The sequence below is a fragment of the Thioclava sp. ES.031 genome, from assembly GCF_002563775.1.
Taxonomy (GTDB): Bacteria; Pseudomonadota; Alphaproteobacteria; order Rhodobacterales; family Rhodobacteraceae; genus Thioclava.
In genome coordinates this window covers 1058828-1112788 of sequence record NZ_PDJO01000001.1, presented here as the reverse complement: position 1 = coordinate 1112788, position 53961 = coordinate 1058828, and the positions used below count along the sequence as shown (strand labels likewise).

General features: G+C 65.8%; 56 protein-coding genes, 1 tRNA gene and 1 riboswitch (2 of these 58 only partly in view). Of the genes, 34 read left to right on the top strand and 23 right to left on the bottom strand.

Annotation, left to right across the window (positions count from 1 at the left end; genetic code table 11):
• On the top strand, positions 1–519 hold the 3' portion of the coding sequence (locus AXZ77_RS05445) for an adenine nucleotide alpha hydrolase (protein WP_176535968.1). 147 nt of this gene lie to the left of the window's left edge; only the last 519 of its 666 coding nucleotides appear in the window; its start codon lies beyond the left edge, outside the window; its stop codon occupies positions 517–519.
• Positions 520–571: 52 nt separating this feature from the next.
• On the opposite strand, the gene AXZ77_RS05440 is transcribed toward AXZ77_RS05445, so the two are convergent.
• On the bottom strand, positions 572–958 hold the full coding sequence (locus tag AXZ77_RS05440; RefSeq protein ID WP_098410354.1) for a DUF2147 domain-containing protein: 387 nt from the start codon (positions 956–958) through the stop codon (positions 572–574).
• A 145-nt stretch (positions 959–1103) separates the two neighbouring features.
• Between AXZ77_RS05440 and hisA the strand changes: the two genes are divergently transcribed.
• On the top strand, positions 1104–1823 hold the full coding sequence (hisA, locus tag AXZ77_RS05435) for a 1-(5-phosphoribosyl)-5-[(5-phosphoribosylamino)methylideneamino]imidazole-4-carboxamide isomerase (protein ID WP_075776131.1): 720 nt from the start codon (positions 1104–1106) through the stop codon (positions 1821–1823).
• A 102-nt stretch (positions 1824–1925) separates the two neighbouring features.
• Entirely contained in the window at positions 1926–2396 is a 471-nt protein-coding gene (locus AXZ77_RS05430; RefSeq protein WP_098410353.1) for a hypothetical protein, read from the top strand.
• A gap of 60 nt (positions 2397–2456) precedes the next feature.
• Here the strand turns inward: AXZ77_RS05430 and AXZ77_RS05425 are convergent, their stop codons facing one another.
• Positions 2457–3044: a TetR/AcrR family transcriptional regulator gene (locus AXZ77_RS05425; protein ID WP_098410352.1), complete on the bottom strand. Its 588-nt coding sequence runs from the start codon at positions 3042–3044 to the stop codon at positions 2457–2459.
• A gap of 114 nt (positions 3045–3158) precedes the next feature.
• Here AXZ77_RS05425 and AXZ77_RS05420 point away from each other — a divergent pair, with 114 nt between their 5' ends.
• The 3 genes from AXZ77_RS05420 to glpX all read left to right on the top strand — a co-directional run bounded on the left by AXZ77_RS05420 (position 3159) and on the right by glpX (position 6005).
• The gene (locus AXZ77_RS05420; protein WP_098410351.1) at positions 3159–3362 is read left to right on the top strand and encodes a hypothetical protein; all 204 of its coding nucleotides are present in this window, start codon (positions 3159–3161) and stop codon (positions 3360–3362) included.
• Positions 3363–3462: 100 nt separating this feature from the next.
• Entirely contained in the window at positions 3463–4764 is a 1302-nt protein-coding gene (locus AXZ77_RS05415) for a homoserine dehydrogenase (RefSeq protein ID WP_098410350.1), read from the top strand.
• Between the two features lie 275 nt (positions 4765–5039).
• Complete coding sequence (gene glpX, locus AXZ77_RS05410; protein ID WP_098410349.1) at positions 5040–6005, top strand: class II fructose-bisphosphatase; 966 nt, start codon at positions 5040–5042, stop codon at positions 6003–6005.
• A gap of 82 nt (positions 6006–6087) precedes the next feature.
• Here the strand turns inward: glpX and gcvP are convergent, their stop codons facing one another.
• The 4 genes from gcvP to gltX all read right to left on the bottom strand — a co-directional run bounded on the left by gcvP (position 6088) and on the right by gltX (position 12161).
• Positions 6088–8928 (bottom strand): aminomethyl-transferring glycine dehydrogenase, encoded by a 2841-nt coding sequence (gene gcvP / locus AXZ77_RS05405; protein WP_098410348.1) that lies wholly within the window; start codon positions 8926–8928, stop codon positions 6088–6090.
• Between the two features lie 5 nt (positions 8929–8933).
• On the bottom strand, positions 8934–9293 hold the full coding sequence (gene gcvH, locus AXZ77_RS05400) for a glycine cleavage system protein GcvH (RefSeq protein WP_098410347.1): 360 nt from the start codon (positions 9291–9293) through the stop codon (positions 8934–8936).
• 22 nt (positions 9294–9315) lie between these two features.
• Positions 9316–10419 (bottom strand): glycine cleavage system aminomethyltransferase GcvT, encoded by a 1104-nt coding sequence (gcvT, locus tag AXZ77_RS05395; RefSeq protein WP_098412445.1) that lies wholly within the window; start codon positions 10417–10419, stop codon positions 9316–9318.
• A 156-nt stretch (positions 10420–10575) separates the two neighbouring features.
• A riboswitch (glycine riboswitch) is annotated at positions 10576–10666 on the bottom strand.
• Between the two features lie 166 nt (positions 10667–10832).
• A complete protein-coding gene (gltX, locus tag AXZ77_RS05390) occupies positions 10833–12161 on the bottom strand; it encodes a glutamate--tRNA ligase (protein ID WP_098410346.1) in 1329 nt (442 codons plus the stop codon).
• 97 nt (positions 12162–12258) lie between these two features.
• On the opposite strand from gltX, the gene AXZ77_RS05385 reads away from it, so the two are divergent.
• Both AXZ77_RS05385 and AXZ77_RS05380 read left to right on the top strand, forming a co-directional pair.
• Positions 12259–12675: a metallopeptidase family protein gene (locus AXZ77_RS05385; protein ID WP_078520024.1), complete on the top strand. Its 417-nt coding sequence runs from the start codon at positions 12259–12261 to the stop codon at positions 12673–12675.
• 97 nt (positions 12676–12772) lie between these two features.
• Positions 12773–13705 (top strand): MBL fold metallo-hydrolase, encoded by a 933-nt coding sequence (locus AXZ77_RS05380; protein ID WP_098410345.1) that lies wholly within the window; start codon positions 12773–12775, stop codon positions 13703–13705.
• Positions 13706–13836: 131 nt separating this feature from the next.
• Here AXZ77_RS05380 and AXZ77_RS05375 read toward each other — a convergent pair whose 3' ends face one another.
• Together AXZ77_RS05375 and AXZ77_RS05370 are read right to left on the bottom strand one after the other, a co-directional pair.
• The gene (locus tag AXZ77_RS05375) at positions 13837–14835 is read right to left on the bottom strand and encodes a hypothetical protein (RefSeq protein ID WP_098410344.1); all 999 of its coding nucleotides are present in this window, start codon (positions 14833–14835) and stop codon (positions 13837–13839) included.
• A 19-nt stretch (positions 14836–14854) separates the two neighbouring features.
• Positions 14855–15064, bottom strand: a complete 210-nt coding sequence (locus AXZ77_RS05370; RefSeq protein WP_078599473.1) for a hypothetical protein — start codon at positions 15062–15064, stop codon at positions 14855–14857.
• A gap of 116 nt (positions 15065–15180) precedes the next feature.
• On the opposite strand from AXZ77_RS05370, the gene AXZ77_RS05365 reads away from it, so the two are divergent.
• From AXZ77_RS05365 to AXZ77_RS05320, 10 genes are all read left to right on the top strand, one after another.
• Positions 15181–16128, top strand: coding sequence for a 1-phosphofructokinase family hexose kinase (locus tag AXZ77_RS05365; RefSeq protein ID WP_098410343.1), 948 nt, complete (start codon positions 15181–15183; stop codon positions 16126–16128).
• A gap of 62 nt (positions 16129–16190) precedes the next feature.
• On the top strand, positions 16191–16952 hold the full coding sequence (gene hisF / locus AXZ77_RS05360; protein ID WP_098410342.1) for an imidazole glycerol phosphate synthase subunit HisF: 762 nt from the start codon (positions 16191–16193) through the stop codon (positions 16950–16952).
• Positions 16949–17260, top strand: a complete 312-nt coding sequence (locus tag AXZ77_RS05355) for a phosphoribosyl-ATP diphosphatase (protein WP_098410341.1) — start codon at positions 16949–16951, stop codon at positions 17258–17260. Before hisF ends, AXZ77_RS05355 begins: the two co-directional genes overlap by 4 nt.
• A 182-nt stretch (positions 17261–17442) precedes the next feature.
• Complete coding sequence (locus tag AXZ77_RS05350; protein WP_098410340.1) at positions 17443–18474, top strand: NADP-dependent oxidoreductase; 1032 nt, start codon at positions 17443–17445, stop codon at positions 18472–18474.
• Between the two features lie 93 nt (positions 18475–18567).
• On the top strand, positions 18568–18990 hold the full coding sequence (locus tag AXZ77_RS05345) for a TerB family tellurite resistance protein (protein WP_232621724.1): 423 nt from the start codon (positions 18568–18570) through the stop codon (positions 18988–18990).
• Between the two features lie 163 nt (positions 18991–19153).
• Positions 19154–19948 (top strand): ABC transporter ATP-binding protein, encoded by a 795-nt coding sequence (locus AXZ77_RS05340; RefSeq protein WP_078519679.1) that lies wholly within the window; start codon positions 19154–19156, stop codon positions 19946–19948.
• A 32-nt stretch (positions 19949–19980) separates the two neighbouring features.
• A complete protein-coding gene (locus AXZ77_RS05335; protein ID WP_098410339.1) occupies positions 19981–20703 on the top strand; it encodes a transporter substrate-binding domain-containing protein in 723 nt (240 codons plus the stop codon).
• A 55-nt stretch (positions 20704–20758) separates the two neighbouring features.
• Positions 20759–21637, top strand: coding sequence for an ABC transporter permease (locus AXZ77_RS05330; protein ID WP_098410338.1), 879 nt, complete (start codon positions 20759–20761; stop codon positions 21635–21637).
• The gene (locus AXZ77_RS05325; RefSeq protein ID WP_098410337.1) at positions 21634–22461 is read left to right on the top strand and encodes an ABC transporter permease; all 828 of its coding nucleotides are present in this window, start codon (positions 21634–21636) and stop codon (positions 22459–22461) included. The genes AXZ77_RS05330 and AXZ77_RS05325 overlap by 4 nt, the downstream gene beginning before the upstream one ends.
• Positions 22462–22464: 3 nt before the next feature.
• On the top strand, positions 22465–23796 hold the full coding sequence (locus AXZ77_RS05320) for a glutamine synthetase family protein (RefSeq protein WP_098410336.1): 1332 nt from the start codon (positions 22465–22467) through the stop codon (positions 23794–23796).
• Positions 23797–23889: 93 nt separating this feature from the next.
• Here AXZ77_RS05320 and AXZ77_RS05315 read toward each other — a convergent pair whose 3' ends face one another.
• From AXZ77_RS05315 to AXZ77_RS05295, 5 genes are all read right to left on the bottom strand, one after another.
• Positions 23890–25197: an MATE family efflux transporter gene (locus AXZ77_RS05315; RefSeq protein WP_098410335.1), complete on the bottom strand. Its 1308-nt coding sequence runs from the start codon at positions 25195–25197 to the stop codon at positions 23890–23892.
• On the bottom strand, positions 25190–25714 hold the full coding sequence (locus tag AXZ77_RS05310) for a PaaI family thioesterase (protein WP_098410334.1): 525 nt from the start codon (positions 25712–25714) through the stop codon (positions 25190–25192). The genes AXZ77_RS05315 and AXZ77_RS05310 overlap by 8 nt, the downstream gene beginning before the upstream one ends.
• A complete protein-coding gene (locus AXZ77_RS05305; RefSeq protein ID WP_078599480.1) occupies positions 25711–26169 on the bottom strand; it encodes a PaaI family thioesterase in 459 nt (152 codons plus the stop codon). The genes AXZ77_RS05310 and AXZ77_RS05305 overlap by 4 nt, the downstream gene beginning before the upstream one ends.
• Positions 26170–26234: 65 nt before the next feature.
• Positions 26235–26510, bottom strand: a complete 276-nt coding sequence (locus tag AXZ77_RS05300; RefSeq protein ID WP_098410333.1) for a peptidase — start codon at positions 26508–26510, stop codon at positions 26235–26237.
• 106 nt (positions 26511–26616) lie between these two features.
• A complete protein-coding gene (locus AXZ77_RS05295) occupies positions 26617–27066 on the bottom strand; it encodes a nucleoside deaminase (protein WP_078599482.1) in 450 nt (149 codons plus the stop codon).
• 123 nt (positions 27067–27189) lie between these two features.
• Between AXZ77_RS05295 and AXZ77_RS05290 the strand changes: the two genes are divergently transcribed.
• The 6 genes from AXZ77_RS05290 (at position 27190) to AXZ77_RS05265 (ending at position 34494) form a co-directional block, all read left to right on the top strand.
• Positions 27190–28836 carry a pseudouridine synthase gene (locus AXZ77_RS05290; protein ID WP_098410332.1) on the top strand — a complete coding sequence of 549 codons (1647 nt, stop codon included), beginning with the start codon at positions 27190–27192 and terminating at the stop codon, positions 28834–28836.
• A gap of 253 nt (positions 28837–29089) precedes the next feature.
• Positions 29090–30001: a 5-bromo-4-chloroindolyl phosphate hydrolysis family protein gene (locus tag AXZ77_RS05285; RefSeq protein WP_098410331.1), complete on the top strand. Its 912-nt coding sequence runs from the start codon at positions 29090–29092 to the stop codon at positions 29999–30001.
• A gap of 61 nt (positions 30002–30062) precedes the next feature.
• The gene (locus AXZ77_RS05280; protein ID WP_098410330.1) at positions 30063–31241 is read left to right on the top strand and encodes a toxic anion resistance protein; all 1179 of its coding nucleotides are present in this window, start codon (positions 30063–30065) and stop codon (positions 31239–31241) included.
• A 5-nt stretch (positions 31242–31246) separates the two neighbouring features.
• The gene (locus tag AXZ77_RS05275) at positions 31247–32206 is read left to right on the top strand and encodes a DUF2927 domain-containing protein (protein WP_255266420.1); all 960 of its coding nucleotides are present in this window, start codon (positions 31247–31249) and stop codon (positions 32204–32206) included.
• A 22-nt stretch (positions 32207–32228) separates the two neighbouring features.
• The gene (locus tag AXZ77_RS05270; RefSeq protein WP_098410328.1) at positions 32229–33356 is read left to right on the top strand and encodes an SPFH domain-containing protein; all 1128 of its coding nucleotides are present in this window, start codon (positions 32229–32231) and stop codon (positions 33354–33356) included.
• Between the two features lie 4 nt (positions 33357–33360).
• Positions 33361–34494, top strand: coding sequence for a zinc ribbon domain-containing protein (locus AXZ77_RS05265; RefSeq protein WP_244176542.1), 1134 nt, complete (start codon positions 33361–33363; stop codon positions 34492–34494).
• 5 nt (positions 34495–34499) lie between these two features.
• Here the strand turns inward: AXZ77_RS05265 and AXZ77_RS19515 are convergent, their stop codons facing one another.
• On the bottom strand, positions 34500–34676 hold the full coding sequence (locus tag AXZ77_RS19515) for a hypothetical protein (protein ID WP_158522074.1): 177 nt from the start codon (positions 34674–34676) through the stop codon (positions 34500–34502).
• 68 nt (positions 34677–34744) lie between these two features.
• Between AXZ77_RS19515 and AXZ77_RS05260 the strand changes: the two genes are divergently transcribed.
• The 7 genes from AXZ77_RS05260 to AXZ77_RS05230 all read left to right on the top strand — a co-directional run bounded on the left by AXZ77_RS05260 (position 34745) and on the right by AXZ77_RS05230 (position 39428).
• Entirely contained in the window at positions 34745–35197 is a 453-nt protein-coding gene (locus AXZ77_RS05260) for a thioredoxin domain-containing protein (protein WP_078569482.1), read from the top strand.
• An 86-nt stretch (positions 35198–35283) separates the two neighbouring features.
• Positions 35284–35359: transfer RNA gene (locus tag AXZ77_RS05255), tRNA-Ala, on the top strand.
• A 284-nt stretch (positions 35360–35643) separates the two neighbouring features.
• Positions 35644–36147: a YbjN domain-containing protein gene (locus AXZ77_RS05250; protein ID WP_078519694.1), complete on the top strand. Its 504-nt coding sequence runs from the start codon at positions 35644–35646 to the stop codon at positions 36145–36147.
• 28 nt (positions 36148–36175) lie between these two features.
• Complete coding sequence (gene proC / locus AXZ77_RS05245) at positions 36176–36988, top strand: pyrroline-5-carboxylate reductase (protein ID WP_098410327.1); 813 nt, start codon at positions 36176–36178, stop codon at positions 36986–36988.
• A complete protein-coding gene (locus AXZ77_RS05240) occupies positions 36985–37320 on the top strand; it encodes a tRNA-binding protein (protein WP_098410326.1) in 336 nt (111 codons plus the stop codon). Before proC ends, AXZ77_RS05240 begins: the two co-directional genes overlap by 4 nt.
• Positions 37320–38267 (top strand): D-glycerate dehydrogenase, encoded by a 948-nt coding sequence (locus AXZ77_RS05235; protein WP_098410325.1) that lies wholly within the window; start codon positions 37320–37322, stop codon positions 38265–38267. The genes AXZ77_RS05240 and AXZ77_RS05235 overlap by 1 nt, the downstream gene beginning before the upstream one ends.
• 42 nt (positions 38268–38309) lie before the next feature.
• Positions 38310–39428 carry a beta-ketoacyl-ACP synthase III gene (locus tag AXZ77_RS05230; protein WP_098410324.1) on the top strand — a complete coding sequence of 373 codons (1119 nt, stop codon included), beginning with the start codon at positions 38310–38312 and terminating at the stop codon, positions 39426–39428.
• Positions 39429–39431: 3 nt separating this feature from the next.
• Here the strand turns inward: AXZ77_RS05230 and AXZ77_RS05225 are convergent, their stop codons facing one another.
• The 7 genes from AXZ77_RS05225 to AXZ77_RS05195 all read right to left on the bottom strand — a co-directional run bounded on the left by AXZ77_RS05225 (position 39432) and on the right by AXZ77_RS05195 (position 48320).
• Positions 39432–40013 (bottom strand): thymidine kinase, encoded by a 582-nt coding sequence (locus AXZ77_RS05225; RefSeq protein WP_098410323.1) that lies wholly within the window; start codon positions 40011–40013, stop codon positions 39432–39434.
• Between the two features lie 51 nt (positions 40014–40064).
• On the bottom strand, positions 40065–40514 hold the full coding sequence (dtd, locus tag AXZ77_RS05220) for a D-aminoacyl-tRNA deacylase (protein ID WP_098410322.1): 450 nt from the start codon (positions 40512–40514) through the stop codon (positions 40065–40067).
• The gene (locus AXZ77_RS05215) at positions 40511–41434 is read right to left on the bottom strand and encodes a carbohydrate kinase (RefSeq protein ID WP_098410321.1); all 924 of its coding nucleotides are present in this window, start codon (positions 41432–41434) and stop codon (positions 40511–40513) included. Before AXZ77_RS05215 ends, dtd begins: the two co-directional genes overlap by 4 nt.
• Before the next feature lie 73 nt (positions 41435–41507).
• Positions 41508–43649 (bottom strand): hypothetical protein, encoded by a 2142-nt coding sequence (locus tag AXZ77_RS05210; RefSeq protein ID WP_098410320.1) that lies wholly within the window; start codon positions 43647–43649, stop codon positions 41508–41510.
• Positions 43646–46387 carry a DUF4159 domain-containing protein gene (locus AXZ77_RS05205; RefSeq protein WP_098410319.1) on the bottom strand — a complete coding sequence of 914 codons (2742 nt, stop codon included), beginning with the start codon at positions 46385–46387 and terminating at the stop codon, positions 43646–43648. Before AXZ77_RS05205 ends, AXZ77_RS05210 begins: the two co-directional genes overlap by 4 nt.
• Entirely contained in the window at positions 46387–47307 is a 921-nt protein-coding gene (locus tag AXZ77_RS05200; protein ID WP_255266419.1) for a DUF58 domain-containing protein, read from the bottom strand. The genes AXZ77_RS05205 and AXZ77_RS05200 overlap by 1 nt, the downstream gene beginning before the upstream one ends.
• Positions 47304–48320, bottom strand: a complete 1017-nt coding sequence (locus AXZ77_RS05195; RefSeq protein ID WP_098410318.1) for a MoxR family ATPase — start codon at positions 48318–48320, stop codon at positions 47304–47306. Before AXZ77_RS05195 ends, AXZ77_RS05200 begins: the two co-directional genes overlap by 4 nt.
• Positions 48321–48392: 72 nt before the next feature.
• On the opposite strand from AXZ77_RS05195, the gene AXZ77_RS05190 reads away from it, so the two are divergent.
• Entirely contained in the window at positions 48393–48986 is a 594-nt protein-coding gene (locus AXZ77_RS05190; protein WP_098410317.1) for a DUF1285 domain-containing protein, read from the top strand.
• Position 48987: 1 nt separating this feature from the next.
• Entirely contained in the window at positions 48988–49740 is a 753-nt protein-coding gene (locus AXZ77_RS05185; protein ID WP_098410316.1) for a hydroxypyruvate isomerase family protein, read from the top strand.
• Position 49741: 1 nt separating this feature from the next.
• Here AXZ77_RS05185 and AXZ77_RS05180 read toward each other — a convergent pair whose 3' ends face one another.
• Complete coding sequence (locus AXZ77_RS05180; protein ID WP_098410315.1) at positions 49742–50701, bottom strand: cation diffusion facilitator family transporter; 960 nt, start codon at positions 50699–50701, stop codon at positions 49742–49744.
• Positions 50702–50968: 267 nt separating this feature from the next.
• Between AXZ77_RS05180 and AXZ77_RS05175 the strand changes: the two genes are divergently transcribed.
• On the top strand, positions 50969–51205 hold the full coding sequence (locus tag AXZ77_RS05175) for a DUF2798 domain-containing protein (protein WP_098410314.1): 237 nt from the start codon (positions 50969–50971) through the stop codon (positions 51203–51205).
• On the opposite strand, the gene polA is transcribed toward AXZ77_RS05175, so the two are convergent.
• Positions 51199–53961, bottom strand: partial view of a DNA polymerase I gene (gene polA / locus AXZ77_RS05170; protein ID WP_098410313.1) — the 3' portion only. 63 nt of this gene lie beyond the right edge of the window; 2763 of the gene's 2826 nt are visible here — the last part of the coding sequence; its start codon lies off the right edge, out of view; the stop codon is at positions 51199–51201. The two genes, AXZ77_RS05175 and polA, sit on opposite strands and share 7 nt — an antisense overlap.

Sequence of the window (53961 nt, the reverse complement as noted above, 5' to 3'; positions counted from 1 at the left end):
CGCAATGAGTTGCTGCGCCGTCAGGCCGAAGCCGCGGGCCTGCCGCTGATCGAGGTGCCGCTGCCCTGGCCCTGCTCGAACGCGGATTACGAGGCGCGGATGGCCTCTGCCATGGATCAGGTGAAGGCGCTTGGCGTCGAGACGATGGTCTTTGGCGATCTCTTCCTCGAGGACGTGCGCGATTACCGGATCGAGAAGCTGAAACCGCTGGGCGTCGAGGCGAGCTTCCCGCTCTGGCAGCGCCCGACGGATCAGCTGGCGCGCGAGATGATCGCGGCGGGGTTCGTGACCCATCTGGTAACCGTGGATCCGAGCAAGCTCGACCCCAGCTTCGCGGGGCGGCGGTTCGATGAAAGCCTGCTGGCCGATCTGCCCGAAGGCGTCGATCCCTGCGGCGAGAATGGCGAGTTTCACACCGCCGTCAGCGCGGGCCCGATCTTCGACGCGCCGATCCCGGTGCGGACGGGCGAGACGGTGATGCGCGACGGGTTCGCCTACGCAGACCTGATCCCGGAGTAACTCTGGCGAGGTCGCCCGGCCCGCCGCGTCCTCGCAGGGGCCGGGGAATACATCACTTCACGCGCTGCCAGTCCTGCGACTTGCAGAACAGGCCGCCCGCCACGCAACCGGCCAGCGCCATCGCATTGCCGTTCACGGTGACCTTGCCGAGGTAGATCTTGTTGTTGGACGGGCGCCAGACCTTGCCCTGGTATTTGTTGTTGCCCTTCGGCTCCATCCCGATCACGAGCTGCTTGCCGAGGTTCTCCGACTTGTATTCGCCGCCATCCTTGAAGGTCTTCACGATGGTGCCGCAGAACTTCGCCCCGCAGGGTGCGATGTCCACATAAGCATAGGAGCCGTCATCGGGCTGCGTCTTCCAAGTGCCCTCGATCGGGTCGGCCAGTGCCGCGCCTGCGCCCAGTGCCAGAGTCGCTGCGGCGATCATCAAAGTCTTCATGGCAAATCTCCTCCCTTTTGCCTGCTGGCCACATCAGGCCATGCAAGAGCGATTCCCGGCAAGACTGACGTGACGTCCGCGTCAGGCTTGGAAAATCCGCGAACCCGTGGCAAGAGGCATCGCGACAGTTCAGGAGTGCCCACAGATGATCCTCTACCCCGCAATCGACCTCAAGGATGGCCAATGTGTGCGTCTGCTGCATGGCGAGATGGACAAGGCCACGGTCTTCGGCGACGACCCGGCAGCGCAGGCGGCCAAGTTCGAGGCGGCGGGCTGCGAATGGGTGCATCTGGTGGACCTCAACGGTGCCTTCGCGGGCGAGCCGGTGAATGCGGCCGCCGTCGAGGCGATCCTGTCGCGCATCAAGGTCCCCGCGCAGTTGGGTGGCGGCATCCGCGACATGGCGACGATCGAGCGTTGGCTGGACAAAGGGCTGGCGCGGGTGATCCTCGGCACCGTCGCGGTCGAGAACCCCGATCTGGTGCGCGAGGCGGCGAAAGCCTTCCCCGGACAGGTGGCCGTCGGGATCGACGCGCGTAACGGCAAAGTCGCGACCAAGGGCTGGGCGGAAGAGACCGATGTGATGGTCACCGATCTGGCGAAATCCTTCGAGGACGCGGGCGTCGCCGCGATCATCTACACCGACATCATGCGCGACGGCGCGATGGGCGGGCCGAATATCGCCGCAACCGAGGCACTGGCCCGCGCGGTCGAAATCCCGGTGATCGCGAGCGGTGGCGTGTCGTCCCTGCCCGACCTGATCGCCCTGCGCGACACGGGCGTGATCGCGGGCGCGATCTCGGGGCGGGCGATCTATGACGGGGCGCTCGATCTGACCGAGGCGCTGGCCGCGCTGCGCGCCTGACACAGCGCTGAGGAAATCCACCGCAAGTGACACAAATCATTGCGTCATGTGAATTTCCGCGTGAGGGTTAACTCAGCGTTAACACCAAGTGTGGAGGGTGCCATGAAACGCATGATGACGATTGCCGCGGTGACCGCTTGCCTCGCAAGCGCAGCCGTAGCGAATGATACCAAGGGCTTTGTGGGTCTGAACTGGACGTTCGGCCCGGGCGCGAGCGGCCTCGAAGGGGTATTCGGCGCGATGAATTACGACCTCGATCCGAATGGCGACATTAACGGGGCGAAGCTGTCGCTCCATCTCGGCATGGGTCCGGGACCGGTGCAGGGCAAGATCAAGCTGACGGGGGTCGCCGGTCAGGACAATGCCATGGCGGAGCTGGGCATGGGCTATGGTAGCCGCGGCTGGTTCGGCACGGGCGGGCTGATGGGCGAGCATTGGACCGTCGGCGGCGATCTGTTCTTCCAAGGCGGCTGGGAAGGCTTCGGCGGCATTCACAGCCTGCAATTCGATCGGCCGAATCCGCCGGCAGCACCGGTGCTGGAGCCGCCGCCGCAGGAGGCTCAGCCCGGCTAAGTCGCGTTAAGCAATTCATCACAGAGATACAGGGCGGCTTCGGTCGCCCTTTTCCTTAGCTCAGGCGCCCACCGATTTGCGCACCATATCCCAGTAGATATCGGCGACGGTGGCGCGGCTCAGACGTCCGCCTTCGCGGAACCATGTATTCACGCCGGTCAGCATCGCGATGATCGCCATCGTCGCGAGCTTGGTGTCAGGGATCAGGAAGACGCCTTCTTCCTGCCCGGCTTTCAGGATCGCTTCCAGCTCGGTCTCGTAGGTCTTGCGCAGCCCCTCGATCACCGCGAAATTCTCCGGGCTCAGGTTGCGCAGCTCCATGTAACTGAGAAACACCGCCTCCGCCCGCTCGAGGTTGAAGCGAATGTGGAACCGCACGAAACGCTCCAGCCGTGCATGGGCGTCGCCGCCGCCGGGCTCGGCGTGCCACGCGGCGATCAGCTCATCCATATGGGTCTTCAGCAGGTCGAACAGCAGCGCCTCTTTGTCGGGCGTATAGAGGTAGAGAGCCCCCGCCTGCACCCCCACCGCGCCTGCGATCTGGCGCATCGAGACAGCGGCAAACCCGTGCCGCGCAAAGAGCCTTTGCGCCTCGGCGCGGATCTTCGGGCCGGTAATCTCGGAATGGGAGCCAGTCTTGCGTGCCATGATACCGACGCTAACTGAACGGGCGTTCATTATCAAACCCGATTTGCGGCGCAATCGGCACTGGCAATGGGGCCGTGGGCGCAATAGTTTGACCCCGTCCCGAGAGGAGAGACCATGCGCGCCCCTGCCCTGATCGCCCTGTTTGCCCTGCTGGCCTCGCTCGCCGCCTGCTCGAAGCAGTCGATGGAGGGCTATCCGACGCTGCTGCCGATGGACGAGATCCTAACCGATCAGCCGCTCACCCCCGATCCGGCCCCCGAGCTGGAGGCGCGCGCCGATGCGTTGCGCACCCGCGCAGACGCGATGCGCAGCCAATAAAATCTCGCCATAGAGCGGTTGAAGCCGCACGCCGCGTTGCCCTGCCTGCGCTTTCCCGCTAACAGGGCGCAAACCACCAAGTTTCGCTCATGAGGTCCCTATGTCCGCCGTCTCAGATACCGCACCCTTGCGTCTTGGCATCGCGGGTCTCGGCACCGTGGGCATCGGTGTGGTGAAGATCGTGCAACGTCATGCCGATCTGCTGGCGGCCCGCGCGGGCCGTCCGGTCGAAATCACCGCCGTCTCGGCCCGCGACCGCACCAAGAACCGCGATGCGGACCTGTCGAGCTATGCATGGGAAGACGATGCGGTCACGCTCGCGCAGCGCGACGATATCGACGTCTTCGTCGAGCTGATGGGCGGCCATGAAGGCCCCGCGAAGGACGCCACCGAAGCCGCGCTGAAAGCGGGCAAGGACGTGGTGACCGCGAACAAGGCGCTGCTCGCGCATCACGGTCAGGCGCTCGCGGAACTCGCCGAGAGCCTCGGCCGCACGATCCGCTATGAGGCCGCCGTCGCGGGCGGCATCCCGGTCATCAAGACGCTGACCGAAGGGCTTGCGGGCAACGGCATCCGCCGCGTGATGGGCGTGATGAACGGCACCTGCAACTACATCCTGACACGGATGGAAGATGCGGGCCTGCCCTATGACACGGTCTTCGAAGAGGCGCGCGCGCTTGGCTATCTCGAGGCCGATCCGAACCTCGACGTGGGCGGGATCGACGCGGGCCACAAGCTCGCCATCCTCGCTTCCATCGCCTTCGGCACGCAGGTCGCTTTCGACGACGTGACGCTGGAAGGGATCGGGCGCATCTCGATCGACGATATCCGCCGCGCGGGCGATATGGGCTACAAGATCAAGCTCCTGGGCGTTGCGCAGATGACCGGCCGCGGGCTGGAGCAGCGGATGACGCCCTGTCTCGTGCCCGCCACCTCGCCGCTGGGTCAGCTGACCGGCGGCACCAACATGACCGTTCTGGAAGGCGACTCGGTCGGCCAGATCGTGCTGCGTGGCGCGGGCGCGGGCGAAGGCCCGACCGCGAGCGCCGTGATGGGCGATGTGATGGACCTCGCACGCGGGTTGCGGCTGCCGGTCTTCGGCCAGCCCGCCGACAAGCTCGAGGCCCCCACCCCCGCCGTCACCGCAATCCCCGCGCCCTATTACCTGCGCCTGCAGCTGTCGGACAAACCCGGCGCGCTGGCGAAGGTCGCGACCGTTCTGGGCGAGGCGGGCGTCTCGATCAGCCGGATGCGCCAATACGGCCATGCCGACACCTCGGCCCCGGTGCTGATCGTCACCCACAAGACGACGCGCGACGCAGTCGACGCCGCGATCAACGCCCTGCCCGCGACCCGCGTGGTCGAGGGCGAGCCGATCGCGATCCGCATCGAAGAGGTCTGAAAGGCCCGCAGCGCTCGTCCCTTTCCCGCCGGGCACCGCCATTCCGACCGCGACTATTCGCCGGGCGGCGCGACGAAGCGTCCCCGGCCCCTTGCCGCGGTTAATCCGCCGCCTATTTTCGCGACCTTGAGCGGCCCCAACCCCCGCATTGCGTGCCATTTTTCACCGCAATAGCAGCTGGCCCCTCCTGTTAGCGTTCACGGGGTTGCCCTTCGTGCCCCCACAGGCTTTACCTATGCCCGGCCCACAACGCCTAGGCAGACAGGAAGACCCAAATGACCCCTCCGAGTGATTTCAACGACCGCATGCTTTCGCTGGGCCTCGCCCGCGTGTCGGAAGCGGCTGCTCATGCCTCCGCCGACCTGATCGGTCGCGGCGACGAGAAGGCTGCCGACCAGGCGGCGGTGAACGCGATGCGCGATCAGCTCAACAAGCTGGAAATCCGCGGCACCGTGGTCATCGGGGAAGGCGAGCGCGACGAGGCGCCGATGCTCTTTATCGGCGAGGAAGTCGGCCAGGGCGTAGGCCCCGAGGTGGATATCGCGCTCGACCCGCTGGAAGGCACCACGCTGACCGCGAAGGACATGCCCAACGCGCTGACCGTGATCGCGATGGCGCCGCGCGGCACGATGCTGCACGCGCCCGACGTCTACATGGACAAGCTGGCCATCGGCCCGGGCTACGAGAAAGACGTGGTCTCGCTCGACATGACCCCGACCGAGCGCGTTCAGGCGCTGGCCAAGGCCCAGGGCGTCGAGACCAAGGACATCGCGGTCTGCATCCTCGACCGTCCGCGCCATGAGGACATGATCGCCGAGGTCCGCGAGACCGGTGCGAAGATCCGCCTGATCACCGATGGCGACGTGGCGGGCGTCATCCATTGTGCCGAGCCCGATTTCACCGGCATCGACATGTATATGGGCTCGGGCGGCGCGCCGGAGGGCGTGCTGGCGGCCTCGGCGCTGAAATGCATGGGCGGCCAGATGTGGGGCAAGCTGTTGTTCCGCAACGACGACGAGCGTGGCCGTGCGAAGAAGGCCGGGATCACCGATCTCGACAAGGTCTATGCGCGCGACGACATGGTGCGCTCGGACGTGATCTTCGCCGCGACGGGCGTGACCGACGGCTCGATCGTGAAGGGCGTGAAGCGCGAGCCGACCTATATCGAATCCGAGACGATGCTGATGCGGTCGAAAACCGGCTCGCTGCGCCGCGTGATCTACCGCAACCCGGTAAAGTAAACGGCGCGTCTGGATATTTTTATCGAGAAGAAGAGAAAGGCCGGAGCGCGATGCTCCGGCCTTTCTTCATTCTGGCTGGCGGTTACTCCGCCGCGTCGGCGTAGCTCTCGACCGGTGGGCAGGTGCAAATCAGGTTGCGGTCGCCGAAGACGTTGTCGACCCGCCCCACGGGCGGCCAGTATTTGTCGACGCGGAAAGCGCCTGCCGGGAAACAGCCCTGCTCGCGGGTATATTTCCGGTCCCAATCGGCCACGAGGTCTTCCACCGTATGCGGCGCATGGCGCAGCGGGCTGTCCTCGGGCGTGATCTCGCCCGCCTCGATCTCGCGGATCTCGTCGCGGATCGAAAGCATCGCGGTGATGAAGCGGTCGATCTCGGCCTTGGTCTCGGATTCGGTGGGCTCCACCATCAGCGTGCCGGCGACCGGCCAGCTCATCGTGGGCGCATGGAAACCGTTATCCATCAGGCGCTTGGCGATATCGTCCACCGTCACGCCCACCTCCGCGAAGGGCCGCGTGTCGATGATACATTCATGCGCGACACGTCCGCGGTTGCCCATGAAGAGGATCGGGTAGCCCTCTTTCAACTTCGCGGCGATGTAGTTCGCGGCGAGGATCGCGACGCGGGTCGCCTGCGTCAGGCCCGGCCCGCCCATCATCAGGATATAGGCCCAGGAGATCAGCAGGATCGAGGCCGAGCCATAGGGCGCGGCACTCACCGGCCCCTCTTCGCCGCCGGTCTCGGGGTGGCCCGGAAGGAAGGGCGCGAGGTGCGACTTCACCCCGATCGGCCCCATGCCGGGACCGCCGCCGCCATGCGGGATCGCGAAAGTCTTGTGCAGGTTGAGGTGGCTCACATCCGAGCCGATCTCGCCCGGCTTCACCAGCCCCACCAGCGCGTTGAGGTTGGCGCCATCGAGATAGACCTGACCGCCATATTCGTGGGTGATGTCGCAGATGCGCTTCACCGTCTCCTCGAACACGCCATGGGTCGAGGGATACGTGATCATGCAGGCCGCGAGCTTGTCGCCCGCCTCCGCCGCCTTGGCCTCGAAATCCTCCAGATCCACGTCGCCATTGGGTGCGGAATTCACCACGACGACCTTCATCCCCGCCATATGCGCCGAGGCCGGGTTCGTGCCATGCGCCGACATCGGGATCAGACAGACATCGCGCTGATCGTCGCCATTCGCGCGGTGATAGGCGGCGATGGTCAACAGCCCCGCATATTCCCCCTGCGCGCCCGAATTGGGCTGCATGGAGAAGGCGTCATAGCCGGTGATCTCGCAAAGCTTCGCGGTCAGATCGTCGATCATCTCCGCATAGCCCTGCGCCTGATCGAGCGGCACGAACGGGTGCAGCGAGCCGAATTCCGGCCAGGTCAGCGGCATCATCTCGGCGGCTGCGTTGAGCTTCATCGTGCACGAGCCGAGCGGGATCATCGCGCGGTCGAGCGCGAGGTCACGATCCGACAGACGGCGCATGTAGCGCATCATCTCGGATTCGGCGCGGTTCATGTGGAAGACCGGATGGGTGAGGTAGTCGCTCTCGCGCAGCAGCGCATCCGGCACTGCCGGTTGCTTGGCTTCCGGGGCGGGTTCGGTGATCCCGAACGCGTCGAGCACCTTGGCCACCACGCCCGGATCGCTGGTCTCGTCGAGCGAAATCCCGACCCGGTCGCGGCCCACCTTGCGCAGGTTGATCCCGCGATGACGGGCGGCGGCGAGGATGCCCTGCTGGCCCACGCCCACCTCGACGGTGATCGTGTCGTAGAAATTCGCGGGCTCGACCAAGGCGCCGGCGGCTTTCAACGCCTCGGCCAGCTGCACGGTCAGCAGGTGCACGCGTTCCGAGATCGCGCGCAGGCCGACGGGGCCGTGGAAGACCGCGTAGAAGCTCGCCATGACGGCCAGAAGCGCCTGCGCGGTGCAGACATTCGAGGTCGCCTTCTCGCGGCGGATATGCTGCTCGCGGGTCTGCAGGCTCAGGCGATAGGCACGGTTGCCGTGACTGTCGATCGACACACCGACGATCCGGCCCGGCATCGCGCGCTTCATCTTGTCGGTGGAGGACATGAACGCCGCATGCGGGCCGCCATAGCCCATCGGCACGCCAAATCGCTGCGCGGAGCCCACCGCGATATCCGCGCCCATCGCGCCCGGCTCCTTGAGCAGGCACAGCGCCAGAAGATCGGTCGCGACCACGGCCACGGCCTTCGCGGCATGGAGCGCCTCGCATTCGGCGGTGAAGTCGCGGACATGGCCATAGGTGCCCGGATATTGGAAGATCGCGCCGAAGACCTTCTCGGCCTCAAGCGTCTCGGGCGCGCCCACGATCACCTCGATTCCGAGCGGCTCGGCCCGGGTCTGGATCACGCCGATGGTCTGCGGGTGGCAGTTCTCGTCGACGAAGAAGGCGGTGGCCTTCGACTTCGACACGCGCTGCGCCATCGCCATGGCTTCCGCCGCCGCCGTCGCCTCGTCCAGAAGCGAGGCATTGGCGACCGGCAGGCCGGTCAGGTCCGACACCATCGTCTGGAAGTTCAGAAGCGCCTCAAGGCGGCCCTGCGCGATCTCGGGCTGATAGGGCGTGTAGGCCGTGTACCAGGCCGGGTTTTCCAGAATGTTGCGCTGGATCGCGGGCGGCGTGACGGTGCCGTAATAGCCCTGCCCGATCAGGCTGGTCATCACGCGGTTCTTCTTCGCGACGCCTTCCATCTTCTGCAGGAGGCCGTATTCGGTCAGCGGCGCCCAGCCCAGCGGCTCGGCCTGACGGATGCTTTTCGGCACCGTCTCGGCGATCAGCGCGTCGAGGTCCGGCGCCCCCACGGCCTTGAGCATCTCCTCCATCTCGGCCGGTGAGGGCCCGATATGGCGGCGATTGGCGAAATCGTAACTGTCGTAAGTCGTGGGGGTGAAGGTCATGGATATTACCCGATGAAGTCTTTGTAAGCGGCCTCGTCCATGAAGCCGTCGAGCGCGGAAGCGTCGGTGAGTTTCATCTTGAAGAACCACGCCTTGCCCAGCGGGTCTTCGTTCACGAGGCCCGGATTGTCGGCCAGATCCTCGTTGATCGCGACGATCTCGCCGTCGAGCGGCGCGAGGATGTCGGAGGCGGCCTTGACCGACTCGATCACGCAGATTTCGTCGCCCTTCTCGACCGTGTCGCCGACATCCGGCAGTTCGACGAAGACGACATCGCCAAGTTGCTCGGAGGCGTGTCCGGTGATGCCGACGATCACAACGTCGCCTTCAGTTTTGAGCCATTCGTGGTCTTCGGTGAATTTCATGTAACGTCTCCCGATTGGTTGTTCAGCGTTTGTAGGTTGCAGGGCGGAAGGGCATCGGCACGACCTTGGCGGGCAGACGCTTGCCGCGCACCTCGCCATAGACAGTGGTGCCTTCCTCGGTGCCCGCGGGCAGGTAGGCCATCGCCATCGGCGCTTCGATCGAGGGGCCGAAACCGCCCGAGGTCACGCGCCCGATCGGATCGCCACCCTCGGCCTCGGCGAAAATCTCGACGCCTTCGCGCATCGGCGCGCGACCCTCGGGGCGCAGGCCGAGGCGCAGGCGGCTCGGGCCGTTTTCCAATTCGCTCAGGATACGATCCGCGCCGGGGAAGCCGCCTTCGCGCTCGCCCCCTTTGCGGCGCACCTTCTGGATCGCCCAGGCGATGTTGCCCTCGACCGGGGTCGTGGTGGTGTCGATATCGTGGCCGTAGAGGCAAAGCCCCGCTTCGAGCCGCAGGCTGTCGCGCGCGCCCAGACCGATCGGCTCCACCGCCTCATCGGCGAGCAGCTTGCGGGCGAATTCCACCGCGCGGTCCGCGGGCACAGAAATCTCGTAGCCATCTTCACCGGTGTAGCCCGAGCGCGAGATCCAAAGCTCCGCCCCGTTCCAGTGATAGACGCCCACATCCATGAAGCGCATCTTGGCGGTGCCGGGCACCAGAGCCTCGAGCACGCCCTCTGCGGCAGGCCCTTGCAGCGCCAGCAGCGCGCGGTCGGTGAGCTCCTCGACCGATTCCAGATGCGCCCGCATATGGGCGATGTCGTTCTCCTTGCAGGCCGCGTTCACCACGACGAACAGATGATCGCCACGGTTCGCCACCATCAGGTCATCGAGAATGCCGCCATTCTCATCGGTGAACATCGCATAGCGCTGGCGGCCCTCTTTCAGGCCCATCAGGCTCACCGGCACCAGCGCCTCGAACGCCTCGGCAGCGCCTTCGCCCGGCACGATCACCTGCCCCATGTGGCTGACATCGAACAGCCCCGCCTTGGCGCGGGTGTGCAGGTGTTCTTTCATCACGCCCAGCGGATATTGCACGGGCATCTCGTAGCCCGCGAAAGGCACCATCTTGGCGCCCAGCTCAACATGCAGATCGTATAGCGGTGTGCGTTTCAACTCGCTCATCGCGGCCTCCCCTTCAGCCGGATGATCCGGCATCGATTCATGAGCCTTCCGGCTCGCCCGATGCCCCCTCTGTCCGTGCCTGCGATGCAGACGCCTGAGATCGCTATCCCTTCGGCGGATGCCGCGATTGCACGCAGCATCACTCTCCAGAGTCCTTCGTCGGGCACGGTCCTTTTGCCTGAGAGTTTACCGGGGCGGTTGCTCCTTCGGCACCGAGGTTTCCCCCGGATTCTCCCGTATCCGACTTCTCCCGATTACCTGAGCCCGCGCGCAACTGACAAGCCCCAATCGCCAAAAGCGCCGCTTTGTCGCCGAAAACGACCTCACGAGGTCGCGAACTGCCCAAACAAAAAGCGCGAGGGTTTCACCCCTCGCGCCTCTCGAATTGGTTGTGCAGGCCTGCGGCGGAGCCGTCAGCCGCGCGCCGGAACCTTGTGCAGAAGCGGCATCAGCTCGCCCATATCGGGCCCGTGCGCCATGCCGGTCACGGCCTTGCGCAGCGGCATGAACAGCCCCTTGCCCTTGCGCCCGGTCGCCTCTTTCACCTCCGAGGTCCAGTCCTTCCACGTGGTGTCGGAATAGGGCGGCGCGGGCAGCATCGTCATGGCCTGCGCGATGAAGTCGCGATCTTCGTCATCGATCGACGGCTCCGCCCCGTTCAGACACAGATCGGCCCAGCCCTTCAGATCGTCGAGCTTGTCGATATTCTGCGAGGCGACCTTCCAGAAGCGCTCGCGCTGATCCTCGGGGATGCCGAGCTCCGCGATGCGATCCGCCACGGCCGAGAACGGCAGCTGCTGGTTGCGCGCGCGGGTCAGCGGGATCAGGTCCGCCGGGTCGAATTTCGTCGGCGCCGAGCCGAAATGGTTCAGATCGAACCCGTCGGCCAGTTCGTCGATCGACATCTTCAGCTCGATCGGCTGGCTCGAGCCCAGACGCGCCATCATCGACAGCAACGCCTCGGGGGCGATCCCTTCGGCGCGCAGATCGCGGATCGAGAGCGCGCCAAGGCGCTTCGACAGTTCTTCGCCCTGCGGGCCGGTCAGCAGCGAATGGTGCGCGAAACTCGGAACCTTGCCGCCGATGGCCTCGATGATCTGGATCTGCGTCGCGGTGTTGGTGACGTGGTCGCCGCCGCGCACGATATGGGTGATGCCCATATCCGCGTCATCGACCGGCGAGGCGAAGGTGTAAAGCACCTGCCCCGAGGCCTTGATCAGCACCGGATCGGACACGCTGGCCGCGTCGATCGACAGATCGCCGAGGATGCCGTCCTTCCACTCGATCCGTTCGAGTTCCAGCTTGAAGCGCCAGTAACCTTCCTTGCCTTCCGCGCGCATCGCGTCTTTTTCGGCATCCGACAGATGCATCGACGCGCGGTCATAGACCGGCGGCTTGCCCATGTTGAGCTGCTTCTTGCGCTTGAGGTCCAGCTCGGTCGGGCTCTCGAAACATTCATAAAGCTTACCGTCGGCCTTCAGCTTCTCGGCCACCTCGGCATAGCGGTCCAGACGCAGCGACTGGCGCTCCTCCCGGTCCCATTCGATGCCGAGCCATTCGAGGTCCTGCTTCAGCGCGTCGATATATTCCTGCTTCGAACGCTCCTGATCGGTATCGTCGAGGCGCAGGATGAATTGACCGCCGGTCTTGCGGGCGATCAGGTAATTCATCAGCGCGGTGCGCAGGTTGCCGACATGGATATAGCCGGTGGGCGACGGGGCGAAACGGGTAACGGTGGTCATCTGGGCAAACTCCTGTTGGCGCCTGCTCTTTCACAAGGCGGCCCGTTTGTCCATATGAGGGGCTATGCGGCGCGTGCAGAGCGGCTTGGAGGGGGCGATGAGCGAGGGTTACGACTGGGCGGAGGTCATGGCGCCGGGCATCGAGGAGATCGAGGCGCTGGCCGAGGCCGCACGCGCGGCGCTTCCGCCGGAATTCGCCCGCGCCGCGCAGGGCGTCGCGATCCGGGTGGAAGACTTTGCCTCCGAGGCAATGCTTGCCGATCTCGGCATCGAGGACCCGTTCGAGCTGACCGGGCTCTATGACGGTATCCCGCTGACCGAGAAATCCGTGATGGACCCCGGCGGCCATCCGGATGTGATCTGGCTCTTCCGCCGCCCGATCCTCGACGAGTGGGTCTCGCGCGGCAACGAGCCCCTCGGGTCCCTCGTCACCCATATTTTCGTGCATGAACTGGCGCATCACCTTGGGTGGTCCGACGCGGATATTTCGTCGATCGATCGCTGGTGGGAGTGAACCGAAGCGGCTCACGCAACGTTCACGACTTAGTGGAAGCGGCGCGATGCGCTAGACTTCGACCTGCGAAGATCAACCATCGAGAGGGAGAGACCCGATGACCAGGACCTTCATGACCCGCCGTACTGCCCTGAAAACCGCCGCTTTCCTGCCCGCCGCCCCCGCGCTTCTGACCGGGACCGGCGCCGCCGCGCAAAGTTCGAACGAAGCCCCGCCCGCGATCCCGCGCTATCGTCGGATGCAGATGGGCGACCTGACGATCACCACGCTGCTCGCCGGATCGCGCGAACTGGAAAACCCGCAGACGATCTTCGGCATGAATGCCAGCCCCGAGGACTTCGCGGCCGTCTCGGAAGCCGCCTATATTCCCGCCGACAAATCGCTGAATTTCTTCACCCCCACGCTGATCGAGACCGGGTCGGAGAAAATCCTCTTCGACACCGGCCTGTCGCCCGATGGCATCACCTCGGCGCTTGCTTCAGCCGGGCACGCGCCCGAGGAGATCACCCATGTCGTGATCACCCATATGCATGGCGACCACATCGGCGGGCTGATGGGCGATGGCGGAGAGACCTTCGCCAATGCCGCCTATATCACCGGGCAGAAAGAATTCGACCACTGGTCGAATGCGGGCAACGACACGTTCGAGGCCAAGGTCCGTCCGCTGGCCGAGAAGATGAGCTACCTCAAGGGCGGCGATTCGGTCGTCTCCGGCATCTCGGCGGTCGAGGCCTTCGGCCACACGCCGGGCCATATGGCCTTCATGGTGGAGTCGGGTGGCAAGGGGCTGATGCTCGCCGCCGATACGTCGAACCACTATGTCTGGTCGCTTCAGCGTCCCGATTGGGAAGTGAAATACGACATGGACAAGGAGATGGCCGCGAAGACCCGCAAAGAGCTTCTGGGCCGTGTCGCCGCCGACAAGCTGGCCTTCATCGGCTATCACATGCCCTTCCCCGGCGTCGGCCATCTCGAGGCGCTGGACACCGGCTTCCACTTCCATCCGATCACCTATCAGCTCAACGTCTGATCCGTGATGCGTGCGGGTCTAACTCGCGCGGAGAGTTTCAGGCGCGCGCCCAACCGGCGCGCGCTTTTGCTATGTCATCCCGCTCAGAGAGGGCACGACTCTAAGGGCCACGACTGGCTGCGCCCCACCCGTCAGGCGGCGGCATCGCCCTCATGAAGCTCCATGCGCACGAGGGTCTGGTTGAGCAGGATATAGGCGATCTCGCCGAACGTGACGGGGCCGGTGAAGCCGCCGGTCCGCTGTCCTTCCAGCTCGCCATAGAGATAGTTCAGGATACAGTTGCACGAATATTCGTTGGCGCCTTTGCCCCCCGCGCCTTCAGCGAAGGCCTGCGCGTAGGAGCCCAGCGCCTGCGCCAGACGGTATTCGACCCCTTCGACAACGGGGGCGTAGAATTTCACCTTGCCGGCCTCGGCATCGACCTCCTGGATCGAGACGTTGACGAGCGTGCCTGCGTAATTTGCGACCAGCGGCAGGCGCGTGTCGAGCTCATGCTCGGCGATGTAGCGAGCGAGATTGACCTCTTGCCCCTCGACCATCACCGTCTCGGCTTCGAACCCTGCCTTCGGGAAGGTGAAGGTCAACGCCTCAGCCTCGCCTTGGGCGAAGATATTGAGGATGTCGAGATCGGCCGCGACGCCATCGGGCAGCGCGACATGCAGCAGCACCGCCCCTTCGTCATGCGACACGCCCGTCGCGCCGTCGAACACCTTCGGCGCGCGTTTGCCCAGCTCGTCGAGATGCACGCCGGTGATCCAGCCCGCCAGCGGCTGATCGAAGAGACCGGGATAGCCCTGCCCCTCCACCGCGAAGTCGGAATGCGCCACCGAGAAGGCGGGGATCATGATCATGGTGAAGCCATTCTCGGCGTAGCCTTCGGAAATCTTCGGCAGATCGCCCACGTCGATCCATCGCGGCACCGCGCCCGTCGCCCGCTCGAACCGGGTGCAGAACAGCTTGTCGCGCACGACCGCCCCGCCCTCTTCGGTGACGAAATAAACGGTGGTGCCGCCGATCCATTTGCCGCTCGGGAGCTGCGCCAGAAGCGCCTCGTCCCCCGCCACGACCATGACGTCACCCGCCTCGATCCGCGCGGCGGCCTCGGCCACGCTCAACATCTCATTTTTCATCCCGGATCCCCTCTCAAGCCTAGAACGCCGCGACATCGCCGGCGGCAAAAGCATTTTTCGTCACGAACTCACGCAGCTCCGCGATCTTCTCGCCAAGCGAGGCCGGGCGCGCGGCCACCTCGCGACGCAGGCGCGCAATCAAAATCTTCGTCGCCAGCGACGCTGCACTCAAATCGCTCTGACTCGTCAAAACCCGCTTCCATCGCGGATCATCGGCACCCGGGACCATCCTCACACTCCTTTGAAACAGCACGGGTGAGGTCATAGCGCACCATCCCTTAACACTGCGTTGACAGGCGCGAGCTCCGCGCCGCAAAGTCGGGCTCTGGGCCAAAAGGAGACGCGATGACCTCGATCCTCACGATCACGCTCAACCCGACGGTCGATCTGTCGATCGAGACCCCCGAGGTCGCCCCCGAGCGCAAGCTGCGCTGCACGCGGCCGCTCACGGATCCGGGCGGCGGCGGGTTGAATGTCAGCCGCGCGATCGCCGCTCTGGGGGGCAACTCCACGGCTTTCGTGGCCCTTGGCGGGACCACCGGCGACCGGGTGATGCGGCTTTTGGCCGAGGCCGGGATCGCCGTCTTCCCCTTCCCCGCGCCGGGCGAGACGCGGATGAGCCTGACCGCCACCGACCAGAGCACGGGCGCGCAATATCGCTTCGTGATGCCGGGGCCGGACTGGGGCGCGCGTGATGTCGCGAAGGCGCTCAGCCGGATCGCGCGGGCAGCGCCCGAAGATGGGATCGTGGTTCTGTCGGGCTCGCAACCTCCCGGCGTGCCCGAAGATTTCCCCGCGCGTCTGGCGACGAAGATGGCGCGGACCAAGGCGCGGCTTTTTCTCGACACGTCCGGCGGGGCGCTGCACCAGCTGATGGAACGCAAGGCGCAACCTGCGGACGTGCTGCGGATGGACGAGCTGGAAGCCGAGGAGCTCGCGGGCCGCACACTGCACGAGCGCAGCGACAGCGCCGATTTCGCGCAAAGCCTCGTGCGGCGCGGATTGGCGCATGCGGTGATCGTCGCGCGCGGCTCGGACGGTAATGTCTTGGCCACCAAGGACGCGCGCTGGTTCGCCGTGGCCCCGAAGGTCGACGTGGTGTCGAAAGTGGGCGCGGGCGACAGTTTCGTGGCCGCCTTCACCTTGGCGCTGGCCCGCGGCAAACCCTTCCCCGAGGCGTTGCAGCAAGGCGCTGCGGGCGCGGCGGCGGCCGTGACCACACCTGCGACCGATCTGTGTTCGGCCGCGATGGTGCGCCGCCTTCTGCCGCATTGCCCGGTCGAGCCGGTCTGAGCACTCTGCCCCTTTGCCTCGCGGCACCTGCGCGTTATGAAAGCGCCAAAGGAGCGCCGCCCATGCTGAAGACCCGCATCATTCCCTGTCTCGACGTCGCCGATGGCCGCGTCGTGAAAGGCGTCAATTTCGTGAACCTGATCGACGCGGGTGACCCGGTCGAGGCCGCCAAGGCCTATGACGCAGCCGGCGCCGACGAGCTGTGTTTCCTCGACATCCACGCGACGCATGAGAACCGCGGCACGATGTTCGATCTGGTGACCCGCACCGCCGAGCAATGTTTCATGCCGCTCACCGTGGGCGGCGGTGTGCGCACCCATGAGGACGTGCGCGCATTGCTGCTGGCGGGCGCCGACAAGGTCTCGTTCAACTCCGCCGCCGTGGCCGATCCGAACGTCATCACCGAGGCCGCCGACCGCTTCGGCAGCCAGTGCATCGTCTGTGCGATCGACGCCAAGACAGTGGAGCCGGGCCGCTGGGAGATCTTCACCCATGGCGGGCGCAAATCCACCGGGATCGACGCGGTGGAATTCGCGCGCACCGTGACTGCGAAGGGCGCGGGGGAAATCCTGCTGACCTCAATGGATCGCGACGGCACGCGTTCGGGCTTTAATCTGGAGCTGACGAAGGCGATCTCGGACGCCGTCGACGTGCCGGTGATCGCCTCCGGCGGCGTCGGCAATCTCGATCATCTCGTGGAAGGCGTGACCAAGGGCGGGGCTTCGGCCGTGCTCGCCGCCTCGATCTTCCACTTCGGCGAATACACGATCCGCGAGGCCAAGGAGCATATGGCCGCCGCGGGCATTCCGATGAGGCTGCAATGAGCATTCTGGACCAACTCGCCGCGACCATCGAGAGCCGCAAGGGCGCCGATCCCGACACCTCGTGGACCGCGAAACTGCTGGCCAAGGGCCCGGAGAAATGCGCCGAGAAATTCGGTGAGGAAGCGGTGGAAGCGATCATCGCCGCGGCGAAGAACGACCGCGAGAACCTGACCTATGAGGCGGCGGATGTGCTCTATCACCTCTTGGTGATGCTGGCGGCACGCGACGTGAAGCTGGCCGATGTGCTGGCCGAGCTGGAGCGCCGCGAAGGGACGTCCGGCATTTCCGAGAAAGCGGCCCGCAGCTAAGGGGCGCTGCCCCTCTGCCTTACGGCATTCACCCCGGGATATTTCGCAAGAGCGAAGGCGCGGTCCGTGCCTGTCTTCGCTCTTGTCGAAATATCCCGGGGGTGAGGGCGAAGCCCGAGGGGGCTGGCCCCCTTTCCCTGCGCGAACCGCGTGCTAGCTGGCCCTTCAAACAGGAGGCTTTCATGGCACAGACGACCGACACCAACCGCAAGATCATCCTCGCCGAACGCCCGAAAGGCGCGCCGAACGAGAACACGCTGAAGCTCGAGACCGAGGCCGTGCCGCAGGCGGGCAAGGGCCAGATGCTGCTGCGCACCGTCTATCTGTCGCTCGACCCCTATATGCGCGGGCGGATGTCGGATGCGAAATCCTACGCGACCCCGGTCGAGATCGGCGGCGTGATGACCGGTCAGGTCGTGGCCGAGGTCATGGAGAGCGATGTCGCGGGCTTCTCGAAGGGCGACTATGTGCTTTCGCCCTCGGGCTGGCAGGACTTCTTCGTCTCGGACGGCACGCAGGTGCTCAATCTCGGGCCGGAGCCGGAGAACCCGAGCTGGGCCTTGGGCATCCTTGGGATGCCGGGCTACACGGCCTATGCGGGCCTGCTGAAAATCGGCGAGCCGAAACCGGGCGAGACGGTCGTGGTTGCCGCCGCCTCCGGGCCGGTGGGCGCGACGGTGGGCCAGATCGCCAAGATCAAGGGCTGCCGCGTCGTCGGCGTCGCGGGCGGGGCCGAGAAATGCGCCCATGTCACCGACACGCTGGGGTTTGACGCTTGCATCGACCACCGCGCGGACGATTTCGCCGAGCAACTGGCCGCGGCCTGCCCCGACGGGATCGACGTCTATTTCGAGAATGTCGGCGGCAAGGTGCTCTACGGCGTGCTGCCGATTCTCAACCCCTTTGCGCGGATGCCGGTCTGCGGAATGGTCGCGTGGTATAACCTGCAAGGCCTTCCCGAGGGGCCCGATCACGGCCCGCAGATCCTCTCGACGATCCTGCGCATGAAGGTGAAGGTGCAGGGTTTCATCATCTTCGACAGCTTCCCGATCGAGCTTTATCAGGAATTCTCCGAAGCGATGACCGGCTGGCTGAAAGAGGGCAAGGTTCAGTACAAGGAGCAGGTGGTGGAGGGCCTCGAGGCCGCGCCGCAGGGGCTCTATGACCTGCTGGAGGGCCGAAATTTCGGCAAGATGGTCGTGAAAGTCGGCTAAAAGCGAGACACGCGCGCAGGGCTTTCGCATCCGTGACTTGCCCTGCGCCGCGCATCGCTTATCTCTATGCCTATGTTTGGACGCCTCTTCGATATGCTCAACGATCCCGCCCCCGATCCGATGGAGGGGGCCGATCGCGAATTGGCGCTTGGCGCACTTCTGGTGCGGCTCGCGCGGTCGGATGAAAACTATACCGAAGAGGAGAAAACCCGGATCGACCGGGTTCTCGCGCAGCGCAACGGGCTCTCGGGCTTCGAGGCGACCGAGATGCGGAAGCGCGCCGAAGAGGTCGAGGCGGGCGCGCCCGACACGGTCCGCTTCACCCGCGCGCTGAAGGACAAGGTCGCCTATGAGGACCGCACCGGCGTGATCGAGGCGCTGTGGGACGTGGCGCTGGCCGATGGCGTGCGCGATGCCCATGAGGATGCGTTGATCCGGCTCGCGGCGAAGCTTCTGGGCGTTAACGACGTCGATTCGGCGGTGGCGCGGCAACGCGTCGAGGCCCGCCGCACCTGAATTCGACGGGCACCCCGGCGCGGGGCGCGACCGCTCCGCGCCTGTTTTTTCCTCAGATGCTCGTGATTTCGGCCCCTTCCCCATCGTCAACCGGGCAGACGCAGTTGCATTCACCGGTCAAATCGCGCCAGATTGCGCGGATGGACAAAGAGAAGCTGCCTGCGTGACCCGAAACGAGCCTGCGCCCAAAGACGCGCCCGTCATCGAAATCCGTGACCTTTACAAGAGCTACGGCTCGCTCGAGGTGCTAAAAGGCGTCTCGATCACCGCGCCGCGCGGCCATGTGGTGTCGTTGATCGGCTCCTCCGGCTCGGGCAAATCGACCCTCTTGCGGTGCTGCAACCTGCTTGAAGACAGCCAGAAGGGCGATGTGATCTTCGAGGGCGAGTCTGTGCATTGGCGTGGCGAGGGGCTCAATCGTCGCCCTGCCGACCGCGCGCAGGTCACCCGGTTCCGCACCAACCTGTCGATGGTGTTCCAGCAGTTCAATCTCTGGGCCCACATGACAATCCTGCAGAATGTGATGGAAGCGCCGGTGACGGTGCTGGGCCGCGACAAGGCAGAGGTCGAACCGCTGGCGCGCCAATTGCTCGACAAGGTCGGCATCGGCGACAAATGCGACGCCTGGCCCGCGCAGCTGTCGGGCGGCCAGCAGCAGCGCGCGGCGATCGCGCGGGCGCTGTGCATGGAGCCCAAGGCGCTTCTCTTCGACGAGCCCACCTCGGCGCTCGACCCGGAATTGCAGCAAGAGGTGGTGAAGGTCATCAAGGACCTCGCCGCCGAACACCGCACCATGATCCTCGTCACCCACGATATGCGACTGGCGCGTGACGTCTCCGACCACGTCGTCTTTCTGCATCAGGGCAAGATCGAGGAAGAGGGCCCGCCAGAGGCTCTGTTCGGCGCGCCGAAATCGACGCGCCTGCAACAATTCCTGTCGGCCACCGCGCCGGCGTGAACCAACCCAAGAATTAACAACGGGGAACCAAAATGAAAAAACTGATCCTGACCGCTGCCATCCTCGGCCTCTCGGCCGGCGTCGCTGCGGCACAGACCGTCCGCATGGGCACCGAGGGCGCCTACCCTCCCTACAACTTCATCGACGATAACGGTGAAGTCGCGGGCTTCGAGCGCGAGCTCGGCGACAAGCTGTGCGAGATGGAGAGCCTCGACTGCACCTGGGTCACCAATGACTGGGATTCGATCATCCCGAACCTGCTGAGCGGCAACTACGACACGATCATGGCTGGCATGTCGATCACCGCTGAGCGTGAGAAGACCATCGACTTCACCCAAGCCTATTACCCGCCGGCAGCCTCGTCCTACATGGCGATGGACCCGGGCGCGGACCTCAAGGGCGGCGTGATCGCGGCGCAGACCGGCACCATTCAGGCGGCCCATGTCGCTGAAACCGGCGCGACGCTGGCCGAATACGCCACGCTCGACGACACGATCGCGGCCGTGAAGAACGGCGAAGCCGACGCGGTCTTCGCCGACAAGGACGCGCTCAAGCCCTTCGCGGGCCAGGACAACCTGGAATTCGTGGGCGACGATGTGCAGCTCGGCAAAGGTATCGGCATCGGCCTGCGCAAGTCCGACACCGAGCTGAAGGCCAAGTTCAACGACGGCATTTCCAAGCTGAAAGCCGATGGCACGCTCAACGAACTGCTCAAGAAGTATTTCGGCGACGACGCCATGACCTTCAAGAACTGATCCAGAAAACGAGGCCGGGGCGGCATGAGCCGCTCCGGTCCCGACCGAAAGTCCGATGTTCGAAAGCTGTTCCGATCCCTCTGCCCTTCACGGGCTTGGCTGGCTGCTCTGCTACCTGACCACAGGTAAGCAGATCATGTTCTATGGCTCGTTCGGCATCGTGCTGATCCTGCTGGCCGTGACCGCGCCGGTGGCGCTGATCTTCGGCTTCGGCGGAGCCTTGGCCGCCCGGTCGAGCGCCGCCCCGCTGCGCCTTCTCGGACGCGGCTACATCGCGATGGTGCGCGGTGTGCCCGATATCATCTTCTTTCTTTTCGTGCCGATCGCGATGGACCAGGGCCTTGAATACCTGAAGTCGCGCGCGGTCTGTTCCGATCCCGGCCCCGCCTGGACGGGCAACGAATTCCACGTCTGTGCCGCGGCGAAAATCCCGCTCGGCACGGCCCCGCAATTCTATCACGAGGCCTATGGCTTCGCGCTGGCCGTGGTGGCTTTCTCCATCGTCTATGGCGCCTTCGCCGCCAATGTGCTGTTCGGCGCGATGCAGGCGGTGCCGCGCGCCCAGCTGGAGACCGCCGAAGCCTATGGCATGACCCGCGCGCAGGTGAACCGTCGCGTGCTGATCCCGCAGATGTGGGCCTATGCGATCCCCGGCCTGTCGAACCTCTGGATGATCCTCATCAAGGCGACGCCGCTGCTGTTCCTGCTGGGCATCGAGGATATCGTCTATTGGGCGCGCGAACTCGGCGCGACCAAGTCGAGCATCTACGCCTATCCGCATCCCGACTGGCGTCTCTATTACTTCCTCGTGCTGCTGGTCTTCTATCTGGTGATGACCAAGCTCTCCGAGATCGTGCTGGCCCGCATCAACCGCCGCCTCGCCTTCGGTCAGGCCACGGCAGCCGGTGAAGCGCTGAGAAAGGCGGACGCATGAGCTGCATTCAGACCATCGCGGATTACGGGCTGCGCTCCGTGGGCATCGGCGAGCGGCTGCTGCCGCGCTCCGATTTCACCATGTGCCAGCAATTCACCCTGATCGGCTCGGGGATGATCTGGAACCTCTATTTCGGCATCCTCGCGCTGCTGGCAGGGTTCTTCCTCGCCACGACGCTGGCGGTGGCGAAGAACTCCGATCGCGCGATCTTCCGCAAACCCGCGGAGTGGTTCATCTTCCTGTTCCGCGGCTCGCCCCTCTTCATCCAGTTCTTCCTCGCCTATGAGGCCTTCGCGATGCTGCCCCGTGCGGGCTTCCCGATCCTCGGGATCACGATCGAGACGGACTGGATCACGCGGGCCTGGGCAGGCGCGCTGATCGTGCTGTTCTTCAACACCTCCGCCTATGCCGCCGAGATCTTCTATGGCGCGCTGCGCTCGGTGCCGAAAGGCGACATGGAAGCCGCCGACGCCTACGGCATGACCGGCTGGACCAAGTTCCGGCGCGTGACATGGCCCACGATGCTCCGGCTCGGCTGGCCGTCCTACACAAACGAGGCGATCTTCCTGTTCCACGCCACCACGCTCGTGTTCTTCTCGGGCTTCCCGGCGTTCCGGCAGGAGGGCGACGCGCTCTATTACGCGAAGTACTTCGCGGACAAGACCTTCAATCCCTTCATCCCCTACCCGATCGCGGCGTTCTACTTCATCCTGCTCACGCTCTGCGTCATCGCGGTTTTCGGGGTGATCAACCGCCGCCTGAACCGCCATCTGCCGCAGGAAAGCCGCAAGCGCTTCCGGTTCAGGCCGCAGATTATCAGGTGACACATGAACTGGCTGCACGACCATCCCGACGTTCGCACGATCCGCGTGGCGGCGGCCGATCTCAACGGGGTGGCGCGCGGCAAGCGCCTGCCAGCCCGCTTCGCCGATAAGGTCTTCACCGAAGGGACGCGCTTTCCCTATTCGGTGATGAACCTCGACATCTGGGGCGAGGATGTCGAAGACAGCCCGCTCGTGTTCGAATCCGGCGATGCCGACGGGCTTCTGATGCCGACCGAGCGGGGCTTCCTGCCGATGCCGTGGCTCTCGGCGCCGACCGCCCTGCTGCCGATCTGGATGTTCCATATGGACGGCAAGCCCTATGCGGGCGATCCGCGGCAGGCGCTCGCGCGCGTGGTGGAACGCTACAAGGCGCTGGGGCTGACCCCGGTGGTCGCGACCGAGCTGGAATTCTTCCTGATCGACGACAGCGGCAAGACCCTGCGCGTGCCGCCTTCGCCGCGCTCGGGCAAGCGCCGCACCGGCGGCGAGGTCCTCTCGCTCCGCGCGCTCGACGCGTTCGACATCTTCTTCAGCCAGCTCTACGACGCCTGCGAGGCGATGGATATTCCCGCCGATACCGCGATCTCCGAAGCGGGTCCGGGGCAGTTCGAGATCAACCTTTCGCATCAGCCCGACCCGCTGAAGGCCGCAGATGACAGCTGGCTGTTCAAGATGCTGGTGAAAGGTCTGGCGCGCGCGCATGGCTTCGCCGCGTCCTTCATGGCGAAACCTTACGACGAATGGCCCGGCAACGGGATGCATATGCATTTCTCGGTGCTCGATGCCGAGGGCAACAACATCTTCAACGACGGCACGCCGCAAGGCTCGGACCAGATGCGCCATGCGGTGGCGGGCTGTCTGGCCGCGATGGCGGGCTCGGGCCTGATCTTCGCGCCGCATGAGAACAGCTATGACCGGCTCGTGCCCGACGCCCATGCGCCGACCGGCATCGCCTGGGCCTATGAGAACCGCACTGCGGCACTGCGCATCCCGGCATCGGGGCCGCAGGCGCGGCGGATCGAGCATCGCGTGGCGGGCGGCGACGTGAACCCCTACCTGATGATCGCGGCGATCCTCGGCGCGGCCCTGATCGGGATCGAGGACAAAATGGAAGCGCCGGAGCCGATCAAGGGCAACGCCTATGCGCTCGACCTGCCGCAGATGCCCACCGACTGGGAAGCGGCGATCGACGCTTTCCAGAATTGCGAGATCATGCCGCGCATCTTCGACCGCGACCTGATCACCAATTTCGCCATGACCAAGCGGCAGGAGCTGCATTACATGGCCGAGCTCTCGGATCAGGAACAGACCGAGCTTTACCTGGATACCGTCTAAGGGGGCGCTGCCCCCTCGGGCTTCGCCCTCACCCCCGGGATATTTCTCCCAAGGCGAAGGGACAGGCCGGGCGCAGGCAGTGTGGCCGCGCCCCTACCCGGCTGTCGCTTTCGCCTCGGCCCTTGGATAGAGCCGCGCCATCGTCAGGCCGCGCGTGGCGTTGAGGATCATCAGCCCCGCCCAGAGCCCGTGATTGCCGAAAAGCGGGATCAGCACGAAAAGCGCGGCCGTGTAGATCGCGACCGAGATCACCATCGCGTTGCGCATCTCGCGCGTCAGGGTCGCGCCGATGAAGATGCCGTCGAGCATCCAGGCCGGTCCACCGATCAGCGGGGCGGCGGCGATCCAGAACAGGTAGTCGCGCGCCTCAATCCGGACATTCGGGGCGGTGGTCATCAGGTCGATGATCGCTGGCCCCGCAAGCAGGAAGACCGCGCCCAGCGCAAGCGCGCCGCCGATCCCCCATTGCGAGGACACGATGCTCGCCCGGCGCAGCCTTGCCGCCGAATGCGCGCCCACCGCTTGGCCCACGAGGCTCTCGGCGGAGAAGGCGAACCCGTCCAGCGCGAAGGCGGTGATCTGCAGGAATTGTAGCAGCACCTGATTGGCCGCGAGCGTCACATCGCCCTGCCCCGCGCCGAGGAACAGGAAGGAGGTGAAGCTCGCCTGCAGCAGGATCGAGCGCAGCATGATGTCGGTATTCACCCGCGCCATCGTCGCTAGTTTCACCCGGTCGAAGATCGCGCGCGCCCGCCACAAGCCGCCCGCGAAGGCCGCGCGACAGAGCCACAGCGCCAGCACCACACCGCTGATCTCGGAGATCAGCGTCGCGCCCGCGACGCCTTGCACGCCCCAGCCGAGCCCGAGCACGAAGAGAAGATCCAGCCCCACGTTCAGCGCGTTCATCGTCACTTGCAGCAAGAGGACACCGCGCGTGCGCTCCAGCGCGATCAGCCAGCCGGTGAAGGCGTAAAGCGAGATGGTGAGCGGCGCGCCCCAGATGCGAATCTGCAGGTAGTCGCGGGCAAGACGCTCGACCTCGTCGCTCGCCGGGGCAAGCTGAAACGCGGCCCAGAACAGCGGCAATTGCAGTACGATCAGGCTGAGACCGGCGATGCCCGCAATGATCAGCGCGCGCATCAGCCCGGCGGAGACCTCGCCGGTATCGCCCGTCCCATGCGCCTGGCTGACCAGCCCGGTCGTGCCCATCCGCAGGAAACCGAAGATCCAGTAGAGCGAGGAGAGGATCACCGCCCCGATCCCCACCGCCCCGATCGGCGCGGGCAGGCCGATCTGGCCGACGACGGCCGTGTCGACCGCGCCGAGGATCGGGATCGTGGCGTTCGAGAGGACGATGGGCAGCGCGATCTTCAGAACCCGCGCATGGGTGATCTCAGCCATTGCTAGAGGGCAGATCCCGCGCGGGCATCAGGAAATGGCCGGTCGCTTGGGCAAAGATCCGGGTCCGGTTGTCCTGCCACGCCTCGACATGGACGCTGGCGTAACGCCGCCCCGAGCGGTTGACGCGCGCCCGCGCATAGGCGTCGCGCGGCAGGCCGGACCGCAGGTAGTCCACGGTGAAATCGATCGTCTTGGGCAGCCGCGGCAGGCTCTCCGGCGTGAGCGCGTCGAAATCGATCCGCCCTGCCTCGATATCGTCCCAGAGATAGGACCAGCTGAGTTCGATGATCGAAGTGACCTCGAGAAAGGCCGCCGTCACCCCGCCATGGATCGCGGGCAGCATCGGGTTGCCGATCAGCTTGTCGTCATAGGACAGAACGCCGGTCAGCTCATCGCCGCGCCGGTCGAAACCGATGCCGAGGAATTGCGCGTAAGGAATGCCTTCGACGAGCATCTTGAGCGCGCCGTCGCGGCGTTGCTTGACCTGCTGGACGGGTTCGGGCTTGGGACGGCTCATGCTTGCCCCTCCGATTTGGGTTTTTCGGGGCGCGAGACGGTGAAGGCGCCGGTGGCGGTCGCCACGGGACGCTCGGCATCCTCGTCATGGGTGGTGGCGCGCACGAAGGCCACCGAGCGGGTGACGTGGTAGCATTCGGCCCGCGCGGTGATCCGCTGGCCGGGTGTCGCGGGCCGCATGTAATCGATGCGCAGATCGAGCGTCGCGGTGGAGGCTCCGGCCTGCGGATGGCTCATCACGGCGGCGCCTGCACAGGTATCCATCAGCGCCGAGACCGCGCCGCCATGGATCACGCCGGTGCGCGGATCGCCCACGAAGCGCGTGTCATAGGGCATCGACAGGGTCGCACAGCCGGGGCGGATCTCGTCCATCTGCATCCCCAGCGCGCGGGAATGCGGGATCGCCTCGATGAACTGGCGGGCCTGTTCGAGTATCTTGTCGTTCTGGTCGCTCATGAAATCATCCCCGAATGTCTTGCGCGACTATCCCCGCTGGCCGACGGGGTTACAAGACCCGCGCCTCAGCCCTGACCCTGCGACACAAGGAAATAGCGCGCGATCCCGTAAACGTAGAAGCCGGTGAACATGATGTTGAGATATTTCAGCTGGCGCTCGGTATGGAGCCAGGCGTGATAGGCCCAGATCATGCAGAAAGGCAGGCTGAGAAAGAGATTGAGCGGGTACCAGTTCTGCACGATGGCGATGGTCGAGGCGATGCCGAGCCCCAGCGCGATCCATTTCATTTCTTGCTGATAGGCCGCAAGGCCACCTTCGCGCAGACGCAGTGCCGGACGCATGCCCGCTCCTTCTGACTGATACCAATGTTGGGGGTCGCGGCCCTCGGGGGCCTGCGATGCGATTGATATGCCACAGGAAAGGCAATCCGTCCAGACGGGCGCGGATCTAGCGGCGCGCGGCGAAGAAATCCTTCAAAAGCGCCTCCGCCTCCGCCGCCCCGATACCGTCGTAGATTTCCGGCACATGATGGCTTTGCGGATGCGAGAAGACGCGCGGCCCCTGCGCGACGCCGCCCGATTTCGGATCGGCCGCGCCGTAATAAAGCCGCGCGATCCGGGCCTGAGAGATAGCCGAGGCGCACATCGGGCATGGCTCGAGCGTGACGTAGAGGTCATAGCCCGGAAGCCGCTCCGAGCCGATCTGCGCACAGGCCTCGCGCATCGCGAGGATCTCCGCATGGGCGGTCGGATCGCCCAGCTCGCGGGTGCGGTTGCCAGCGGCGGCCACCACCCTACCGTCAGGGGAGACGACGACCGCGCCCACGGGCACCTCGCCGCGTTTGGCCGCCTCGCGCGCCTCTGCGAGCGCCTGTTGCATGAAAGACCGGAATTCCATGGCTCTTCATCGCTTGCAAATCCGCGCTTATCAAGACGCTTCCCACGCGCAGCAGAAAGGTGTAGATCGCGATCTTTCGCGCCCGAGCGACTCGCGCGCCCCCTCCCCTAGAAGGAACCGGACATGACCGACACTCCCGAAAATTCCGCCCCGAAATCCGCCGATAAATCCGGTGCGAAAGAACGCGTCGCCAAGGTGATCGCGCGTTCCGGCGTGGCCTCGCGCCGCGACGCCGAGAAGATGATCCTCGCCGGCAAGGTCGCGGTGAACGGCAAGCAGATCGCCTCGCCCGCGCTCGACGTGGCGTCCTCCGACAAGATCACCATCGACGGTAAGCCGATCGACGCGCCGCAGGAAACGCGGCTCTGGCTCTATTACAAGCCGCTGGGTCTGGTCACGACCGAGAAGGACGAACAGGGCCGCCGCACGATCTTCGACGAGATGCCCGAGGGCATGCCGCGCGTGCTGAACGTCGGCCGTCTCGACCTCAACTCCGAAGGTTTGCTGCTCTTGACCAATGACGGTGGGCTGAAGCGCCGTCTGGAACTGCCCGAGACCGGTTGGCTGCGCAAATACCGCGTCCGCGTGAATGGCCGACCGACCGAGCAGAGCTTCGAGCCGCTGCGTCAGGGCATCACCATCGATGGCGAAGAATTCCTGCCGATGGAAGTCTCGCTCGACCGTCAGCAGGGCGCGAATGCGTGGCTGACCGTGGGCATCCGCGAGGGCCGCAACCGCGAGATCCGCCGCGCGATGACCGAAATCGGCTTTCAGGTGAACCGCCTGATCCGCATCAGCTACGGCCCGTTCCGCCTGATCGACATGAAGGCGGGCGACGTGATGGAAGTGAAGCGCAGGATGCTGCGCGACCAGCTTGGCGGGTTGCTCGACGACAAGCCCGCAGGCGGCGAGGCGAAGCCCGAGCGCAAGGAGCGTGGGGATCGCCCGGAGCGCGGCGAGCGCAAGGATCGGGGCGACAAGCCGCGTTTCAAGCGCGATCGCGATGAGGGCGGCCGGGATGACAAGCCGCGTTTCCGCAAGGATCGTGACGAAGGCGGCCGTGAGGATCGTCCGCGCAAGCCGCGCACGGGCGGCTTCAAATCGCATCGTGACGAGGGCGACCGCGGTGATCGTGGACCGCGCTTCTCGAAGGACCGGGGCGACCGTCCGGATCGCGGGCCGCGTGGCGACAAGCCGCGCTTCAACCGCGACCGCGACGAGGGTGGCCGCGACGACAAGCCGCGTTTCCGCAAGGATCGCGAAGAGGGCGGCCGCGAGGATCGCCCGTTCCGCGACGGGCCGCGCAAGCCGCGCACCGGTGGGTTCAAGTCGCATCGCGATGAAGGCGAGCGCGGCGACCGGGGTCCGCGTTTCTCGAAAGATCGTGGCGACCGCCCCGATCGTGGGCCGCGTGGCGACAAGCCCAGCTTCAACCGCGACCGCGACGACCGCTCGGGCGGGAAATTCGGCGGCAAGCCCAGCGGGAAGTTCGGCGACAAGGCGCGCTTCAACCGGGACCGCGACGAAGGTGGCCGTGACGACCGTGGCGGCGACAAGCCCCGCTCGGGCGGCTTCAAATCGCATGGCGGAAAGCCGGGCGGCAAGCCGCGCTCGGGCGGGTTCAAATCCCACGGCGACGCGCGCGGCGACCGGCCCGCACGCTCGGGCGGCTTCAAGTCGCATTCGGGCAAACCGGGCGGGAAACCCGGTGGCAAGCCCTTCGGTGGCAAGCCCTTCGGTGGCAAGCCGCGCGGTGGCAATCGCGACTGACCGGCGAAAACGCGCTTTGAGAGAGGGGAAAACCGCCATGGTTTTCCCCTCTTCTTTTTCCTCGGCGAGTTTACGCGAATTTCACACCGTCTCTCTGGCATAGACCCGCCAGCCTGCTTATAAATTCCCCTGAGGACGTCGAAATTCGCGTCCGATGGCAGGGGCTGGCGATGTCGCGCGAGGCGCAAAAGAGAATCGCTTTCTGGCTGATGATCGCGCTGACGCTGTCGGTCGCGCTCACCGGGAGCGTATGATGGCTCAACGCTATGGCGGAAAATACTCGCCCCAAGGCCCGGCCAGCGGGCCCGACCTGCACGATCCCCGCAGCGTGCCGCCCCATCGTCGTCCCGATGCCCGCCACCCCGAGGAAGGCCGTCCGTTCTGGATCGTGGCCGCCGCCCTGCCCTTCCTGCTGGGCGCCTTCGGCGAAGGCCCCTTCGCACTGGCCCGCGCGCTTGGCGCCTTCGCCTTGATCGCGGGCGCCGCCTGGACGATCCGCGAGGGGCTGCGGGCCGAATTCGCCTATGTCGCGCGCAGCTCGGCCAAGCGCCCGGCCTTTCCGCGAAAAATTCTGGGCTCGGTCGGCTATGGCCTGGGGCTCGCACTGGGTGCGCAGGCCCCCGAACTGGGCGTGATCGGCGCGGTCGGGATCGGGGCTATCGGCACGGTGGTCTCGCTCGTGGCTTTCGGTCTCGATCCGCTGAAAGACAAGGGGATGGAGGGCGTCGACGAGTTTCAGCAAGAGCGCGTCGCTCGCGTGGTCAAGGAAGGCGAGGCCTATCTGGCGGAGATGCGCAAGGCCATCGCCCCGTCGGGCGAGCGTGTTCTGATCGGCCGGGTCGAGCAATTCGCGACCACCGCGCGCGATCTGTTCCGTGCGGTCGAGGAAGACCCCGGCGATCTGGCGCAGGCGCGGCGCTACATGACCGTTTATCTGGAGGGTGCGCGCGACGCGACGATCAAGTTCGCCGATCTGTGGCGCAACACGCGCGATCAAAAGGCACGCGACGATTACGCGGCGCTGCTCGATGATCTGGAGGCGAATTTCACCGCCCGCACCCGCAAGATGCTGGAAGATGGCCGCGAGGGGCTGGAGATCGAGATCGACGTGCTGCGCGACCGGCTGGCGCGCGAAGGGGTCGTGCCGACCTCCCGCGAGAATTGACGAAGCGTGAGTGGAAGAGTGACACCGGGAACTGCCCCGACAGGCGCAAGGAGGCCCTGAGATGACCGAGACGACCCGCCAAAAGGCGACCGAGCTGATGACCGAAGTGGAAGGTGTCAGCGGTTCGCTGCTGCCCGAGCCGGGCCCGGCAGAGGCGGTAACGCCGCTCGATCAGGCCCCGCCCGAGACCGCCGAGGAAATCCGCAAGCGTATGGCCGAGCTGGACATGGGCGACTCGAATTCGATCGTGCAGTTCGGCTCGCGCGCGCAGGTCGATCTGCAGTCGATCAGCCAAGAGATGCTCTCGGGCGTCAAGAACAAGGATGTCGGCCCCGCAGGAGACAGCCTGCGCCAGATCGTCACCACGATCCGCGGCTTCTCGGTCTCGGAACTTGACGTGCGCCGCAAGCGGAGCTGGTGGGAAAAGCTGCTGGGCCGGGCCGCGCCGTTTGGCAACTTCATCGCCCGGTTCGAAGAGGTGCAGGGCCAGATCGACCGCGTCACCGACGAGTTGCTGAGCCACGAGCACAAGCTGCTCAAGGACATCAAATCGCTCGACATGCTCTACGACAAGACGCTGCATTTCTATGACGAGCTCGCCCTCTATATCGCTGCGGGCGAGGAAAAACTGGCCCAGCTCGACCGGGAGGAAATCCCCGCGAAAGAGGCGGCGATGGAAGCCGCGTCCGAGGATCAGAAAGTGCTCAAGGCGCAGGAAATCCGCGATCTGCGCGCCGCCCGCGACGATCTGGAGCGCCGGGTGCATGATCTGAAACTGACCCGTCAGGTGACGATGCAGTCGCTGCCTTCGATCCGGCTGGTGCAGGAGAACGACAAGAGCCTTGTAACCAAGATCAACTCGACGCTCGTGAACACCGTGCCGCTGTGGGAAACCCAGCTGGCGCAGGCGGTCACGATCCAGCGCTCGCGCGAGGCGGCGGGCGCTGTGCGCGAGGCCAATGATCTGACCAACGAGCTTCTGAAATCGAATGCCAAGAACCTGCGAGAAGCCAATGCCGAGATCCGCACCGAGATGGAGCGCGGCGTCTTCGACATCGAGGCGGTGAAGGCGGCCAATGCCGATCTTGTCGCCACGATCGAAGATTCGTTGCGCATCGCTGACGAGGGCAAGCGCAAACGGGCCGATGCCGAGAAGGAACTGATCGAAATGGAGGACAAGCTGCGCGACACCCTGTCGGCGGCGAAATCCTCCGCGCAGGCCGGCGGGGCTGCGGGATGACACGGATGCGCGCGGCTTTACCGGTTCTTGCAGGGCTGGCGGTGCTGGCCCTTTCGGGCTGCATGCCGGGCTTGGGCGGTTCGCCGCTCGCACCGGACAAGACCGCGCGCCCGCCCAGCGCGCCGGCCGGTCTCGATCGCTCGGACGCCACAAAGCAAAGCGCGCTCTCGCGCGAGATGTCGGCCTATTTCGCCAAGACCGCCGCCGAGATGGAAGCGCGCGGGCAGTTGCGCACCGATGTCGCGCCGCGCGATGCGCCATTCAATCAGCGGCAGCTGGTGCAGGACTTCATCCATATCGCGCTTTACGACGAATACGCGGCGCAGGGCGGCGGGTTCGTCGCGCGTCAGACCCCTTCGCGCCTGCGGCGCTGGGACAAGCCGGTGCGGATGGATATCGACTTTGGCGCCTCGATCCCCAAGGCCGATCGCGCCTCGGATATCGCCGAAGTGCGCGCCTATGCGGGCAAGCTTGCGCGCGCCTCGCGCCATCCGGTAAGCGTGGTGCACCGGGGCGGCAATTTCCATGTCCTGTTCCTCAACGAGGACGAGCGCCGGGCGATCGGCCCGCGCCTGCGCCAATTGGTGCCGGGGATCGATGACAGCTCGGTCGAGGCGATCACCAATCTGCCGCTCTCGACTTATTGCGTGGTCTTCGCCTTCTCGCAGGGCGACAGTCCGATCTATACCGATGCGGTCGCTGTCATCCGCGGCGAGCACCCGCCGGAACTGCGCACCAGCTGTATCCATGAGGAACTGGCCCAGGGGCTCGGCCTCGCCAATGACTATCCGCGCGCGCGGCCCTCGATCTTCAACGATGACGAGGAATTCTCGCTGCTGACCAAGCATGACGAGTTGCTGCTGCAGATGCTTTACGACCCGCGCCTGACGCCCGGCATGACCGAACGCGAGGCCCGCCCGATCGTCACCACCATCGCCTCCGAATTGCTGGGCGGCGCAAGCTGAGAACCAAGAAGGAACCGCATCCATGGGCATTCTCGATTTCCTCTCCGGCGAATTCATCGACGTCATCGGCTGGACCGACGACACCCGCGACACGATGGTCTGGCGGTTCGAACGCGAGGGGCATGCGATCAAATACGGCGCGAAGCTGACCGTGCGTGAAGGGCAGGCCGCGATCTTCGTCCATGAGGGGCAGCTGGCCGATATCTTCGGGCCCGGGCTCTACATGCTCGAGACCAACAACCTGCCGATCCTGACGACGCTTCAGCACTGGGATCACGGCTTCAAATCGCCCTTCCAGTCCGAGATCTATTTCGTCAACACCACCCGGTTCAACGACCTCAAATGGGGCACGAAGAACCCGGTGATGGCGCGCGACCCGGAATTCGGCCCGGTGCGCATCCGCGCCTTCGGCACCTATTCGATGCGCGTCACCGATCCGGGCAAATTCCTGACCGAGATCGTCGGCACCGATGGCGAGTTCACCTCGGACGAGATCAGCTACCAGCTGCGCAACGTGATCGTGCAGGAGTTCTCGCGCGCGATTGCCAGCTCGGGCATTCCGGTGCTGGACATGGCCGCGAACACCGCCGACATGGGCAAGCTGATCACCAAGGCGATCGCGCCCACCATCGCGAATTACGGGCTGGAGCTGCCCGAGTTCTACATCGAGAACGTCTCGCTGCCCGAAGCGGTGGAGGCGGTTCTCGACAAGCGCACCTCGATGGGAATCGTGGGCGATCTGAACAAATACATGCAATTCAATGCCGCCGAGGCGATGGGCCAGCCGGGCTCGGGCGCCTCCGCCGGGATGGGTGCCGCGATGGGCGCGGGCATGGGCGCCGGGATGGGCATGGCGATGGGCCAGCAGATGGGGCCGTGGGGGCAGATGGCCCAGCAACCCGCTGCGGCCGCGCCGCCGCCCCCTCCCCCGCCGCCGGTCGAGAAGGTCTGGCATCTCGCGGTCAACGGCCAGACGCAGGGGCCCTTCGGGCGCGGGCATCTGGGGCGGATGGTCTCGGAAGGCTCGCTCACCCGCGACAGCCTCGTCTGGACGCCGGGTCAGAACGGCTGGATGCGCGCAGAGGACGTGACCGAACTGGCGCAGCTCTTCACCATCGCACCGCCGCCGCCCCCGCCTGCTGCGAGCTGATCCGATGCTGGGTTTCCCGAAAGTGGGGCGGAGCGCGGCTGCCGCCCCTGCCGACCCACGCGGCGAGAGCCACTATCACTGCGAAAGCTGCGGCGCCGATCTGCGGTTCGCGCCGGGCCAAACGCGGCTCGTCTGCGACCATTGCGGCCATGTGCAGGACATTCCCTCCGCCACCGGGCGTGGAGAGGCACGCTTGCGCGAATTGCCGCTCGACGATGCGCTGACCCGCGAATTGCCCGCGCAGGAGATGGAGGAGCACCGCACCGTCTCCTGCCCCAATTGCGGTGCCTCGATCGAGCTGCAAAACGGCGAGCACGCGACCGAATGCCCGTTCTGCGCGACGCCCGTGGTGGTCGATACCGGCACGACGCGGCTGATCAAGCCGCAAGGGGTGTTGCCTTTCCAGCTCACCGAGGATCAGGCGCGCGCGGCACTCTCGAAATGGCTCGGCTCGCTGTGGTTCGCGCCCAACGGGCTGTCGCAATATGCCCGCAAGGGCCGGCGCATGACCGGCATCTACGCGCCCTTCTGGACCTTCGACGCCGCGACCCGCACGCGCTATTCCGGCCAGCGCGGCGACGCCTATTACGTCACGCGCACCGTGCAGACCGACAAGGGCCCGCGCACCGAGCAGGTCCGGCGCATCCGCTGGACGCCGGTCTCGGGTCAGGTGGCGCGCGATTTCGACGATGTGGTGATCTACGCCGCGCGCTCGCTGCCGCCCGATTACGTGCAGGCGCTGCGCCCGTGGGATCTGACTGCGCTCGAACCCTACCGCCGCGATTACCTCGCGGGTTTCACCGCCGAGGGCTACACCGTGCAGTTGCAGGAAGGCCATCACGCCGCGCAGGCCGAGATGATCCGCGTCATCCAGACCGACATTCGCCGCGATATCGGCGGCGACGAGCAGCGGATCGGCGCGATGGACCCGCAGTTCTCGGCCGAGACCTTCAAGCATATCCTGCTGCCGATCTGGACCGCCGCCTACAAGTTCCGTGGCCGCTCCTACCGCTTCGTCGTGAACGCCCAGACGGGCCGCGTGCGCGGGGATCGCCCGTGGTCGGCGTGGAAGATCGCGCTGGCGGTGCTCGCCGCGGTGATCGTCGGGGGGACGCTCTTCTACCTGAAGAGCCGCTGAGCGGGTCAGCCTTTCGCGAGATCGTCCATCCCGAAGGCGATGCCCTGCGGGGCGAGCCATTCGGCGAAACGCGCGATCTTCTCGTCGAGCGAACAGGTATTGGTTTGCCGCGCCATCTCGATGTCATAGGCGGCGCGAAGGTCCATCTGGCGTTCGGGGCTCAGCTCTTTCCAGCGCGTCATGTCGTCTCCTTGCAAAGCCGAAGTGGGTTTCCGATATATCTTGCAACCCAATGTAAAGGAGGGGTGACATGACCCAATCCTCCAAGACCTATCGTGTAACCTGCCTCGATTGCGGGCAGGCCAACCGAGTGCCCGCCGAGAAGCTGGGCGCGAATCCGAAATGCGGCACCTGCGGCGGCTGGCTCGTCTCGCACAAGGTGACCGAAGTCGATTTCAAGACGCTCGCCAAGGCCGAGAAGGACGATCTGCCGCTGCTGGTCGATTTCTGGGCGCCGTGGTGCGGCCCGTGCAAAGCGATGGCGCCGCAGTTCAACATGGCCGCCGAGAAGCTGACACCGCATGTGCGGCTGGCGAAGATCAACACGCAGGTGAACCCCACCGCGACCCAGCGCTACCGGATTCAGGGCATTCCCGCCTTCATCCTGTTCGCCAAGGGCCGCGAGGTCGCCCGCGCCGCAGGGGCGCGCCCGGCAGGCGATCTGGTCAATTTCGTGAAGTCGAAAATCTCGGTGCCCGCATAACTCGGATCGGCAGAAAATTTCGCGCGCGGCGCGGGCGGGCCGCTTGACAACGCCCGCGCCTTGCGCGAAATACCACGCCACGGTTCGGGGCCTTAGCTCAGCTGGGAGAGCGCGTCGTTCGCAATGACGAGGTCAGGGGTTCGATCCCCCTAGGCTCCACCAAACCGCTTCAAAAAGCGCCCGTTCTTCGGGCGCTTTTTGCGTTTCCGAACAATCTCAAATGCTTAGCGTGTAGCAATCCGCAATCCGCCCCGCGTTGTGGATGAACTATCCCCAGATTTCGTGGGGGCCACCCGGCTTATCCACCAGAAATTGCTTTACACAATAGCAACCTGCCTACACGATATCTTGTAGGGATAGGCGGCTGCTACCGCCGTTCCTTGTAAAGCCGACAAGCCCTAGGGGAGCTGCACCCCGGGCATCTAAAAAGGCAGGGGGATACGAGCATGGCACTGAGCGAAGACTATCTGTACGCCGAAGAACTCCACCCGATCGACATCGTCGAGACGCTGGCCGAAGCCCATGAATGGGAATTCGACCGGGTCACCGATGACCAGATCGCAATGGCGGTCGAGGGTCAGTGGCGGACCTACTCGATCACCCTCGCCTGGTCGCCGATGGACGAAACCCTGCGGCTGATCTGCACTTTCGAGATGGATCCGCCGCCTGCCCGCGAAGGCGCGCTTTACGAGCTGCTCAACCGCATCAACGACCGGGTCTGGACCGGCGCCTTCACCTTCTGGCCCGATCAGCGGCTGATGGTCTGGCGGCACGGGCTGGTGCTCTCGGGCGGGCAGCTGCCCGGGCCGGAGCAGATCGACCGTCTGATCGGCGCGGCTGTCGTGTCCTCCGAGCGGTTCTACCCGGCCTTCCAGCTGGCGACCTGGGGCGAGCGCGATCCTGAAGACGCGATGCAGGTGGCCATTGCGGAGGCCTACGGGCGCGCCTAATCTCCCCCCCGAACCAAAAGGGGGAAGCATGAGCTTTGACAAGATTTCCGACCGCGGCCTCGTCATTCTGGGCTGCGGACGCATGGGCGGCGCGATCCTTCAGGGGCTGTTGAAGGGCGGTCTGCCCGCAGCCTCGGTCTGGGTGGTCGATCCGAATCCGTCCGATTGGCTGAAAGAGTCCGGCGTGAATCTCAACGCCGATCTGCCCGAGAATCCGGCTGTCGTGCTCGTCGCGGTGAAGCCGCAGATGATGGCCGACGCGCTGCCGCAGCTCTCGGCAATGGCCGAGGGCGATACGCTTTTCGTGACCGTCGCCGCCGGGATCACCATCGAAGGCTACGAGAAGATGCTGGGCAAGCAGGCCAGACTGGTGCGCGCGATGCCCAACACGCCCGCCGCGATCGGCCGTGGCGTGACCGCGATCGTCGGCAATCCGAACGCGACGAGCGACGATCTGGACACCGCGGATGCACTGATGACCGGCGTGGGTCAGGTCGTGCGGCTCGACGATGAGGAACAGATGAACGCCGTGATCGGCGTCTCCGGCTCGGGCCCGGCCTATGTCTTCCACCTGATCGAGGTGATGGCGGCGGCGGGCGAGGCCGAGGGGCTCGATCCCGATCTGGCGCTGCGGCTCGCCAAGGCGACCGTGGGCGGTGCGGGGCAACTGGCCGAGGATAGCGACGAAAGCCCGTCCAAGCTGCGCGAGAACGTGACCTCGCCCGGCGGGACGACGGCAGCGGCGCTGGAGGTTCTGATGGACCCCGAGACCGGCATGCCGCCCCTGATGCGCAAAGCGGTTGCCGCGAATATCGCGCGCAACCGGGAGCTGGGGAAATGACCATCTCCTTCGACGACTTCATGAAGGTCGACATTCGCTGCGGCCGGATCACCGAGGCCGAGCCCTTCCCCGAGGCGCGCAAGCCCGCGATCAAGCTCTGGGTCGATTACGGCCCGGAGATCGGCGTGAAGAAAAGCTCCGCCCAGATCACGGTGCATTACGCGCCCGAGGAGCTGGCCGGCAAGCTGGTCTTCGGCGTGGTCAACTTTCCGCCGCGCCAGATCGGGCCGTTCATGTCCGAGGCGCTGGTCTTGGGCGTGCCGGACGAGGCCGGCGAGGTCGTGCTGCTGACCCCCGACAAGGACGTGCCGATCGGCGGGAGGATGTTCTGATGAAGCTCCTCGTGACCCGCAAGCTGACCGACGAAGTCGAGGCCCGTGTGGCGAAGGAATTCGACGTGACCTTCCGTAACGGGGCCGCGCCGATGACCGAAGAGGAAACCCGCGCAGCGCTGGCCGAATATGACGCGCTTCTGGTCACGCTTGGCGACAAGGTGACCGCGGCGGCCTTCGAGGGCAGCCCGCGCGCGAAGATCGTGGCCAACTTCGGGGTGGGCTATAACCATATCGACGTGGCTGCCGCCGAGGCGAAGGGCATCACGGTGACCAACACGCCGGGCGCGGTGACCGATGCGACCGCTGATATCGCGATGATGCTGATCCTGATGAGCGCGCGGCGCGCCAGCGCAGGCGAGCGGTTCGTGCGGCGCGGCGAGTGGACCGGCTGGACGCCGACGCAATTCCTTGGCCAGCACGTCTCGGGCAAGAAAGTCGGTATCATCGGTCTGGGCCGGATCGGCACGGCGATCGCGAAACGCTGCCATTTCGGCTTCGGCATGGAGGTGGCTTACACCAAGCGCACCCCCGTCGATCCGGGCTTCCCCGCCACGCATCTGAGCCAGGACGAGCTGCTCGCCAGTTCCGATTTCGTGGTGATCGCCGTGCCGGCGAGCCCCGCCACCCATCACCTTATCGGCGCCGCCGAGATCGCGAAGATGCAGCCGCATGCGCATCTGATCAACATCGCGCGCGGCGATATCGTCGACGAGGCAGCGCTGGTGGCGGCGATGCAGGGCAATGTGATCGCGGGCGCGGGCCTCGACGTCTATGAGCGCGAGCCGGAGGTCCCCGAGGCCCTGCGCGCGCTGGATAACGTCACGTTGCTTCCGCATCTGGGCACCGCCGCTCTTGAGGTGCGTGACGACATGGGCCACATGGCGGTCGACAATCTCATCGCCTTTCGTGACGGCAACACGCCGCCCAATCGCGTGTCGTCTTGACCTTTCACCTCCTTGGCGGGAGGCTCTGCCAAGGAGGATCCGATGCATCAAGCCGTCATTACCGGGACCGGGGTCTATACGCCGGAACACGTCATCACGAATGCCGAACTGGTCGCGGCGTTCAACGCCTATGCCGATCTGTTCAACGCCGAGAACGCAGAGGCCATCGCCGCAGGCGAGATCGAGGCCAAGCCGCATAGCTCGGTCGAGTTCATACTTAAAGCCTCCGGGATCGAGCAGCGCTACGTGATGGACAAGGAAGGCGTGCTGGACCCCACGCGCATGTATCCGCGCCTGCGCCAGCGCTCGGATGACGAGCCGGGCATCATGGCCGAGATCGCGCTCGATGCCTGCCACAAGGCGCTAGCGCAGGCCGGGCGTAAAGGCGAGGAGATCGACCTTGTGATCTGCGCGGCCTCGAATATGGAGCGCGCCTACCCTGCCGTCGCGATCGAAATCCAGAAACTTCTGGGCGCGGGCGGGTTTGCTTTCGATATGAACGTCGCCTGTTCCTCGGCCACCTTCGGCATTCAGGCCGCCGCCGACATGATCCGCACGGGCTCCGTGCGCCGCGCGCTGGTCGTGAACCCCGAGATCACCTCGGGCCACCTCGAATGGCGCGATCGCGACTGCCATTTCATCTTCGGCGATGTGGCGACCGCGACGCTGATCGAACGGCGCGAGGATGCGCCGCATGGCTTCCTGATCCGCTCCACCCGCTGCGCGACGGAGTTTTCCAACAACATCCGCAATAACAATGGTTTCCTGCGCCGCACCCGGCCCGATGGCGTGGCCGACCGCCGCGACATGCAGTTCATGCAGGAGGGGCGAAAGGTCTTCAAGGAAGTGATGCCGATGGTCGCGCAGCACATCCTCGGCCATCTCGCCGACGCGGAGGTGAAGCCCGCGGATCTGCACCGTCTCTGGCTGCATCAGGCCAACAAGACGATGAACGACTTCGTGGGGAAAAAGGTGCTCGGCCGCGATCCCGAGCCGGGCGAGCAGCCCAATATCCTGCAGGATTACGCCAACACGTCCTCCGCCGGGTCGATCATCGCGTTTTCGAAATATTCCGACGATTTCAAACCGGGCGAGATCGGGCTGATCTGCTCCTTCGGGGCGGGCTATTCGGTGGGCTCGGTCGTTCTCGAGAAGATCTGAGGCTTACGCCTCGCCCATCGCTTTGCGCCAGTGACGGCGGCAGAGGCTGACATAGGTCTCGTTGCCGCCGATCTGCACCTGATCGCCATCGCGCAGCGCCTGTCCGTCCGGGCCCATACGCACCACCATCGTGGCCTTCTTGCCGCAATGGCAGATCGTGCGGACTTCGCGCATCTCGTCGGCCAGCGCCAGCAGTGCCGCCGAGCCGGGGAACAGCTTGCCCTGAAAATCCACCCGCAGCCCGTAGCACATCACCGGCACGCGCAGGTCATCTACCGCGCGGGCGATCTGCCAGACCTGCGTCTCGGTCAGGAACTGCGCTTCGTCCACGAAGATGCAGGCGCAGGGGCCCTCGGTCAGCCGCGCCTCGATCAGCGCGAACATATCGGTCTCTTCGGAGAAACAGGCCGCCTCCGCACCGATGCCGATCCGGCTCGCGATGCGCCCGTCGCCCGCACGATTGTCGAGCCGCGCGGTCACGAGGAAGGTCTCCATCCCGCGTTCGATATAGTTGTGGGAGGCTTGCAAGAGGATCGTGCTCTTGCCCGCGTTCATCGTGGAATAATGGAAGTAGAGCTTGGCCATGGCCTGCAATAGCCCGCGATTTTCAGGGGAGCAAGACCGCCCCCACGACGCTCAGGGACGGTCGGCGCTGTCCATCCAGATCGTGACCGGCCCGTCATTCAGGAGCGCCACTTTCATATCCGCACCGAACTCCCCGGTCTGGACGGGTAGGCCCAGAGATTCGAGGTGCCGGGCGAAATGCTGATACAGCCGGTCGCCGTCTTCGGGCGGGGCTGCTGCGGAGAAACCGGGGCGGTTGCCGCGCGACGTGTCAGCGGCCAGCGTGAACTGGCTGACCACCAGACAGGCGCCGCCGATATCGCCCACCGCGCGGTTCATCTTGCCCGCCTCATCCTTGAAGATGCGCAGTTTCGAGACGCGCTCGGCCAGTTTCTCGGCGACTTTCTCATCATCGCCCTGCATCGCGCAGCACAGGATCAGAAGGCCCTGCCCGATCTCGGAGATGCGATTGCCGTCGACGGTGACCGAGGCCTCGGAGACCCGCTGGATCAGCGCCCTCATGCCAGTTCGTCCGCCCAGGGCGGGTTGGCCCCTGCCCGGCTGACGACCACCGCAGCGGCGGCCACGCCCAGTTTCAGGCAATCCGAGATCAGCCCTTCCTCGGCGCGAGCGAGCGCGCCTTTGTCGAGCGCCTCGGCACGGTCCAGCGCGGCCAGAACGCCCGCGTTGAACGTATCGCCTGCACCGACCGTGTCGATGACCTCGACCTTGCGCGCGGGCACGAAGACCTCGCAATGTTTCGAGAAGCCATGCGCGCCGGTCGCGCCTTCGGTGACGAAGACCAGCTTCGGCCCTTTCGCCAGCAGCCCACGCGCCAGATCGGCGATGGTGCCCGGCCCTTCGATCCAGCGCAGATCCTCGTCCGAGACCTTCACGATATCGGCGACAGTGAACATCCGTTCCAGCCGCGCGCGATAGGCCGCCTCGTCACCGATGAAACCGGGGCGGATATTCGGGTCGATCATGGTCACGCGGCTCTCGGCCTCGCGTAGCATCAGCGCCTCATAGGCCGCGCCGCAGGGCTCGACCGGCAGCGAGATGCCGCCGAAGAACATTGCCTTCACCTCTGCCGGGATCGCGGGCATGTCCTCGATCTTCAGCATCCGGCCAGCCGTATTCTCGTCGTAGAAAGCGTAGCTCGCATGGCCATCGGTCAGCGTCACGAAAGCGAGCGTCGTGGGCCGGTCCGAGCGCACCGCAAGCCCTGCATCGACGCCGCTATCGGAGAGCGAGCGGATCAGCATCTGGCCGAACAGGTCTTCCGACAGCCCCGACAGGAACCCCGAGCGCGCACCGAGCCGCCCCAGCGCAATCGCGGTGTTGAACACCGCGCCGCCCGGATAGGGGGCAAACGCCGCCTCGCCTTGCGCGCTTTCGCGCGGGAGCATGTCAATCAGGGCTTCGCCACAACTCAGGATCATCGGGGGCCTCCTCATTCCGATACCGCTAACACCTGCTACACGCGAAGCGGTGTCCGGGCAATCCCCGCAGGGATCACGCTGCGGTCGGCCCGCCCTTATCGCCGCCACCGCCGCGCCGGTTACGCCCTTCGATGAGCCACGCGCCCACGGTCAGCAGGGCCGCCAGGATCAGCCAGGCCCAGGCGGGCAGCAGCGGCTGCACCCGGATATCGGTGGTGGCCGTGGCACCACGCGGCGTGATGCCGATCCAGCCGCGCCCCGATGTCGGGCGGCCCGCGCGCACTTCGCGGATGGCGGGCACCCCGTCCTCGAGCCGCGTCACGCCGCCATTCGACGCCTCGACCACGGCGGAGAGGGGATCGCCGCTGGCAATCGTCTGCTCGAACTCGCGCGGGCTTGCCGGCCCCATCGCCACGACCCGCTCCAGATCGCCGTCCTTGAGGCGGTAGAGCCCCGCCTCGGGCGCGGTCCAGCGCGCGGTGAAGCGGCCCGGCGCGGTCTCGGTCAGCGGCACCTCTTGCGTCGAGCCATCGGGCAGCGTAACGGTCACCGGCGGCGCGCTGTCTTCCATCGTGCGGCGGATGATCCGCATCGAGAGCGCGCCGGGATCGATCTCGGCATAGAGCGCCTCTTCCTCCAGCTCGGGCTCTTTCATCTCCCAATGCGCGATCCGGCGCAGCAATTCGAGCTGCGGCCCGCCGCCGTCATAGCCGCGATCCCAGAGCCACGCCTGATCCGAGGCCAGCAGCGCCACGCGCCCCTCGCCTTCGCGCGAGAGCACCAGAAGCGGCTTGCCCTCGGCGCCGGACATCACGACCTCGCCGGTGGGGTTCGTCAGTTCGATCTGGCGCAGCCAATGGCCCCAATGCGGGCCGTCCTTTTCGGCGGCCGTATCCTGCTCGCCCTCGGGCGCAGGTGCCCCTTCGAGCCCCGCAGTCACCGGATGGCGCAGCCCCAGATCGGTCGGGCGCGGCAGGAAGCTTTCCGACATCACCCGGCCCGTGGGACGCGCGGGCATGATATCGCCAAGGCTGGTCTGATAGAGGCTTTCGACGGTCGCGAATTCCGGGCCCGCGGCCACGAGGATCGCCCCGCCGCGCTCGACGTAATCCTTGATATTGTCGAAATAGGCGGACGGCAGGATGCCCCGCGCACCGTAGCGGTCGAAGATGATCAGGTCGAACTCGTCGATCTTGTCGACGAACAGCTCCTGCGTCGGGAAGGCGATGAGCGACAGCTCCGTCACCGGCACGCCGTCCTGCTTTTCGGGCGGGCGCAGGATGGTGAAATGCACCAGATCCACCCCTGCATCCGATTTCAGCAGGTTCCGCCATGTCCGCTCGCCCGCATGGGGCTGGCCGGAGACCAAGAGCACCCGCAGCCGGTCGCGCACGCCGTTGATCTGCACGGTCGCCACGTTGTTGCGGTCGGTCAGCTCGCCCTCGGTCGGCGACAGCGTGAACTGCACCACGTTCTGCCCGCCATGAGTCAGCGTCAGCGGCAGTTCCAGATCGCGATCGGTGCGCACCGTGTAGCTTTTGGGATCCTTGCCATCGATCGAAATGGTCAGATCGGCGGTGCCGCCCGCGCTTGCGGGGACGTTGCCCATATCCTCGACCTTGAGACGGATATCGGTCTGCTCGCCGATGATGCCGAAAGAGGGCGCGGTCTCGATCAGGATACGCCGATCCCAGTCGCTGCGCTTGCCGGTCAGCAGCACCTGCAGCGGCGCGGGCAGATCGGGGGCGAGCTGCGCATCATGGGCCTGCCCGTCGGTGACCATCAGCGCACCGGCAACCCGCGCGCGCGGCTCGGCAGCCAGCGCCTCGGCCAGGGTCGAGCCCAGCTCGGTGCCCGCATTGTCGGCCCCGTCCGGAACGGTGACCCGGCGCGTCTCGACATTGGGCATCGCGTCGAGCTGTGCCTGCAGACGCGTCAGGGCGGTATCGGTCTGCGCGACACGATCCGAGAGTTTCTGCGAGGCGGAGCGGTCGTCGATGAGCAGCACGATATTGGACAGCGGCGCGGTCTGTTCGCGCTGCAAGGAGGGCTGCGCGATGGCGGCCAGCAGCACCAGCGCGGCCAGCGCCCGCAGCGCCCAGCCTTTGAGCCCGCGCCACAGCGCCAGCGCCAGCAGCACGACCGCCACCACGCCTGCGCCCGCGATCACAGGCCACGGCAGAAGCGGTGCGAAGATGATCGACATCCCGTTCATTGCCCCAGCCTTTCGAGAAGCGCAGGCACATGGACCTGATCGGATTTATAGTTGCCGGTCAGCACATGCATGATCAGGTTCACCCCGAAGCGATCCGCGATTTCGCGCTGACGCTCGCCGGTGCGGCCACGGCCCACCGGGAACATCGGCAACCCGCGATCGTCAACGGCCCAGGCCGAGGCCCAGTCATTGCCGCCGATCACCACCGGCGTCACCCCGTCATTGAGGTTGCGAAACGGCATCCCCTCGGCGCGTTCGGCATCGGCGGGCGGCGCCTCGACCCAGATCGTGCCGTCATAGCGGCCGGGGAAATCCTGCAGCAGGTAGAAGGTGCGGGTCAGCACGTGATCGTCCGGGATCGGCGCGAGCGGCGGAATATCCAAGGGGGCTGCCAGCGCCTGAAGGCGCTTGCCTGCGGGCGTCGCCTCGCCGAAGCCCGCGATATCGGCGTCGCGCGTGTCGAACAGGATCATGCCGCCGCCGCGCAGATACCGGTTGAGCTTGGCATATTCCATCGGGCTCGGCGCAGGCTGATCAGCGGTGATCGGCCAGTAGATGAAGGTGAAGACGGCCAGATCGTCGTTCTTGAGGTCGACCATCATCGGCGCGGAAGGCTCGACCGTGGTGCGGCGATTGAGGACCTGCGACAACCCCTTCAGCCCTGCCATGGACACCCGGTCCACCTCGGCATCGCCGGTGGGCATCGCGGCCAGAACCACGTTGGACGCAGCCTCGATCGCGCGCGCCGGATCCATATCCTCGGCATGGGCTTGCGGCGGCGCGAAGCTGGCGAGGATCAGGGCGGCCCCAAAGGCGGCGGCCTTCATCGCGCGCGGCCCCCAAAGCTTGCCCGAGAGCGCCAGCGTCGCGAGGATATCGATCAGCAGCGCCGCCAGCGCCGCGCCCAGCAGACAGCCTTTCAGCGGCATCTCACGCTGCTCGAAGGCGCCTTCGACGGGGACATTGGCGGGCCAGCTGGCCGGGGACAGCGTCGCATCCCGCGGCAGAGCGTTCAACGCGACCGAGCGGTCCTCGGCGGTGTAGATGCCCGGGCGCAGCTTCGGCCCCGGCTCTGCCTTGGCCAGCTCCTCGCCCGGCACGCCCGCCGCCGCACCTGCGTCCTGCAGCCGCCCGAACCCGTCGAGCAGTTTCTGCGGCACCCAGGTCTGGCCCGCGAGATCAGCCTCTTCCGGTGCGGCAGGCCGGGCCGAGACCGCAAGCCGCTCCAACATCTGCGGGAACAGTAGCGACAGCGGCAGGGTCGACCATTCGGCATTCGCGGTGACATGGAACAGCACGACCGCCCCCTGCCCCATCTTGGCGCGGGTCACGAGCGGCGTGCCATCGGTCAGCGCGGCGATGGTGTGCTCGGAGAGGTCCGGCGTCGGCTCGGCCATGACCTGCGCCTTCACGGTCACATCGTCGGGCACTTGCAGCCCCGCGAAGGGCGAGTTCTCCGGGAAGGGCGCCAGCGCGCGCGGATCGCCCCAGCTCATCGTACCGCCAAGCGAGCGGCCGCCAGCGCGCAGTTGCACCGGCAGAAGCGTATCGGCATCGAGATCGGCATTGGCCATGCGGGGGCCTGCGAAACGGATCAGCAGCCCGCCCTTCTCGACCCAGTCGTGCAGCTTCGACTGCTCGGGCAGATCGGCCATATCGGCGAGGATGATCACGTCCGGATCGGCGGTCAGCACATCGGCCAGCGTGCCCTCGATCAGGTCCGCCGTGGGCGCGAGCGCCTGATGCAGGTAATGGGTGGGCGAAAGCAGTTCCAAGCCCTCGCGGTCGCGCGCGCCCGACAGGATCGCGACCTTGCGGCGCTTCACCGCGTCATCGGTCAGGCTGACTGCGCCTGCCGAGCGCATGCCGGTGATCTCGATCCGGGTGATGCGATTGCGCAGCTCGGGCGGCAGATCGAAGCGCAACTCGGACTCGCGGCTGTCGGTGAATTGCAGCGGCTGGCTGGCCAGTTCCCGCTCGATCCCCGCCGGGTCGCGCCCGACCGCCGCGACATCGCGCGGGCTGGGCGGGATGGTTGATGCGAGCGCAGGCACGACGAGCGCGCCATCCTCGATCCGGGCAGCCCCCAACGCCAAGACCGGCAGTTGCGGTTGCCAGACCTTGACCGGACCGCGCGCCTCCAGCGCACTCAGAACCCCGGCGCGGCTGTCGCGGGCCAATCCGTCCGACAGCCAGAGCGTCTCGAAATTCCCCTCGGGCAGATTGGCGGCCTCGAAGTTCTGAGGCGCCCAGGGCTGCGGCTGGATACCGGGCAGCGACTGGATCAGCGCCCCCGCATCCGTGAAACTCACCTGTGCGGGCGGCGGATCGGCGAGCGAAATCACCGCTGCGGGACGTCCCGCCTGTTGCGCATCCTTCAGCGCCGATGTCATCCGCTCCACCCGGCGCGGCCAGTCGCGCGCGGAGGCCCAGCTGCCGTCGGCCACGATCAGGAGCGGCCCGGTTCCGGGCACGGCCCGCTGCGGGTTCAGGACCGGCCCGGCAAAGCCGATGATCGCGGCGGCCAGCGCCAGAAGACGCAGCGCCAGCAGCCACCACGGCGTGCGCGCGGCCTGCACTTCCTCGTCCTTGAGGCCCAAGAGCAGCGCGACGCCCGGAAAGCGCCTGCGGATCGGCGCGGGCGGCACCGCGCGCAGGATCAGCCAGATGATCGGCAAGGCAGCCAGCCCCAGCAAAAGCCAGGGCGCGGTGAAGCCGATGGGGCCGAGCATCCACATCAGCGCCCCCTCTCGAGCGCGGAATAAAGCCACAGCAGCGCAGCCTGCGCCGGATCGCCCGTGTGATGGGTCGAGAATTGCCAGCCCGCGCTGCGCGCCAGCCGGGCGAGCTGATCGCGCCGCGCGGCCAGCCGGTCGAGATAACGCGCCCGCAGATCGCCCGCCTTGCGGGTCTCATGGACCAGCGAACCGGTCATCGACTGGAAGATCGTGCGCCCGTCATAGGGGAAGGCCTCTTCGTCGGGGTCGAGCACCTGCATCATCACGCCCGACACACCACGATCGGCCAGACGACCCAGCGCGGCTTCGATCGGTCCGAGATCACCGAAGAAATCCGACAACAGCACGACCCGCGACTGCGGCGTGACGCCTGCGATTTCGGGTGCGCCGTAATCCTGCACGCCCGCCTCGCGCGACAGAAGGCCTGCAAGCTCCATCAGCTGCGCGCGGCCCGGACGTGGCGGTGCGAGCGGGCCTGTCAGCCCGACGCGCTCGCCGCCGCGCACCATCAGCACCGCAAGCGCGAGGCCCAGAACACGGGCGCGCTCTGATTTCGTGGCGCGCGCATTGCGCCCGCTCTCGGCCCCGGTGAAGCGCATCGAGGCTGCATCATCGACCCAGAGATGGACCGATTGCGCCAGCTGCCATTCCCGCTGGCGCACATATTGGCTGTCCGAGCGCGCCGAGCGCCGCCAATCGACGAAGCGCAGCTCGTCGCCTGCATGGGCGGGTCGGTATTGCCAGAATTCCTCGCCCGATCCCGCGCGCCTGCGGCCATGCGCGCCCATCTGGACGGTCGCCGCCAGATGCTCCGCCGCGACCAGCAGCGGGGGCAGCGCAGAGGCCGCCCCTTCCGCCTCGCGGCGCAGGCTCAGCGCTGGGGACTGCCCCGGCGCTGCGGTATCGGAGGTGACGCTCAAGCGGCGGCACCGGCGGCGCGCGGCCCGGTGACCTCTGCCACGGCACGGTCGATCAGATCGCCCAGCGTCTCGCCACGGGCGCGGGCCGCGAAGCTCAGCGCCATGCGGTGGATCAGCACCGGGCGCGCCATCGCCTGCACGTCTTCCAGCGTCGGCGCGAGGCGGCCATTGATCAGAGCACGCGCCCGCACGGTCAGCATCAGCGCCTGCGCGGCACGCGGCCCCGGCCCCCAGGCCAGCGCATCGCGGATGAAGTCGGGCGCCTCGGCCTCCCGCGGACGGCACAGCCGCACCAGATCGAGGATCGCGTCGACGACTTTCTCGCCCACGGGCATCTGCCGCACGATCCCCTGCGCCTCGATCAGCTCGGCCGGGGTGAAGACGGTATGCGCGCCCTCCGCCGCGACGCCGGTGGTCGCCAGCAGGATCGAGCGCTCGGTCTCGCGATCCGGGTAATCGACGTCGATCTGTACGAGGAAACGGTCGAGCTGGGCTTCGGGCAGCGGATAGGTGCCCTCCTGCTCGATAGGGTTCTGCGTGGCGAGAACGTGGAAGGGCGGGCCAAGCGGGCGATGTTCGCCCGCGATGGTGACCTCGCGTTCCTGCATCGCCTGCAAGAGCGCGGATTGGGTCCGGGGCGAGGCGCGGTTGATCTCGTCGGCCATCAGCAGCTGGCAGAAGACCGGACCTTCGAGGAAGCGGAACGCGCGGCTGCCATCGGGCGCGGTTTCCAGAACTTCGGAGCCCAGAATATCGGCGGGCATCAGGTCGGGCGTGAACTGGATCCGGTTCGATCCCAGCCCCATCACGGTGGACAGCGTCTCGACCAGAAGCGTCTTGCCAAGCCCTGGCAGACCCACCAGAAGCGCGTGCCCCCCGGAGAGCATCGCGGCCAGAACCAGCTCCACTACCTGATCCTGCCCGATGAACCGCCGGTCGATCGAGGCGCGCGCCTGTGCGAGCTTGCCGCCAAGTCGTTCGATATCTTCCATCAGCTTTTCGGGCTCGGCCATGACATTCTCCCCGTTGATGCCTATCTTGCCAGCAAAGCAGATATCCACGCTCCGACCAACGGCCAAATTTACATGACGGATCACAAACAGACGGTTTCGACCCCTTCCCCGACGGCAGACGGGCTCGCCGATGCGGCCAAGAAAGCCAGCAAAAAGGGCCCGCCGCCCGTGCATTTGTGGAATCCGCCCTTCTGCGGCGATCTCGATATGGAGATCCGCCGCGACGGGACTTGGTTCTATCTTGGCACGCCGATCGGGCGCGAGGCGCTGGTGCGACTGTTTTCATCGATTCTGAAACTGGAGGACGGGAAATACTACCTCGTCACCCCGGTCGAGAAGGTCGGTATCCGGGTCGAGGACGCACCTTTCATCGCCGTCGATTTCACCACTGAGGGCGAAGGCGACGACCAGTTGATTCGCTTCACGACCAATGTGGGCGACGTGGTTCTGGCCGATGCGGAGCACGCGATCCGGGTGGAACATAGCGAGGATGGCGAGCCCCGCCCCTACCTGCATGTGCGCCGTGGGCTGGAGGCTTTGATCGACCGCAAGAGCTTCTACCGGCTCGTCGATCTGGCCGTGACGCGCGAGCATGAGGGCGAGGACTGGACCGGCGTGATCTCGGCGGGCAGCTTCTTCCCGATCCTGCGCGCGGCGGAGCTGTAACGTGCCGAAATTCGCCGCGAACCTGACGTTCCTGTTCACTGAGCTCCCCTTCATGGAGCGGTTCAAAGCGGCGAAACAGGCCGGCTTCGATGCGGTGGAAGTGCTGTCTCCTTACGACGCGTCCGCGCAGGAGATGCGCCACGAGTTGATCCGCCACGACCTGAGCTTCGTGCTGATGAATGTGCCACCGCCGAACTATACGGACGGCGACCGAGGCTTTGCCGCCGTGCCGGGGCTGGAAGACCGTTTCCGCCGCGATTTCGACCGCGCGATGCGCTTCGCCGACATCCTGAAGCCGCGCGTCCTCCATATCATGGCGGGCAAGGCCGAGGGCGCGGAGGCCCGGGGGACCTATATCGCGAACCTGAAATGGGCGGCGGCGCACGCGCCGAAACGGCACCTGACGATCGAGCCGATCAACCCGATCGACATGCCGGGCTATTTCCTGAACGATTTCGATCTCGCGGCGGAGATTCTCGACGCGGTCGCGGCCCCTAACCTGCATCTGCAATTCGACGCCTATCACGCACAGATGCTGACCGGCGATGTGGCGGGAGCTTGGGCGAAGCATGGTCACCGTGCGGCCCATGTGCAATTTGCCGATGCCCCGGGGCGCGGCGGCCCCGGTTCGGGCAAGATCGACCTTGCAGGCTTCTTCGCGACGCTCGATGGCGATGGCTATGACGGCTATGCGTCAGCGGAATACACCCCGCAGGCGGAGACGCGCGAAACACTGGGCTGGCTGCCGCGCTAGCTCAATGCGCCGGATGGCCCGCGTGGCCATGAACTTCGTGATCATGATCTTCGTGGTCGTCGTGGTCCGGGTGATCGGCGCAGCCAAGGCTCGCGCTTTCCGGCTCCAGCGTCGCGTGGTGGATGCCGAACTGATGCGCGAGCATATCCTTGGCCCGCGCGATCACCGTGGCATAGTTATGGCCCTCTTCCAGCACCAGATGCGCCTCGACGGAGACGCGCTTCTCGTCGATCTGCCACAGGTGGACGTGATGCACGCTCATGACGCCCTCGACCTCGCCCAGCGCGCCCCGCACCTCCGTGCAATCCTTCTCGGGCGGCGCGCCCAGCATCAGGATGCGCAGCACCGGTTTCAGATCGGTCGCGACATGCCACAGGATGAAGACCGAGATGCCGATGGTCAGGATCGGATCGACCAGCCGCCAATCGTAGAGCAGGATCACGACACCGCCCACGATCACCGCGACCGAGGCGCCGGCATCGGCGAGGTTATGCAGGAAGGCCGCACGGATGTTCAGGCTCTGCTTGGAAAGCGCATAGGTCAGCGCGGCCGTCGCCAGATCGATGATCAAGGCCAGCGTCGCCAGCCAGACCACGATCCAGCCATCGACCTGCGGCGGGTGGATCATCCGCCCCACCGCTTCGACGACCAGCCAGATCGAGATCAGGATCAGCGCGATGTAATTGACGAAGGCCGCAATGACCTCGGCGCGCGACCAGCCGAAGCTCATCGCCGCATCCGCCCCGCGCTTGGCCAGCTTGCGCGCCCCGAAGGCCAGCACCAGCGCGGCGGCATCCGAGAAGTTATGCACCCCGTCCGCGATCAGCGCCATCGAGCCCGCGATCGCGCCGCCCAGCACCTGCGCCACCGTCAGCACCACATTGACGACCACCGCCCAAAGCACGCGGTTGTCGCTCGTATCGGCGTCGAGATGGTGGTGGTGATGATGATCGTGGGGCATGGGCGCCTTTCTCGGATTTCGGCGCCTGAGGCGCGGGTGGGACGCTCCGCGGGGGATATTTGGACCAAGCCGAAAGCAAGGCGCGCGTTTCGACTTGGTCCAAATATCCCCGCCGGAGGCTTCCGCAGTCTCAACATTGCCATGCGGCAGGGTCAATGCGCCTGAGCAGGGCTGCGCGAAGATACACACGGGCTTGTGCGTTGCCCGATCACGCGCAGTTCACCAAAATGCGAGCCTTGCAACTCCCGGCCACATGAGGTGACCCCGATGATCCCCGCCCGCTACGCCCATCTGTTGTTCAGCCTGATCCTCTCCGGGATCATGTCGCTTCTGGTCTCGGGCGTCGCCACCTTCCGCGCGGCCGGGATGGCCGAGGACTTCCTGGCGCTTTGGGGCTCGAGCTGGATTTCGAGCTGGATCCTCGCCTACCCGTCGGTGCTGATCGTCGCGCCGATCGCCCGGCGCGTGACCAATCTGCTGGTGCGTCAGCCCGCGGCTCAGTGAGCGGCGGCCCAGCTTTCCCCCTGCCCCGCATCGACGACGAGCGGTACCGTGAGCTTCATCACCGGCTCCGCCGCGCCTTCCATCGTGGCCCGGGCGGTCTTGATCAGGTCGTCGACGGCCGCATCCTCGACCTCGAAGATCAATTCGTCATGCACCTGTAGCAGCATCCGCGCGGGAATACCCTCGATCGCCTGAGGCATCCGTACCATCGCGCGGCGGATGATATCGGCGGCTGCCCCCTGGATCGGTGCGTTGATTGCCGCGCGCTTGGCGAAGCCCGCCGACGGCCCCTTCGCGCCGATATCCGGCGTGTGGATTTTGCGCCCAAACAGGGTCTGGACGAATTTGTGCTCTTTCGCGAAGGCCACGGTGTCGTCCATGTATTTGCGGATACCGGGGAAACGCTCGAAATAGCGGTCGATGAAGCCCTGCGCCTCGGCGCGCGGGATGCGCAGGTTGCGCGCCAGACCGAAGCCGGAAATCCCGTAGATCACACCGAAATTGATCGCCTTCGCCTGACGGCGGATCTCGGGCGTCATCTGGTCGAGCGGCACGTCGAACATCTCGGACGCGGTGGCTGCGTGAATGTCCAAGCCCTCCTTGAAGGCCTCGCGCATCTCGGGAAGATCCGCGACATGGGCGAGGATGCGCAGCTCGATCTGGGAATAGTCGAGCGAGACGATCGTGCAGCCCTCGCGCGCGACAAACGCCTCGCGGATGCGGCGGCCTTCCTCGGAGCGCACGGGGATGTTTTGCAGGTTCGGATCGGTCGAGGCCAGACGCCCCGTGTTCGCGCCCGCGATGGAATAGGAGGTGTGAACGCGGCCCGTATCCGGGTTCACATGGGTTTGCAGCGCATCCGTATAGGTCGATTTCAGCTTCGAGATCTGCCGCCAGTCGAGCACCCTTGCCGCCAGCTTCGCAGCCTGCGGGTTGGTGTCTTCCATCGTGGTCACGTCTTCGAGCACATCCGCCCCGGTGCCGTAAGCCCCGGTCTTGCCCTTCTTGCCGCCCTCGACGCCCATCGTGTCGAACAGGATCTCGCCCAGCTGTTTGGGCGAGCCGACATTGAAGGGCTGGCCCGCGATCTCGGCGATCTCGTCTTCGAGCTGCGCCATTTTCTGCGCAAACGCATTCGACATGCGCGACAGCACCGAGGCGTCGACCTTCACGCCAGCCATTTCCATATCGGCGAGCACCGGGACCATCGGGCGCTCCAGCGTCTCGTAGACGGTGGTGACGCGCTCGCGATGGAGCCGCGGCTTGAACTGCTGCCAGAGGCGCAGCGTGATATCGGCGTCCTCGGCGGCGTAGCGCGTGGCCTTGTCGATCTCGACCTTGTCAAAGGTGATCTGGCTCTTCCCGGAGCCGATCAGTTCCTTGATCGGGATCGGCTGGTGGTTGAGATAGCGATCCGAAAGCGCATCCATCCCGTGACCGTGCAGCCCCGAGAACATCGCGTAGGACATCAGCATCGTGTCGTCGATCGGCGCGACGCGGATGCCGTGGCGGGCGAAGATCTTGAAGTCGTACTTCATGTTCTGGCCGATTTTCAGGATCGCCGGATCCTCCAGCACGGGCTTGAGCAGCGCGAGCGCCTCTTTGAGGTCCATCTGCCCTTCGACGCGCTCGGCTCCGCCGAACAGATCGCCTTCGCCTTTGCTGTGCCCGAGCGGCAGATAGGCCGCTTTCCCCGCCTCGATGGCAAGCGACACGCCCACGAGTTCGGCCTGCATCTCGTTGAGCGAGGTGGTCTCGGTATCGACCGCGACCCAGCCCTTCGCGCGGGCCGCATCGAGCCATTGCGTCAGCGTCTCGGCATCGCGGATGCAGATATAGCTGTCGGGATCGAAGGGCGGTTGCTCGACCTCGGGCGCCGCGTTGTCGTGGCTCGCCGGCACGTCCGAGACTTCCGGCGCGGGCGGCGGCTCGGCGCCGAATTTGTCGGCCACGCGGCGGGTCAGCGTGCGGAATTCCATCTCGTTGAGGAAGCCCATCAGCGTGTCCACATCGGGCTCGCGGATTTCCAGATCGTCGAGCGTGAACTCGATGGGCGTCTGGTCGTCGAGCGTCACGAGCTGCTTCGAGAGGCGAATCTGGTCGGCCTTCTCGATCAGCGTCTCGCGGCGCTTGGGTTGCTTGATCTCGGAGGCGCGCTCCAGCAGCGTTTCCAGATCGCCATATTCGTTGATAAGGAGCGCCGCCGTTTTCACACCGATGCCGGGCGCGCCGGGGATGTTGTCGACCGAGTCGCCGGCCAGCGCCTGCACGTCGATCACGCGCTCGGGGCCGACGCCGAACTTGGCCTCGACCTCCTCGACGCCGATGGCGCGGTTCTTCATCGCGTCGAACATCTCGACGCCGCCGCCGACGAGCTGCATCAAGTCCTTGTCCGAGGAGATGATCGTCACGCGGCCGCCCGCCTCCCGGCCCTGACGGGCAAGCGTCGCGATGATGTCGTCGGCCTCGTAGCCCGCCAGTTCCTCGCAGGCGATGTTGAACGCTTTGGTCGCGTCGCGGGTCAGCGGGATCTGCGGGCGCAGTTCCTCGGGCATCTCGTCGCGATTGGCCTTGTATTGATCGTAGAGGTCGTTGCGGAAGGTGTGGCTGCCCTTGTCGAAGATCACCGCCGCATGGGTCGGCGCGTCCGAACCCTTGGCGTCTTCGATGTATTTCCACAGCATGTTGCAAAAGCCCGCGACCGCCCCGATCGGCAACCCATCGGACTTGCGCGTGAGCGGCGGCAGCGCGTGATA

What these genes read in the sequence shown, in the direction of transcription:
- AXZ77_RS05440 (WP_098410354.1), bottom strand. Translation starts at nt 958, where the DNA reads ATGAAGACTTTGATGATCGCCGCAGCGACTCTGGCACTGGGCGCAGGC.
- hisA (WP_075776131.1), top strand. Translation starts at nt 1,104, where the DNA reads ATGATCCTCTACCCCGCAATCGACCTCAAGGATGGCCAATGTGTGCGT.
- AXZ77_RS05430 (WP_098410353.1), top strand. Translation starts at nt 1,926, where the DNA reads ATGAAACGCATGATGACGATTGCCGCGGTGACCGCTTGCCTCGCAAGC.
- AXZ77_RS05425 (WP_098410352.1), bottom strand. Translation starts at nt 3,044, where the DNA reads ATGGCACGCAAGACTGGCTCCCATTCCGAGATTACCGGCCCGAAGATC.
- AXZ77_RS05420 (WP_098410351.1), top strand. Translation starts at nt 3,159, where the DNA reads ATGCGCGCCCCTGCCCTGATCGCCCTGTTTGCCCTGCTGGCCTCGCTC.
- AXZ77_RS05415 (WP_098410350.1), top strand. Translation starts at nt 3,463, where the DNA reads ATGTCCGCCGTCTCAGATACCGCACCCTTGCGTCTTGGCATCGCGGGT.
- glpX (WP_098410349.1), top strand. Translation starts at nt 5,040, where the DNA reads ATGACCCCTCCGAGTGATTTCAACGACCGCATGCTTTCGCTGGGCCTC.
- gcvP (WP_098410348.1), bottom strand. Translation starts at nt 8,928, where the DNA reads ATGACCTTCACCCCCACGACTTACGACAGTTACGATTTCGCCAATCGC.
- gcvH (WP_098410347.1), bottom strand. Translation starts at nt 9,293, where the DNA reads ATGAAATTCACCGAAGACCACGAATGGCTCAAAACTGAAGGCGACGTT.
- gcvT (WP_098412445.1), bottom strand. Translation starts at nt 10,419, where the DNA reads ATGAGCGAGTTGAAACGCACACCGCTATACGATCTGCATGTTGAGCTG.
- gltX (WP_098410346.1), bottom strand. Translation starts at nt 12,161, where the DNA reads ATGACCACCGTTACCCGTTTCGCCCCGTCGCCCACCGGCTATATCCAT.
- AXZ77_RS05385 (WP_078520024.1), top strand. Translation starts at nt 12,259, where the DNA reads ATGAGCGAGGGTTACGACTGGGCGGAGGTCATGGCGCCGGGCATCGAG.
- AXZ77_RS05380 (WP_098410345.1), top strand. Translation starts at nt 12,773, where the DNA reads ATGACCAGGACCTTCATGACCCGCCGTACTGCCCTGAAAACCGCCGCT.
- AXZ77_RS05375 (WP_098410344.1), bottom strand. Translation starts at nt 14,835, where the DNA reads ATGAAAAATGAGATGTTGAGCGTGGCCGAGGCCGCCGCGCGGATCGAG.
- AXZ77_RS05370 (WP_078599473.1), bottom strand. Translation starts at nt 15,064, where the DNA reads ATGGTCCCGGGTGCCGATGATCCGCGATGGAAGCGGGTTTTGACGAGT.
- AXZ77_RS05365 (WP_098410343.1), top strand. Translation starts at nt 15,181, where the DNA reads ATGACCTCGATCCTCACGATCACGCTCAACCCGACGGTCGATCTGTCG.
- hisF (WP_098410342.1), top strand. Translation starts at nt 16,191, where the DNA reads ATGCTGAAGACCCGCATCATTCCCTGTCTCGACGTCGCCGATGGCCGC.
- AXZ77_RS05355 (WP_098410341.1), top strand. Translation starts at nt 16,949, where the DNA reads ATGAGCATTCTGGACCAACTCGCCGCGACCATCGAGAGCCGCAAGGGC.
- AXZ77_RS05350 (WP_098410340.1), top strand. Translation starts at nt 17,443, where the DNA reads ATGGCACAGACGACCGACACCAACCGCAAGATCATCCTCGCCGAACGC.
- AXZ77_RS05345 (WP_232621724.1), top strand. Translation starts at nt 18,568, where the DNA reads ATGCTCAACGATCCCGCCCCCGATCCGATGGAGGGGGCCGATCGCGAA.
- AXZ77_RS05335 (WP_098410339.1), top strand. Translation starts at nt 19,981, where the DNA reads ATGAAAAAACTGATCCTGACCGCTGCCATCCTCGGCCTCTCGGCCGGC.
- AXZ77_RS05330 (WP_098410338.1), top strand. Translation starts at nt 20,759, where the DNA reads ATGTTCGAAAGCTGTTCCGATCCCTCTGCCCTTCACGGGCTTGGCTGG.
- AXZ77_RS05325 (WP_098410337.1), top strand. Translation starts at nt 21,634, where the DNA reads ATGAGCTGCATTCAGACCATCGCGGATTACGGGCTGCGCTCCGTGGGC.
- AXZ77_RS05320 (WP_098410336.1), top strand. Translation starts at nt 22,465, where the DNA reads ATGAACTGGCTGCACGACCATCCCGACGTTCGCACGATCCGCGTGGCG.
- AXZ77_RS05315 (WP_098410335.1), bottom strand. Translation starts at nt 25,197, where the DNA reads ATGGCTGAGATCACCCATGCGCGGGTTCTGAAGATCGCGCTGCCCATC.
- AXZ77_RS05310 (WP_098410334.1), bottom strand. Translation starts at nt 25,714, where the DNA reads ATGAGCCGTCCCAAGCCCGAACCCGTCCAGCAGGTCAAGCAACGCCGC.
- AXZ77_RS05305 (WP_078599480.1), bottom strand. Translation starts at nt 26,169, where the DNA reads ATGAGCGACCAGAACGACAAGATACTCGAACAGGCCCGCCAGTTCATC.
- AXZ77_RS05300 (WP_098410333.1), bottom strand. Translation starts at nt 26,510, where the DNA reads ATGCGTCCGGCACTGCGTCTGCGCGAAGGTGGCCTTGCGGCCTATCAG.
- AXZ77_RS05295 (WP_078599482.1), bottom strand. Translation starts at nt 27,066, where the DNA reads ATGGAATTCCGGTCTTTCATGCAACAGGCGCTCGCAGAGGCGCGCGAG.
- AXZ77_RS05290 (WP_098410332.1), top strand. Translation starts at nt 27,190, where the DNA reads ATGACCGACACTCCCGAAAATTCCGCCCCGAAATCCGCCGATAAATCC.
- AXZ77_RS05285 (WP_098410331.1), top strand. Translation starts at nt 29,090, where the DNA reads ATGGCTCAACGCTATGGCGGAAAATACTCGCCCCAAGGCCCGGCCAGC.
- AXZ77_RS05280 (WP_098410330.1), top strand. Translation starts at nt 30,063, where the DNA reads ATGACCGAGACGACCCGCCAAAAGGCGACCGAGCTGATGACCGAAGTG.
- AXZ77_RS05275 (WP_255266420.1), top strand. Translation starts at nt 31,247, where the DNA reads ATGCGCGCGGCTTTACCGGTTCTTGCAGGGCTGGCGGTGCTGGCCCTT.
- AXZ77_RS05270 (WP_098410328.1), top strand. Translation starts at nt 32,229, where the DNA reads ATGGGCATTCTCGATTTCCTCTCCGGCGAATTCATCGACGTCATCGGC.
- AXZ77_RS05265 (WP_244176542.1), top strand. Translation starts at nt 33,361, where the DNA reads ATGCTGGGTTTCCCGAAAGTGGGGCGGAGCGCGGCTGCCGCCCCTGCC.
- AXZ77_RS19515 (WP_158522074.1), bottom strand. Translation starts at nt 34,676, where the DNA reads ATGACGCGCTGGAAAGAGCTGAGCCCCGAACGCCAGATGGACCTTCGC.
- AXZ77_RS05260 (WP_078569482.1), top strand. Translation starts at nt 34,745, where the DNA reads ATGACCCAATCCTCCAAGACCTATCGTGTAACCTGCCTCGATTGCGGG.
- AXZ77_RS05250 (WP_078519694.1), top strand. Translation starts at nt 35,644, where the DNA reads ATGGCACTGAGCGAAGACTATCTGTACGCCGAAGAACTCCACCCGATC.
- proC (WP_098410327.1), top strand. Translation starts at nt 36,176, where the DNA reads ATGAGCTTTGACAAGATTTCCGACCGCGGCCTCGTCATTCTGGGCTGC.
- AXZ77_RS05240 (WP_098410326.1), top strand. Translation starts at nt 36,985, where the DNA reads ATGACCATCTCCTTCGACGACTTCATGAAGGTCGACATTCGCTGCGGC.
- AXZ77_RS05235 (WP_098410325.1), top strand. Translation starts at nt 37,320, where the DNA reads ATGAAGCTCCTCGTGACCCGCAAGCTGACCGACGAAGTCGAGGCCCGT.
- AXZ77_RS05230 (WP_098410324.1), top strand. Translation starts at nt 38,310, where the DNA reads ATGCATCAAGCCGTCATTACCGGGACCGGGGTCTATACGCCGGAACAC.
- AXZ77_RS05225 (WP_098410323.1), bottom strand. Translation starts at nt 40,013, where the DNA reads ATGGCCAAGCTCTACTTCCATTATTCCACGATGAACGCGGGCAAGAGC.
- dtd (WP_098410322.1), bottom strand. Translation starts at nt 40,514, where the DNA reads ATGAGGGCGCTGATCCAGCGGGTCTCCGAGGCCTCGGTCACCGTCGAC.
- AXZ77_RS05215 (WP_098410321.1), bottom strand. Translation starts at nt 41,434, where the DNA reads ATGATCCTGAGTTGTGGCGAAGCCCTGATTGACATGCTCCCGCGCGAA.
- AXZ77_RS05210 (WP_098410320.1), bottom strand. Translation starts at nt 43,649, where the DNA reads ATGAACGGGATGTCGATCATCTTCGCACCGCTTCTGCCGTGGCCTGTG.
- AXZ77_RS05205 (WP_098410319.1), bottom strand. Translation starts at nt 46,387, where the DNA reads ATGTGGATGCTCGGCCCCATCGGCTTCACCGCGCCCTGGCTTTTGCTG.
- AXZ77_RS05195 (WP_098410318.1), bottom strand. Translation starts at nt 48,320, where the DNA reads ATGGCCGAGCCCGAAAAGCTGATGGAAGATATCGAACGACTTGGCGGC.
- AXZ77_RS05190 (WP_098410317.1), top strand. Translation starts at nt 48,393, where the DNA reads ATGACGGATCACAAACAGACGGTTTCGACCCCTTCCCCGACGGCAGAC.
- AXZ77_RS05180 (WP_098410315.1), bottom strand. Translation starts at nt 50,701, where the DNA reads ATGCCCCACGATCATCATCACCACCACCATCTCGACGCCGATACGAGC.
- AXZ77_RS05175 (WP_098410314.1), top strand. Translation starts at nt 50,969, where the DNA reads ATGATCCCCGCCCGCTACGCCCATCTGTTGTTCAGCCTGATCCTCTCC.